We start from the raw sequence: 57671 nt of genomic DNA, 5'->3' as shown, positions 1-57671 counted from the left end.
ATCAGATATTGTCACTGCACATAGCCGACAGGCTGGCCGGTGACGGGGTGCGCGAACACGCCCATCTCCACACCGAAAATGCCTTTCAGCACATCGCTGCGCATGATTTCGCCGGGCGTGCCGCGCGTCAGCAGCTTGCCGTCCTTCAGCGCGATCAGTTCGTCGCAGTAGCGCGCCGCCATGTTGGGATCGTGCAGCACGACGACGACACATAGGTCGCGTTTGCGGCTGAGCTCCTTGACCAGCCCGAGCACCTCGACCTGATGGGCGATGTCGAGTGCCGAGATCGGCTCGTCGAGCAGCATGACGCCGGCGTTCTGCGCCACCAGCATGGCGAGCCAGGCGCGCTGGCGCTCGCCGCCCGACAATTCGTCCACCAGCCGGTCGGCAAAACCCTCCATATCGGTCAGGGCCAGCGCCTCCTCGACATGCTGCCTGTCCTCGGCGCGGAAACGGCCAAGCGCGCCATGCCAGGGATAGCGCCCGAGCGTCGCCAGTTCGCGCACGGTCAGGCCGGTCGCCGCAGGCGTCGTCTGCGGCAGATAGGCAAGCGCGCGGGCAAATTCGCGGGCACCCCATTGCGGCAACGGACGCCTGGCGAAAGTGATGGCGCCTGAACTCGCCGGCTGCTGGCGCGCCATGAGCTTGATAAGCGTCGACTTGCCCGAACCATTGTGGCCGATCAGCCCATAGACGCGCGAGCGCTCCAGTTCGAGCGAAACCGGACCGAGCAGCGTCCGCTCGCCGACGGCAAAGCGTACGGCATCGATATGGAAGGCAGTCTGGGCATCAATTCCAGCCATGCTCATGGCTTTTCTCCAGTGCGGCCGCCCGCATTTCCAGATTCCGGCTTTCGACAGGTCATGCCCGGTTGACTATGAAACATGACCTTACTAGTCAACATTGAAGATGACTGCAATGATCAACAAATCGTCGCGACCGGCGATATCGGCACGGAATTGGGAAATAGGAGGCGCACCGGATGATTTCAGGACATGGACCGATTTGGCAGAACCGGATGGCGCGCAAGCGCCTGCTGATCGCAACGGTGTCGCTGCCGGCCCTGCTTGGCTGCGGCCATGCACTGGCCCAGGAGACGGTCACCACCACCCTGGACCCGATCAACGTCCAGGAACGTGTCGAAAGCGCATTCGGGCCGGTTAAGGGCTACGTTGCCACCAAGGGCTCCACCGGCACCAAGACCGACACGCCGCTGATCGAGACGCCGCAATCGATATCGGTCATCACCAGGGACCAGATGGAAGCGCAAGCCGTCGACAGCCTGAACAGCGCGTTGCGCTACACACCCGGCGCCACCGGCAATCTCTACGGCACCGACAATCGCGGCCTCGGCCTGCAGTTGCGCGGCATTTCGAACGCCAGCGGCGTCTTCTACAGGGACGGGCTGCAGCTCAAGGAGAGCAATTTCACCCTGTTCACCGCACTCGATTCCTATGGCGCGGAACGCTACGAGGTGCTGCGCGGACCGGCGTCGGTGCTTTATGGCCAGGCAAGCCCCGGCGGCATCATCAACTATGTCAGCAAACGGCCAACCGAGGAAAACCTGCGCGAGGTCGAATTCGGTGGTGGCAGCTTCAACCGGTATGAAGGCAGGTTCGACTTCATCGGTGCCGTGAACTCCGACAAGTCGCTGCTGTTTCGCCTCACCGGTGCCGCTCACATGGGCGACACGCAGACCGATTTCGTCAAGGACGACCGCATCTTCATCGCGCCGGCGATCACCTGGCAGCCAGATGCCGACACCAGCCTGACCATCCTCGCCAACTATCAGCGCGATCGCTCGGGATGGGCGATGCAGTATCTGCCTGCCTACGGCGCGGTCATACCGGGCAAGGACGGCAAGTACCTGCCGAACAGCATGTTCGTCGGCGAACCCGGCTTCGACTCCTACAACAACGACCAGGCCTCGATCGGCTACGAATTCGATCACCGTTTCAACGAAACCTGGCAGGTTCGACAGCATGCCCGCTACGTCCACCTTACCCACTCCGAGGAAGGCGTCTTTGGTGGCGGACTGACGGACTCGAACGGCCTGGAACCTTCAAGCGGCGACTACTACCGTTATGCAGATGCCGGTGGCACCAAGCTCAGCGGCGTCACCATCGATAACCAGGCACAAGCCGATTTCGACACCGGGCCGCTTGCCCACACGCTGCTCGTCGGCCTCGACTACAAACGCTACACTTACCGCGACTATGCCTCGGAAGGGACCGTCGAGGACGGTTTCAACGTCTTCGATCCGATCTACGGCTACAAGATCGGTGATCTGACGCCCTATACCGATACCGACACCACCCAGCAGCAAGTTGGCCTCTATGCGCAGGATCAGATCAAGCTCGGCAACTGGCGGCTGACCCTTGGCGGCCGCCAGGATTGGTCGGACGCCAAGGTCTACGACAATCTGGCCGGTGGCTACATTCCCGAGCAGAAGGACAACGCCTTCACCAGCCGGGCGGGGCTCGTCTACCTCGCCGACAACGGGCTTGCGCCCTATGTCAGCTATTCCGAATCGTTCCAGCCGGTGGCGGGCGCCGACAGCGACGGCAATCTGTTCGTGCCCGAGACCGGCAGACAATACGAGATCGGGCTGAAGTACCAGCCGACCGGCTGGAATTCCTTCATCACGGCCTCAGTTTTCGACTTGACCCGGCAGAATGTCGTGCGTTCCGGCAATGAGGGCTCACCCAACGATCTGTTCCAGACCGGGGAGATCCGTTCGCGCGGCGTGGAACTGGAAGCCGTGGCGAGCCTGGATGCGGGCCTCGATCTGAGAGCGGCCTACACCTACCTCGACACCAAGATCACCAAGGCGACCGCTGTCGAAGACGTCAACGGCGTCTGGGTCAGCAACGAAGGCAACATGCCCTTCGGCGTGCCGGCCCATTCCGCATCGCTTTGGGCCAATTACACCTTCATGAGCGGCAAGCTCGAAGGTCTCGGCCTGGGTGCCGGCGTCCGCTATGTCGGCTCGACCTATGGCGACGACGCCAACAGCTTCAAGGTTCCGTCGGTCGTGCTCGCCGACGCGGCGGTGCATTACGCCTGGCAGAACGCCACGCTCAGCCTCAATGCCAGCAATCTGTTCGACAAACGCTACGTCGCCTCCTGCTTCTCCTCGGGCTTCGGCTGCTTCTACGGCGAGGGCCGCAGGATCAACGGTTCGGTGAAATACACATGGTAGAAGCAAGGTGGCGGGCCGACCCAAAATGGCGGCGCTGACACGGCGCCAGTATCTTGCCGGCCTCGCCGCGACCGGCCTCGCCTTGCCGGGCGGCATGGCACGCGCGGCACCTGCCCGCGTCGTCTGCCTGGAATGGACATCGGCCGAAATCGTGGTCTCGCTCGGCCTGTCGCCGCTCGCCGTCGGCGACATCAGGGGTTATGGCGATTGGGTGCAGGGCCCGGCACTGCCGCAGGCCACCGTCGACCTGGGATCGCGCGGCGAACCCAATCTCGAACTGCTCAGGGAATTGCGACCCGACCTGATCGTCGGCGCCTATGGCTATGGCTTGGACGAGAGCAGCTTCACCAGACTGGCGCCGACCTTCAACGTTCCGTTCTACAGCGGCAAGGCTCCACCTTACGCGCAGGCGCAACAGGTGACGCTGCAGCTTGGCGACATGCTTGGCCGTGGGGCGGAAGCAGAAAACCTTGTCGGGCGCATCAAAGCCTCGATCGCGCACGCCCGCGCCAGGCTGGAGCGGGCGGTGCAAAAACCGGTCTGCGTCGTCAGCATGTTCGATGATCGCCATGTCCGCGTCTACGGCGCCGGCAACCTGCTGCAGGATGTCCTCGACCGGCTCGGCCTCGTCAACGCCTGGACCGGCGCCACCAATGAATGGGGTTTTTCGACGGTCGGCATCGAGGAACTGGTCGCCGTCGGCAAGGCGCAGCTGATCTCGCTCGATCCTATCCCGCCGCACATCAGGATCAGGATTGCCCGCAGCTCGCTCTGGGCCAATCTGCCCTGCGTCCGGAACGGCCAAGTGCGGACCATTCCGCCGGTCTGGCCGTTCGGCGGTCTCACTGCTGCCGCGCGTTTCGCCGAATTCGTGGCAGCGGCATGATCGCCCAGGCAATGTCCCTGCCGCGACAGAGCGACGGCATCGGCGCGCTTATCCTGTTGGTAGCCGTGCCTGCGGGGCTGGCGCTGATGCTGACCGTCTTCGATCTCATCCACCTTCTGCCTACGCACCTGTGGTGGCAGGCGCTCACCGCCCCCGACACATCCGATCCAGCGCAGTTGCTGTATCGCTATGCCTTCCTGCCGCGTGTCGCTGTCAGCATGCTGGCCGGCGCTGCACTTGGTCTCGCCGGTGCCATCATGCAGCATGTGCTGCGCAATCCGCTGGCCGAGCCGACCACGATCGGCACCAATGCCGGAGCGAGCCTCGCTCTGGCGGCCGCCACTCTTTACGCGCCGTGGCTGCTGGAAGGTGGGCGCGAAGGCGTGGCGCTGGCCGGCGGCGCGCTCGCCACATCAGCCGTTTTCGCACTGGCGCGCGGGCGCAGCTTTTCGCCAGTGTCGATCATCATCGCCGGCCTCGTCGTCAGCCTCTCTTTCGGCTCGGCCGGCGCGCTGCTGATGGCGCTCAACCGCGAATACACCGAGGAGCTGTTCATCTGGCAGAGCGGCTCGCTGGTGCAGAATGGCGACGCGGAGGTCGTTGCTCTGGCGCCGTGGCTGCTGGCCGGCATCTGCGCCGCGTTCCTGCTCTGGCGACCCCTCCGGCTGCTCGATCTCAGCGACGACGGCGCGGCATCGCTCGGCACCCGGCCGGCCGTCATCCGCCTTGCCGGCATGGCTGTCGCCGTCTCGCTCAGCGCGCTGGTCGTCGCCGAGGTGGGCGTCATCGGTTTCGTGGCGCTCGCCGCCCCGGCGCTGGCGCGGCTGGCCGGAGCGCGCACGCTTGGCCGCCGCCTGGTCTGGTCGCCGCTGGGCGGCGGCACCCTGCTCTGGCTCACCGACCGTCTGGTGCAGCATCTGCCGTTCGCCGGCGAAATCCCCGCCGGCACCGCGACCGCTTTGCTCGGCGCGCCGCTGCTGCTGTTCCTGTTGCCGCGAATGCGAACCACTCCCGAAAGGCAGACCGACATGGTGTCGTCGGTACGCCTGCCGTCAAACGGCCTGCCGTTGATCGCGGGCCTGCTGGCGCTCATCCTCGCGGTTGTTCTCGCCATCGGCTTTGGCCGTGGCGCAAGCGGTTGGCACTGGATCGCATCCGAGGATTTGACCGAGCTGCTTGCTCTGCGAGCGCCTCGCGTCGTCGTCGCCCTGTCGGCGGGCGTCCTGCTCGCCGTCGCCGGCACGCTGATGCAGCGCATGACCGGCAACCCGATGGCCGCGCCCGAGGTCCTGGGCATTTCCGGCGGCGCCTCTTTCGGCGTGCTGGCGCTGCTGTTGCTCAGCGACGGCTTCAACCGCGCGGCAATGCTCGGCGCCGCCCTCGCCGGCGCCATGCTGGCGCTGACGATCGTTGTTTTGACCGGGCGGCGCAATGCCCTGTCGCCGGAACGGCTGCTGCTTGCCGGCGTCGCCGTTGCGACGGTCGCGTCCGCCTTCGCCGCGCTGCTTCTGGCCAGCGGCGATCCGCGCATGGACTTCCTGCTCACCTGGCTGTCGGGATCGACCTATCGCGCAACACCCAATGATGCCCTCACCGCCGCAACGGTCGCGGTCGCCGTCCTCGCGCTGGCGCCGCTGACCGCGCGCTGGCTCGATATACTGCCGCTCGGCGAAACCGCCGCGCGTGGCCTTGGCCTGCGACTGGGACGTGTTCGCGCCACATTGCTTGCGCTCACCGCATTAGCCACCGCAACCGCGACATTGGTCATCGGCCCGCTGAGCTTCGTCGGCCTGATGGCGCCGCACCTCGCACGCATGCTCGGCTTCCGCCGCGCCGTGCCGCAGCTTCTGGCCTCGGCCATGACAGGCGGGCTGATCCTCGTTGCCGCCGACTGGGCAGGGCGGACGCTGATCTTTCCCTGGCAAGTGCCGGCCGGCCTCATCGCCGCCTTCGTGGGCGGCCCCTATTTCATGGCGCTGATGTGGAAAGGCAGGCAATGAAGTCGGCCCTGGCATATTGCCGGCCCTGCCCTGCCGATTGTAAGCAGCGCCCATCGATGGCGGCCGGCGCCCTCGCCGCGTCCATCAAGACAGCTTGCGGTTCACCTCGATGATCAGACGTTTCCTTTCCTACTACGCGCCCTGGAAGGGGCTGTTCGCGCTCGACTTCTCCTGCGCGGTGCTGGCCGGTCTGCTCGAACTCGGCTTTCCCATGGCGGTCCGCACCTTCGTCGACCAGCTGCTGCCGCAGCAGGACTGGACGCTGATCATCATCGCCTCGACCGGGCTGCTGGTGATCTATCTGCTCAACACGGTGCTGATGGCGGTCGTCACCTATTGGGGCCACATGCTCGGCATCAACATCGAGACCGAGATGCGGCGCAAGAGCTTCGATCATCTGCAGAAACTGTCGTTCCGCTTTTACGACAATCACAAGACCGGCCATCTCGTCGGCCGCGTCACCAAGGATCTCGAGGAGATCGGCGAGATCGCGCATCATGGCCCCGAGGACCTGTTCATCGCCATCATGACCTTCGCCGGCGCCTTCGTGCTGATGTTCACGGTCAACATGCATCTGGCGTTGATCACGGCGGTGATCGTGCCTCTGATCGCCTGGGTGACGATGCGCTACGGCGACCGCATGGAGCGCAACTGGCAGGCGCTCTATCGGCGTGTCGGCGATTTCAACGTCCGCATCGAGGAGAATGTCGGCGGCATGCGCGTCGTCCAGGCCTTCGCCAATGAGGAGCATGAGCGCACGCTTTTCGCGCATGACAACCAGCGCTACCGCCAGACCAAGCTCGACGCCTACCGCATCATGTCGGCCAGCAATTCCCTGAACTATATGGGCATCAGGCTGATCCAGCTCGTGGTCATGATCGCCGGCAGCTACCTCGTCATTACGGGAGGCCTGAGCAATGGCGGCTTCGTCGGCTTCCTGCTTCTGGTCGGCGTCTTCGTGCGGCCGATCGAAAAGATCAATTCGGTGATCGAGACCTATCCAAAAGGCATTGCAGGCTTCCGCCGCTACACCGAGCTGCTCGACACCGAACCCGACATCGCCGACCGGCCTGATGCCGTTACCGCCAGCGGGCTCAAGGGCGACATCGAATATCGCGGTGTGAGCTTCGGTTATGGTGACGGCAAGCCGGTGCTCAGGGATATCGATCTCGCCATTCACGCCGGCGAAACCATCGCCTTCGTCGGCCCGTCGGGCGCCGGCAAGACCACCATATGTTCGCTGCTGCCGCGGTTCTACGAAGTCAGCGCCGGGCGGATCAGCATCGACGGCATCGATATCAGGGACATGACGCTCGCTTCGCTGCGTGGCCAGATCGGCATCGTCCAGCAGGATGTCTTCCTGTTCGGCGGCTCGATCCGCGAAAACATCGCCTATGGCCGTCTCGGCGCCTCCGACGAGGCCATCACCGATGCCGCGCGGCGGGCGCAGCTAGACGGCATGATATCGGGCCTGCCGGCCGCCTTTGACACGATCATCGGCGAGCGCGGCGTAAAATTGTCCGGCGGCCAGAAGCAGCGGCTGGCGATCGCCCGCATGTTCCTGAAGAACCCGCCGATCCTCATCCTCGACGAGGCGACGTCGGCGCTCGACACCGAGACCGAGCGCGAAATCCAGAAGTCGTTGGCCGAACTTGCCGAGGGCCGGACCACGCTGGTCATCGCACACCGGCTGGCCACGATCCGCGGCGCCGACCGCATCGTCGTCGTCTCGGAGTCCGGCGTCGTCGAACAGGGTTCGCACAGCGAACTGCTCCGCGCCGGCGGCATCTATCGGCGCCTGCACGACGCCCAGCATCTGGTGTCGTCGCGCTGATCCACTATGGTGGCGGCCCAAAGCAGGGAGCCCCGGATGATCAAGGCAACGCCCTTCGATTTCCCCTATGACGGCAGGCTGGTGGCCGAAAACACCGCGCTGATCGTCATCGACCTGCAGCAGGATTTCCTTTCGACATCAGGCTACTTCGCCAGGCAGGGCTATGACCCGTCGCCTCTAAGGGCGATCCTGCCGACGGTGAGCCGGCTGATCGCGGCCGCGCGCAAGGCCGGCGTCAGGGTCATCCACACGAGGCAGGGCTAGCGGGCCGATATGGCCGATATGACGCCTTACGAAAAATGGCGCCGCAAGCGCGCCGGTCTCGACGGCACCGATATCCTGCTGCGCTCGGGCACGGGGTTCCAGATCGTTCAGGAGATCGATGTGGCGCCGCAGGACATCATTGTCGACAAGACCTGCAACAGCGCCTTCATTTATACGGATTTCGAGCTTGTCCTGCGCGCGCAAGGCATCACGCATCTCATGTTTTCCGGATGCACGACGGATGTCTGCGTCCACACCACGCTGCGCGAAGCCTGCGACCGGAATTTCCAATGCCTGACGATCTCGGACGCTTGCGCCAGCGGCGACAGACAAGCGCACGAAGCAGCGCTTCACATGGTGACGGTTGAGGATGGCGTCTTTGGCGCGCTCGCTGATTCCAGCGCTGTCATTGAAGGCTTGTCGCGATTGTCGGGCATGGCGAGTTAGGGCGCCAAGATCAATGCCGGCGGGACAGCACCCCCCTCTGGCCTGCCGGCCATCTCCCCCGCAAGGAGGGAGATTGGCTGTCATCTCGGCTTTCACTAATCGCCAACGTGGCAAGACGAGCGCTGCGGGTGAAGCTGTCGATCTCCCCCCTTGCGGGGGAGATGTCCGGCAGGACAGAGGGGGGTGTGAAGGATCTCGGCGTTACCGGAATAGCTTTCATTCCGTAGGCCAGAACTCAGCCCGTTGCGCGCGTCTCCAATCCTGCACGAGACGCATATGCCCCAGGCTGGAATGCCTCGTGTTCGCGACGCGCCAGCGAATTGCGCAGCAGGGCGATGGTTTCCCGGCCGACCGTTGCGATCTCACGCGGCGTGTCGACGCCGACAATCATGAATTCATCGATCCCGAGGGCTGCATAGGCAAGCAGCGACAGGGCGGCCTGGGCTGGCGGCCCGGCAACATCGATCGCCTTGTGGCCGGAGGCGGAAGCACCTTGGTGAATCCCGACCGGAAGCGCGAAGCGCAGCTTGCCGGCCCGGCCATGTTCGGCGGCCGAGCGGCGCACCCGCTCCATCAATTGCCGGATCTCATCGATCGAGCCCGGTGCCAATTCAAAGACATCGGCATGCCGGCCGGCAACTTTGAGTGCCGTTCCGGACTGCCCGCCCATGCGGATGACCAGGTCGGCGCCGTGCGGTCCCTTGCGCGGCACGTAGCCGCCCTTGATGCTGTAGAACGTTCCTTCGTGGTCGAAGGGCCGGTCGTTCGACCACAGCCGCTTCAGCAACACCAGATATTCGTCTATGCGCTGCCAAATGACGGTGTGCCCGACCGGCCGTGTTTCGGCGTCGGCGTCGCTCAGCGGCTCGCTGATCATCCTCAGCGCCAGGCGTCCGCCGCTTTTCCTGTCGATCGACGCCAGTTGGCGGGCTGCCACGGTCGGTTCGACCACGCCCGCCCAATGGGTGAGCACGACTTCCAGCGACGAGGTGCGATCGAGCACTTGGGCCGCAAGATCCATGTTGGTCAGCAGCCCGGCCGAATCGTCGACGACGATCTTGCGGAAGCCGCCATCCTCGATCAGCCCGAGCTTGGTCGCGGTCTCGGCAAAGTCGTAGAAAAAGGGAACCGCGGCATCGGCGGTCTTACCCGGAATATGCGTGAACTCGATCGGCATTGCCATGTCCTCCGTTGTGTCGGGCGCGCGAAAGCACGCCGAGGATTCGGTTCATTCAACTCCGATTGCCTGAAAGCGGTGGGCAGCTAACCCCGGTCGATCTGACGACTCAGGGAATAAGGCCCAGAACAACTGCCCCGGTGAACACGAACGCAAGGGCAAAGACGAGATAGGCGAAAGCCCCGGCATAGGCCGGGCGAAAGGCCTGGGCATTGGCCGACCGCTGAGCGCTGCGATCCGTCTGGGCGTTCTGGATGTAGGACATATCGACCTCCGTCTCGGCGACTAATCTATAAAACTGGTAGACTTTGTCGATTGCTATTTTTGGGCTAAAGACAGAATAATTTTCTCCTATGATGCCGGAAGTTGGTAGGCACTTGCTTAGAGGGAGCGCTCGGACGGCCGATCCATATGGCGCGTCCGTTTTTTGCTTCTGCGTCCGAATGGACCTATGGCCTTGCCCTCGCTGCGCTCAATTCGTGGATTGGCCGCCCGGCACGGGCGCGGTAGCATCGCCCAACCAGCAAAGCGAAATCGTCACACAGGGGCAGAAAAATGGGCACAAGACTGGCCGGCAAGGTCGCCATCATTTCGGGAGGAGCGACGGGAATGGGCGGAGCGGCTTCGGAGCTGTTCGCCGCCGAAGGCGCCAAGGTGGCGATCATCGACCGCAACGGCGAGGCGGCCGCCGCAACCGCAGCGGCGATACGCGCGCGGGGACAGATAGCCGAGCATTTCATCGCCGACGTCTCCGACGAAGCCCAGGTCGAAACGGCGGTGAAGGGTGCTATCGAAAAACTCGGACCGGTCACCGTGCTGTTCAACCACGCCGGCACCATCGTCATCAAACCCTTCCTGGAGACGACGGTCCAGGAATGGGACTGGCTGCATGCCGTCAATGTGCGCTCGATGTTCCTGATGACGCGCGCCGTTTTGCCCGGCATGATTGCGGCCGGCGGCGGCTCGATCGTCTGTACTTCGTCGATCTCGGCGGTGGCGGCGACTCCCAACGAAGTGCTCTATGACACCACCAAGGGCGCTTGCCACATGTTCGCCCGCGCCATCGCCGTCGAGTTCCGCGACCGCAACATCCGCTGCAATGCGGTCTGCCCCGGCTTCATCCGCACGCCGCACGGCCTGCGCGAGGTCGCCGACCTCGGCAGGCTCGGCGTCGACGTCTCCGACGCGGCGCTGGCCGCGCAGCAGGGCCGCATCGGCGAACCGGAAGAGGTGGCGAGGGCAGCGCTCTACCTGGCCAGCGACGAGTCGAGCTTCGTCAACGGCACGCATCTGTTTGTGGATAACGGCTTTACCGCGATGTGAGACGCTCAAAGAAGGCGCGAACTTGGCAGGATGCGGGTTCCTCGCCCCCACGAATGGGGGGAGAGGTGGCTCGGCGAAGCCGAGACGGAGAGGGGGAATGGCTCGACCTTGCCTTGCTTCGGCGACAACTCGCCAGCGTCGCAGGCCTCTCTCCGACCGCTTCGCGGCCACCTCTCCCCGCTTTGCGGGGCGAGGAACCCAAGCTTTGCTACCGCTCTTCCCGCCGAAACGGCTTGAGCAGCGCCGACGGTGCCACCGCGTTGCGCGACATCACCGCCATGGCGACGATGGTGAAGATGAACGGCAGCATCAGGAACGCCTCGTAGGGGATGTGTCCGAGCCCGCTGGCCTGCATGCGCAGCTGCAGCGCATCGACGAAGGCGAACAGCAGTGCCGCACCCGCCGAGCGCCACGGATCCCAGCGGCCGAACACGACCAGCGCGATCGCCACCCAGCCGCGCCCCGACACCACGCCGAAGGTGAAAGCGTTGAACTGCGCCATCGACAGGAAGGCGCCGGCCAGCCCCATCAGCGCCCCGCCGAGGATGACTGCCTGGAAGCGCGTGGCGGTGACACTGACCCCCGCCGAATCCGCGGCGCGCGGGTTTTCGCCGACCATGCGCACCGACAGGCCCCATGGCGTGCGGTAGAGCACGAAGGCGGCGAGCGGAATGGCGAGGATCGCCATGTAGACCAGCGCGAACTGGTTGAACACCGCCGTCCCGAGCACCGGGATGTCAGACAGGAGAGGGATCGGCAGCGTCTGAAAACCCTTGATGCTGGGCGGCACTGATTGCTGGCCGAAGATCAGCCGGTACAGGAAATAGGCGAGGCCCGACGAGAACAGCGTCACGCCGATGCCGCAGACGTGCTGGCTGAGGCCGAGCGCCACGGTGAACAGCGCATGCAGCGCGCCCATCAGCATGCCGGTGAGCACCGCCGCCAGCACGCCAAGCCACAGGCTGCCGGTGAGGCTGGCGGCGGTGAAGCCCGTCATCGCCGACAACAGCATGATGCCTTCGATGCCGAGATTGAGCACGCCGGCCCGCTCGGAAAACATTTCGCCGAGCGTCGCGAAAGCCAGCGGCGTGGCAATGCGGATGATCGCGGCCAGGAAGCCGACCTGGAATATTTGTTCGAACACCGCGCTCATCGGGCAACTCCGACGCGACGGATGCGATAGGCGGTGAACAGCAGCGCCACAAGCATGGCAAGCAATGCGGTGCCCTGGATGACGTCGCTGAGGAAGGCCGGCACGCCGGTCGCCCGCGACATCGCCTCGGCGCCGGTCATCACGGCGGCAAGGAAGATCGCCGCCGGCACGACGCCGAGCGGATTGAGCCGCGCCAGCATCGCAACGACGATGCCGGAATAACCGTAGCCCGGCGAGATGTCGCTCATCACCTGGAAATGCACGCCGCCGACCTCGCCGACGCCGGCCAATCCGGCCAGCGCGCCGGACAGCAGCGCCGTCGAGATCAGCACCCGCTCGACGTGGATGCCGCCATATCTGGCGGCTTCCGGGTTTTCGCCGGTGACCCTGATCCTGAAGCCGAGCGTCGTGCGCACGATCAGGAACCAGATCAGCGGCGCCGCGATCAGTGCCGCGACGACGCCGAGATGCAGCCGCGTGCCTTCGAGCAGCACCGGGAAATTGGCCGAATCCTCGATCGGCGGCGAGATCGGATAGCCGCTGAAACTGTCCTTCCACGGCCCCTCGATCAGCGCCATCAAGGCGTAATAGATGACCGAGTTGAGCAACAGCGAACTGACGACATCATCGACCTTGAATTTTACTCTGAGCGTCGCCGGCACCAACGCGACTGCGGCTCCCGCTGCGGCGCCCGCCACCGCCATCAAGACCATGGCGAGCGGCCCCGGCATTGGAATGGCGCCGACAAAGCAGCTGGCCACCGCGCCGGCAAGCAATTGCCCTTCGGCGCCGATGTTCCAGAATTTTGCTCGGAAGGCGACCGCGACCGCCAGTCCGGTGAAGATCATGGGTGTTGCACGCACCATCGTTTCGGTGATCGCATAGCTGTCGCCCAGCGACGCCGTGAACATCACGCCATAAGCTTCGAGCACGCCGGGGCCGGCCAGCGCAATAAGGCCGCTGCACAAGATGAGCGTTGCTCCGATCGCGAGCAATGGCAGAGCGAGGTTGAACCAGGTCGGCGTCGAGCTGCGGACCTCCAGGCGAAACATCAGCTGTGGCCCTCCGCCCCGGTCATCATCAGGCCGAGCCGTGCGATCGTTGCATCGGCGCTGTCGAGCGTGCCGACGATGCGGCCCTCATACATCACCGCGATGCGGTCGCAGAGCACCAGCAGTTCTTCGAGATCCTCGCCAATGACGACGATGCCGCAGCCCTTGGCGCGCATGTCGAGGAATTTTTCGTGGATGAAGCGGGCGGCTCCGATGTCGAGGCCGCGCGTCGGCTGCGAGACAACAAGCACCTTCGGATCGAAGGCAAGCTCGCGTGCCAACAACGCCTTCTGCAGATTGCCGCCGGACAGCGCCCCGGCGCGGGTCATCGGCCCGGGGCACCTGATATCATAGGCCTTGATCTGCGCCTCAGTGAAGGCGCGGATCGCATCGGGCTTGAGCAGGCCCCTGCTGCTGAACGCTGTGGTGCCGATGCGCGGCAGCACCATCGAATCGGCCAGCGGCAGATTGGTCACCAGTCCGGTCGTCATGCGGTCTTCCGGGATACGGCCAAGTCCGAGCGCCTGCACCTCGCGCGGCGAGAACCGCGAGACCTTTTGGCCGGCAATCGTCATCCGGCCGGCATCGGGCGCCCGCACGCCGGAGATCACCTCCGCCAGCGCCCGCTGGCCATTGCCCGACACCCCGGCAATGCCGAGGATTTCGCCGGCACGGACGGCAAGCGATACGTCGCGCAGCGCCGTGCCCGAATGATGCGAGGTTGAGATACCGTCGAGCGTCAGCACATCAGCACCCGGCGCCGATGGTCCCCGCGCCGGCGGCACGATCTCATGGCCGCACATCAGTGTTGCCATCTCCGAGGATGTCGTGTTGGCCGGGTCATCGACGCGGCCGGCAACGCGGCCATGCCGCAGCACCGTGCAGCGATGCGTCAGCGCCCGCACCTCGTTGAGCTTGTGCGAGATGAAGATGATGCCGAGACCTTGCGCCGCCATAGAACGCAACGCCGAAAACAGCCCGTCGACCTCGCTTGGCGCCAGCACCGCCGTCGGCTCGTCGAGGATCAGCAGCCTGGCGCCACGAAACAGCGCCTTGACGATTTCGAGCCGCTGCTGCTCGCCGACCGACAGCGCCGAGACCGGCAGGTCCGGGTCAAGCACCAGCCCATGCTGGCGGCCGATCTCGGCCAGCCGCGCCAGCCCGCCGGCGCGGTCGATCCGTCCTGTCTTGCCGGGAATGCCGATGAGCAGGTTTTCCAGCACCGTCAGCCGCGGCGCGAGGTGAAAATGCTGGTGCACCATGCCGATGCCGGCGGCCAGCGCATCGGCGGAACTGGTGATCCGCACCGTCTGGCCCTGGATGAGAATCTCGCCGGCGTCGGGCGCATAGGCGCCGAACAGCACATTCATCAGCGTCGTCTTGCCGGCGCCGTTTTCGCCCAGTAGCCCGAGGATCTCGCCGGGCGCGACGCTGAGATCGACGGCCTCGTTCGCCTTGACGGCGCCAAAGCTCTTGGTGATGCCGCGCATTTCGATGAGTGGGGCGGACAAGGATGCTCCTGCGGAGAGAGGCTCTGCTTCACCCTCCCCCTTGTGGGGAGGGTCGGCTCGCAGTCGGAGCGAAGCGGAGATTGCGAGACGGGGTGGGGATGCGCCCTACGAGGACCCCCACCCCGCTCCGCTTCGCGGATCGACCCTCCCCACAAGGGGGAGGGTAAAGAAATCAATCCGAAACCGGCGTATTCTCGTCCACATCCACCCGGAAATTGCCTTCCAGAATCTCCGCCTTCTTCTTTTCGACCAGCTCCTTGACGTCCGCCGGCAGCGTCTTGTCGAACTTGTGGTAGGGCGCCAAATGCGAGCCGCCCTTGGCCATGCGCGAGAAATCGCCATAGTCCTGCGCGGTGAAGACGCCGGCCCTGACCAGTTTGATCGCCTGCTCGACCGTCGGATACATGTCCCAGACCGGACCGGTGATGACCGTGTCGGGGCCGAGACTCGACTGGTCGGACATGTTGGAGATGGCGAGGATCTTCTTGTCCACCGCGGCTTCGATGACACCGAAGCGCTCGGCGTAGATGACGTCGACGCCGGCGTCGATCTGCGCGACCGCCGCTTCCTTGGCCTTGGGCGGATCGAAGAACGAGCCGATGAAGGCGACCTTCTTCTTGATGTTGGGATTGACCTCCCTGGCGCCGGCGAAGAAGGCGTTGACCAGCCGGTTCACCTCCGGAATGCCCATCGCCGCGACGGCGCCGATCGTACCCGACTTCGACATCTTGCCAGCGATCATGCCCGAGAGATAGGCGGGCTCGTGGATCCAGTTGTCGAACACCCCGAAATTGGGTTCCGCCGGGCCGGCGCCGGAGCCGAACAGCCAGGCGGTCTTCGGGAACTGCTTGGCGGTGCGGCGCGATTCGCGCTCGGCGGCGAAGGCGTCGCCCAGCACCAGTTGGTAGCCGCCTTGCGCATATTCGCGCATGACGCGGCTGAAATCGGCGGTCTGCACCTTCTCCGACCATTTGTATTCGATGCCGAGTTCCTTCTCGGCCTTCTGCAGGGCGACATGGATCTGGTTGTCCCATGGCTCCTCGATCGGCGTGGCGAAGATCGCCGCCACCTTCAGCTTCTTGTCCGCCGCGAAGGCGGCGCCCGGCAGCATCGTTGCCGCCAAACTAAGCGCGCCCAGCTCCAGTACATTGCGTCGCGAAAGCCCTTCGCGTTTTATCTGCGATTTATTGTTCCGGTTTTCCATTGCATTCCCCTCTGTTCGACAGCCGTGTCGAGCCGGCTGTTCGTGAAAATGTCAGACGGGGAAGTATGGAACGACGCCAGACTTTTGTCCACGTGGTCAAATTTGAACCGCGCACCGGATTCTTGATCTTAGCCGGCCAAGCAAGGGCCGCCGATCAAACCCGTTCCAGCGCGATCGCGATGCCCTGGCCGACACCGATGCACATCGTGGCAAGCGCATAGCGGCCGCCGCGCTCACGAAGCTCCAGCGCCGCCGTGCCGGAGATGCGGGCACCCGACATGCCCAGGGGATGGCCGAGCGCGATGGCGCCGCCATTCGGGTTGACGTGCGGTGCATCCTCGGCAATGCCGAGCTGGCGCAGCACGGCGATGCCTTGCGAGGCAAAGGCTTCGTTGAGCTCGATGACATCGAACTGTTTTGGTGTCAGGCCAAGCCGCGCGCAGAGTTTTTGCGTCGCCGGCACCGGGCCGATGCCCATGATGCGCGGCGCAATACCGGCGGCAGCGCCGCCGAGGATGCGGGCGATCGGCGTCAGGCCATACTTTTTCACGGCTGCCTCGGAGGCAACGATCAGGGCCGCCGCCCCGTCATTGACGCCGGAGGCATTGCCGGCCGTCACCGTGCCGCCCTGGCGGAACGGTGTCGGCAGCCTGGCCAGCGCATCGACCGTCGTGCCAGCACGGGGATGTTCATCCTTCGAGACGACAACCGCATCGCCCTTGCGCTGCGGGATCGTCACTGGCGTGATCTCCTTGGCCAGCCGGCCATTGGCTTGCGCGGCGACCGCCTTGTCCTGGCTGCGCACGGCAAAGGCATCCTGGTCCGCGCGGGAGATGGCGAACTCTTCCGCGACATTCTCGCCGGTCTCCGGCATCGAATCGACGCCATACTGCTTCTTCATCAGTGGGTTGACGAAGCGCCAGCCGATGGTGGTGTCGTAAATCTCGGCATTGCGCGAAAACGCCGTGTCGGCCTTGGGCATGACGAAGGGTGCCCGGCTCATCGATTCGACGCCACCCGCGATCATCAGTTCCGCCTCGCCTGCCTTGACGGCCCTGGCTGCGATGGTCAGCGCATCCATGCCGGAGCCGCACAGGCGGTTGACGGTGGAGCCCGTAATCTCCTTCGGCAAGCCTGCCAGCAGCAGCGCCATGCGCGCCACGTTGCGGTTGTCCTCGCCGGCCTGGTTGGCACAGCCATAGACGACATCGTCGACAGCCTGCCAGTCGATGCCGGGATTGCGCTCGACCAATGCCCTCAGCGGTATCGCGCCGAGATCGTCGGCACGCACGGAAGACAGCGAGCCGCCGAAGCGGCCGATCGGCGTGCGGATGTAGTCACAGATGTAGGCCTCGGCCATGTCATGCAGCCTTTGCTTTTCCGGTTCCCTCATGCGCCGCCTTGGTGCGGGCCTGCAGGTCGCGCAATGTCTTGAGTTCGAGTTCGCTTGGCGCCGGCGTTTCGTCAAGCGCCTCGCCGAACTTAACCACCCAGCCACAGCTCTCCTGCACCTGCTGGCGGGTGACGCCTGGATGCAGCGACACGACGGTGAATTCCTTGCTCACCGGATCCGGCTTCCAGATGGCGAGATCAGTGATCAGCAAGGTCGGGCCGGCGGTGTCGATGCCCAGACGCTTTCGATGATCGCCGCCCTCGCCATGGCCGAAGGAGGTGAAGAAATCGATCTTCTCGACCATGCCGCGCTTGGTCTGCGCCATGGTGATGTAGATCTCCTTCGACGACGTCGCGATCTCTGGCGCGCCGCCGCCGCCGGGCAGCCTGGTCTTTGGGTGAAAATAATCGCCGATGACCGTGGTGTTGATGTTGCCAAACTTGTCGAGCTGCGCCGCACCGAGGAAGCCGATCGAGATGCGCCCACCCTGCAGCCAGTAGCGGAACATCTCCGGCACCGCGACGGTGGTGACGGCGGTTTCGCACAATTCGCCATCGCCGATTGACAGTGGCAGCACGTCGGGCGCGGTGCCGATCGTGCCGCTCTCGTAAATCAAGGTGATGTCGGGCGCATGCGTCAGCCGCGCCACATTGCAAGCGGCGGATGGCGCGCCGATGCCGACGAAACAGACATCGTCATTGCGCAGCGCGCGGCTGGCGGCGATCGTCATCATCTCGTTGGGGGTGAAGCCCTGATTGTCGCTCATGCCGCTTTCCTCAGATGCTCGACCCGGGCCTCGAAATCGCCGGCACTCTTCTCGATGACGTTGGCCCGCATCCACGCCTGGAATTTCTCGCGGTCGGCGGCGATTTCGTCCCATTCGAGATAGGCGGCATTGTCGCGCGCATAATAGCCATGCGCGTAGGACGGATGCGAGCCTCCGGGCACGACCGATATCGCGGCAATCGTCCAGCGCGGCAGCACGGTCAGGTTGGGGTGCAGATCGTCGAAATTGTCGACCACTTCCTCGACCGTCACCACCGCGCGTTTGGCCGCCAGCACCGCTTCCTTCTGGATGCCGATGATGCCTTCGACCAGCACATTGCCTTTCTTGTCGGCCTTCTGCGCATGGATGAAGGTGACGTCAGGCCGGATCGAAGGAACAGCGGCCAGCACCTCGCCGGTGAACGGACAGGTGACAGACTTGATGTTCGGGTTGACCGCCGCGAGGCCAGCACCGCGATAGCCGCGAAACACCGCGCAGGGCAGGCCGGCAGCACCCGCTTCATAGGCGTTGGCCATGCCGGCATGGCTGTGCTCCTCGATTTCAAGTGAGCGCGGGAAACCGTTCTCGATGGCATCGCGGGCGCGGCGCAGCAGGCCGACGCCGGGATTGCCGACATAGGAGAAGACGATCTTCTTCGCCATGCCCATGCCGATCATCTGGTCGTAGATGAGGTCCGGCGTCATGCGGATCAAGGTCAGGTCGCGAAAACCCTGGCGGATCGCCTCATGCGCCGCCGCCGTCGGGATCAGATGGGTGAAGCCCTCGAAGGCAGCCGTGTCACCATCTTTCAAATTCTCGGCCACGGCCTGTTTGAGCGGCAGGAACTTGACCATCGCATCGGCTCCAGGCTGAGAAAGTTCGTATTGCGAACATATGTTTTATATGCGATACTTTCTATGCTGAGCAGAGGCGTGGAGTCAATCCTGACGCCGATGTCGTTCTGCGGAGACAAGATGGACGAAGAGGCTGTTTCCCGTGATCATGTCGGCTCGCTTGAACGCGGCCTTGCCGTCATGGAGATCCTGGCCCGCCATCCCTCGGGCATGACGTTGACTGAAATGGCCGAGGAAGCGGGCCTGACCCGCGCCGGCGCCCGCCGCTTCCTGCTGACACTCACCGCCACCGGCTATGCAACACAGGCCGGCCGCGTGTTCTCGCTGTCGCCGCGCCTGCTGACGGTTGCCCGCACCTGGCTCGGCGGCGCCTCGCTATGGGCCTTCGCCGCCCCCATCATGCGCGCGGTCGCCGCACAGCTGAACGAGGCCTGCTCGGCAGCCATCCTGTCGGGTGAGGATGTCGTCTATGTCGCCCGCATTCCCGGCCGCCGCATTCTCAGCGTGTCACTCGATGTCGGCACCAGGCTGCCTGCCTATTGCACCTCGATGGGGCGCATCTTGCTCGCGGGCCTGACGCCTCAGGAATTGGACGCATTCCTCGACCAGGCGACCATCGAGAGACGGACGCCGAAGACGATCATCGACGTCAGGCTGCTGGCCGGCGCCATCGGCAAGGCGAAAGCGGACGGCTTTGCCATCGTCGATGAGGAACTGGAACTCGGCCTGCGCTCGATCGCCGTGCCGATCCGCGACCGGGCAGAGCGCACGGTCGCGGCCATCAACGTCTCGACGCAATCCGCGCGTTTTTCTGTCGCGGAGATGGAGCGGGAGATCCTGCCCGTGCTGCTGGAGGCCAGGCAGCGCATCGAGGATTTTTTCGTGATCTAAGTCGGCGGGACAGCACCCCCCTCTGGCCTGCCGGCCATCTCCCCCGCAAGGAGGGAGATCAGCTGTTATCTCGGCTTTCGCCAAATCTACACCGTTGTAGGGCGAGCGCAGCGCTGAACCTGCCAATCTCCCCCCTTGCGGGGGAGATGTCCGGCAGGACAGAGGGGGGTGTGAAGGATCGCTACGGGTACTATTTTGTGCCGTTGCAGCAACGCGACTTCAATGCTTGATCCGATCCCGCATCGCGTACCACAGCATGCCGAGCACATAGAGCGGCCCACGCAGTGCCGTCCCACCCGGAAACGGCATCGGCGTCAGTGTCGAGAACAAATCTAGCCGCGAGGCGTCGCCCATGATCGCTTCGGCCAGCAGCTTACCGGACAGCGTCGACAGGATGACGCCCTTGCCGGAATAGCCATGCGCGAAATAGACCTCGCCATAGTGCCCGACGTGCGGCAGCCGCGATGTCGTCACCGACACAAGCCCGCCCCAGGCATGATCGATGCGGCAGCCCTTGAGCTGCGGAAAGGTCTTTTCCATATGCGGCCGCACGAAGCCGGCGATATCGGCCGGCGGTGACGGCGTGTAGCGTTCGCCGCCGCCGAACAGCAGGCGGCCATCCGCAGACATGCGGTAGTAGTTGACGACGAAGCGCGTGTCGGACACCGCGACATTGGCCGGGATGACATTGCGCTTGCCCTCCAGCGGCTCGGTGGCGACGATGTAGTTGCCGACCGGCATGATGCGGCTGTTGACGCGCGGCTCCAGCCCGTTGAGCAGAGCGTCACCCGCCAGCACGACATGTCTGGCACGCACCGAACCCTTTGATGTCGAGACCCGGACCGAAGGCTCGCGCTCCAGCCGCACGGCGACCGAATTCTCATGGATGGTGACGCCCGCAGCAACCGCGGCGCGGGCGAGGCCGAGCGTGTAGTTGAGCGGGTGCATGTGGCCGCCGAGCGGCTCGTACATCGCGCCATGGTAGGGTGTATCGACCTTGGCTCGGGCTTTAGCCGCCGATAGGATTTCCGCATGCGGGAACTTCATCACCGTGGCCAGGCACTCGGCCTCTTCCTCGAGATCCCTAAGGTCGGAGCCGTTGACCGCGCCGACCAGATGGCCGGTCAGCCTGAGATCGCAGTCGATGGCATGCCGCTCGATAATATCGAGCACCAGCCCGCGCGCCTCGAAGGCAAGATCGAACAGCACCTTTGCCCGCTCCGGCCCGTAGAGTTTGACCAGTCCCTTGGCGCCCTTGCGCAGGCCGGGGATCATTTGGCCGCCATTGCGCCCCGACGCCCCCCAGCCGATCTTGCCGCCTTCGAGCAGCACCACCTTCAACCCACGCTCGGCGGCGTGAAGGGCGGCGGACAACCCTGTGCACCCGCCGCCGACCACCACCAGGTCGGCATCGACATCGCCGGCGAGCGCCGGATGGTCCGGCGCTGGATTGGCGGTGGCGACATAATAGGATTTGGCGATATCGAGGCCCGAATTGAAGCCCGTTGAACTGCAAGCCATAGTCACACCTTCAGCAGAAGGTGGTCGCGTTCCCAGCTGGTCACCACGCCCTGGAAAAGGTCGAGCTCGACGCTCTTGACGCGCAGATAGGTCTGGAAGAAATCCTCGCCCAGCAGTTCACGCACCGGGCCGCAAGCCTCGAAACGATCGAGCGCCTCCTCCATGGTTTTCGGCAGCGTGCTCTTGATCTTGTAGGCATTGCCCGACGCTTCGGCCGACCGCGCCAGTCTCTGTTCGACGCCGAGATAGCCGGCAAGCAGCGAGCCGGCTATCGCCAGGTAAGGATTGGAATCCGCGCCCGGCAGCCGGTTCTCGACCCGCCGCGCGGAGCGGCCGCCGGCCGGCACGCGCAGGCCGCAGGAACGGTTGTCATGCGACCACTCGATGTTGGCCGGCGCGCTGTGGTTCGGCCTGATGCGGCGGAAAGAGTTCACGTTGGACGCAAACAGCGGCATGATTTCCGGGACATATTTCTGCAGGCCGCCGATGAAATGGCCGAACATTGCGGTGTCGGCATCGTCGCTGCCGGCAAACAACGTCCTGCCGGCCTCGTCGATGACCGACATGTGCAGATGCATCGAGCTGCCGGCCTGTGCGGCGATCGGCTTGGCCATGAAGGTGGCGTGCATGCCGCTTTGCTGCGCGGCCTGTCGCGTCAGCCGCTTGAACAGCAGCACCTTGTCGGCCAGCGGCAGCGCATCGCCATGCAGGAAGTTGATCTCAAGCTGCGCCGTACCTGATTCGTGGATCAGCGTGTCGAGCGGCAGTCCGGCCGCCGCAGCGTAGTCATAGATGCGGCGGATCACCGGCTCGAACTCCTCGAGCGCGGCCATGTCATAGGGATGCTGCACTGTCTCGGCTCGGCCGTTGCCACCGACTGGCGCGGTCAGCGGACGGTCCGGATCGGGATTGGGCGCGGTGAGATAGAATTCCAGCTCGGGCGCCACCACCGCCCGCCAGCCACGCTTGGCGTAGAGATCGAGCACGGCGCGCAGCACATGGCGCGGCGAGGCCATCCAAGGCCGGTCGTCCATATGGAAGGCATCGGCAAAGACATAGGCCTTGCCGGGAGCGGCACCCGGCGCCAGGCAGAGCGTCGATACATCAGGCACCATGCGCATGTCCGGATCCGAATAGGCAAAACCCTCGTCGATCGAGCCGGAGTAGCGGCCGTCGATGCTGACCAGGAAAGCGCTGCTCGGCAGATAGAGCGCGCGGTCTTCAAGCGCCTGGAGGAATTTGGCCGTAGGCAGCGCTTTGCCGCGCAGGACGCCATTCATGTCGGGCACCAGGCACTCGACTTCGTTGATGCCGTGCCGGACCAGCCAGGCTTTGGCATCGGTACCGCTGGAGAGCGAGATGTTCGTGTTGTTGTCAGGCATTTCGTTCACGTCCGTATCAGAGAGAGTATGGTTTGCGCGGCCGCATCCGTTCCAGGTTTCAGCGCCATTTGGGCTGCATTGTCCTTGAGGCGGGTGCGCATGGCATCGTCGGCCAGCAGGCCGAGAATGGCTCTCTCCAACACTCCTTCGGTCCAGGCGTCACGGCCGATATGGTCTCCGACACCGGTCTCTCCGGCGCGCCGCGCATTGTCGTGCCCATCCCAGCAATAGGGCATGATCAGCGACGGCACGCCGAAGCGCAGCGCCTCGCAAAAGCTGTTGTTGCCGCCATGATGAATGAACAGATCCGACTTCGCCACGACCGAGGGCTGCGGAAACCAGGCGTCGAGATAGACATTGTCGGGCACCGCGCGATAGGCGTCGCGCAGGCCGCCGGCATTGACGATGAAGCGGGCCGGCAGCCTGTCGAACACCGCCAGCATGCGCTCGATCAGCCCGACATCCATGGCGCCGAGGCTGCCGAAGCTGACATAGACCAGCGGCCCGCCATTGCGCGGAAAAACCGGCACCTCGAACGGCCCTTCCGAACGCACACAGCCTTCGAGATAGACGAAGCGGGCCGGGTCGAGCGGCTCGGCGCGCTCGCGGCGCACGATCGAAGGCGTCAGCAGCAAATTGAGGTCGGGCGACGTCTCCAGGAACAGGCCCTTCGGCAGCGGCGCCAGGCCGGCATCCATCCGAAAGCGGTTGAAGCGGTCATGCGCCGGTGCCGAGGCCGTGAGATAGCGGGCCTCGAACGCCGCGCGTTGCGGGTCGTCGGCGCCAAGTCCCGACAGATAGGGTGGCACATTGGCATCCGGAAGCTCGGTCTCGGCGCAGGAGACGACGCGCACCCAGGGGCAGCCGGCGGCGGCGATCGCCGGGAACATGATGACATTGTCGAGCACCACCGCGTCCGGCTTCAGCCGCGCCAGCAATTGGCGCAGCGGCGCCTCCGCGTTGACGGCTGTGTCGACGATCGCTTGCCAGGTCGGCGCGACATAAGTTTCCAGTTGGTCGATCGGGCTCAGCCTGAAATGCGGCAGGTGCCGGCGCACGAAGGCCTGCCAGTAGCTCTGCCGTTCGCTGTCGCTCAGCGGCTCATCGGTCGGCAGCTGGTATTCCTGGAAACCATAGTCGGCAAAGACGCCGGAGAAGCCGGCATGGCAGATGAAGACAGGCCGGGCTCCCTTGGCGCGCAATGCCTGCGCGATGCCGACGCAATTCAACGCCGCGCCGAAACTGGCTTCGGGGAACAGCGCGATGGTCGGGCTGGCTTTACGCGTCAATTAATCCTCGTCAATCCGGCCGGCTGATCATGCCGAACAGGGCGGGCGCCCCGCGACTGGCCGCTTGCGGTCGCTGGTTGCGGGAGAGCCGCAGGTGGATGCGAAGCAAATCGGCAGCCACCTCATACTGCAGGCTTTCAAGATGGTCGAGTATAACAAGGTGTTCGCGCAGCGATTGCCGCAATCGGAAGACGTTGACGCCGGCATAGATGCCGGGCAATCGGCGCAGCCTGAGGTGATCGGCCAGCGCGTCGGCAACGAAGCGGTTGGCGCAGCCTTCGGCGAGCATGCCATGAAAATCGATGTCCAGCCGCTGGAACTCGCGTGTGTCGAAGGCGGCGTCCGGCAGCGCCACCAGCGCTTCCATGCCCTGGCGCAAGGCCGCGGCCCGCACGCCGTCCAGCCGGAAGCCCGGCGTCAGGATGGCCGCGGGCTCCAGCAGCAGGCGGAACTCATAGCTGTCGCCTTGCGCCTCCGGATCGTCGGGGGTACGCCGAAACAGCCAGGACTGGCCAGGCGCACGGTCCAGCAAATTCTCTTCGGTCAGTTTGTTCAGCGCTTTTAGTACCGTCTTGCGCTCGGCACTGTACCGCCGCATCAGCCCCGCGACGGTCACTGTCTGGTCCAGCCGCCGCGCCGACCGGTCGCGCAGGATCGCCTCGGCCAGCTCGTCCTCTTCGGCAGCGGGCAATTCCGTGGCGACCGAAGCCTGCGCGGTGAGGTCGATCGCCAAATGATACCCTGAATCCGCCTCCCAGCGTACGACGCCCCGCTCCGCGAGCAGGCCGAGCGCCGCCCGCACCGGCGTGCGAGAAACATTGCACAGCGAGGCGATCTGCTGCTCCGGCAAGCGTGCGCCGGGTTCGAAACCACGCTGCCGCGCCACATCCAGGATGCGCTGCGCCAGGTCGAGATGGTTGGTGCGAGGTCGTCGGGCTGCGGCTTGCATGACTGGTCTCGTGGAAAACGACATGACCGTATTGATTGACCGATCGCCAGCGCGGACGCAATCGGCCAGATTCCTCGGTCGCTTGACAAATTATGGATTGACGTACTTTTTTCTGCAATAGTACTGTCAGGACAATCGGCGAGAAAAAGACCGAGGGAACAGGATCGAGGCAGCGGCACGGGTCGCAAGCGTTGGTCCGGCGAATGAGTTTCGACGATCAACCGGAATGGGAGTCTGTCATGACCGCTACCAGCCTGCGGCGCCGTGCGCTGAAAACATCTTCGATCGCACTTGGCCTGGCCTTGGCGCTGTCCGCGCCGGCGATGGCCGCCGACCTCGTCATTTCCAACTGGGACGGCTACATGGCATCAGACGCCATGGCCGCCTTCAAGACCGCGACCGGCGTTTCGGGCGAAGTGGTGGTGCACGCCACCAATGAAGAAATCATGGGCAAGCTGATCGCCGCCGGCGGCAAGGGTTATGACGTGGTCTTCGTCTCCTCGCCCTTCGCCGAGGTGCTGAACAAGCTTGGCCTGACCGAGCCGATCGACCACGCCAAGATCCCGAACCTCGCCAATCTCTATCCCGAGGCAACCAAGCTGCCGCACGATGTCGGCAACGCATTCTCGGTCCCCTACACCTGGGGCACCACTGGCCTCTGCTATCGCTCGGACCTGGTCAAGGTCGTGCCGACCAGCTGGAGCGACCTGCTCGCCCCTTCCGACGAGTTGAAGGGCAAGACCACCATGCTGGCGACCGACCGCTGGCTGCTGGCCGCCGGGCAGCTCGACAAGGGTTATTCGGTCAACGAAACCGACCCGGCCAAGATGGCCGAGGTCAAGGACCTCTTGATCTCGGCCAAGAAAACCCTGCTCGCCTATGACGACACCACCTTCTATTCCAAGCTGGTGTCGGGCGAGGCGCTGATGGTGCAGGCATGGGACGGCTGGTGCAATTACGGCATCGCCGAAAAGCCCGAGATCAAATACGTCATCCCCAAGGAAGGCTCGGACCTGTGGGTCGACACGATGGTGGTGATGAAGGCCTCCGCCAACAAGGATGCCGCCTTCCAGTTCATCAACTTCATGCTCGACGCCAAGAACCACGCCTGGGCGGCGCAGAACATCGACTACAAGGTGCCGAACAAGCCGGCGATGGAAAGCCTGCCGGCCGACTTCCTGGCAAAATTCCCCAACATGGCGATGCCGGTGGCCGACCTCGTCAAGTTCGAACAGCTGCGCGATGTCGGTGATGCCCAGCGCGACTATTCGAAGATCGTCAGCGAGATCAAGGCCGCACAATAAGCGGCGTCCACCTGAGACCACGGCCGGCGGCGCTTCTGCTGCCGGCCCTGAGCGGTATCCGAAAATTGTCCCAGACCCGACTTCGCTCCTCCCTGCTGATGGCCCCGGCGCTGGTCTGGCTGACTGCGTTGATGGTGGTGCCGTGCGCGCTGGTGCTGGCGCTCGCCTTCTTCCGGCGCGGCATCTATGGCGGCATCGAATACACCTTCACGCTGGAGAATTTCGGGCTGGTCTTCGACCCGCTCTATGCCGGCATCTTCCTCAATTCGGCGCGCATTGCCGGCACCGCGACCCTGATCGCGGTGGTGATCGGCTATGCCGCCGCCTATGCGATATCGGCGGCCCCGCGCCGGCTGCAGCCGGTGTTCCTGTTCTTCGCCGTGCTGCCGTTCTGGTCCAATTATCTGATCCGCACCTATGCCTGGATCGTGCTGCTCAACCGCGAAGGCCTGATCACGCAGCTCTTGCGCTGGTTCGGCTACACCGGCGAACCGCCATCGATGCTCTATACGGAAGGCGCGGTTATCGCGGGTCTTGTCTACAACTATTTGCCCTTCGTCATCCTCGCCTGCTACGCGCCACTGTCGCGCCTCAACCCGGAACTCGCAGAGGCCTCGCGTGACCTCGGCGCCTCCGCCGTCACCACATTCCGCCGTGTCATCCTGCCGCTCACCGTGCCGGGCATTGCCGCCGGCGCCGTCTTCGTCTTCGTGCTGTCGATCGGCAATTTCGTCACGCCGGCGCTGCTCGGCGGCGGCCGCTTCCAGATGATCGGCAACCTCGTTTACGACCAGTTCCTCACCGCCAATGACTGGCCGTTCGGGGCGGCACTCGCCATGGCGCTGATCGCCATCATGCTTCTGGTACTGATGGCGCAAGCGCTGGCCGCCAATCGCGCCTCGGGCCACACCGCGCAAGCCGGCGGAGACACCGATGTCTGAGCGCTCCCCCGCGACGCGGCGCACGCTATGGCTCGTGCTCAGCCTCGTCTTCGCCTTCCTCTACATCCCGATCGCCGTTCTGGTGGCGCTCTCCTTCAACGAAGGTGGGCTGCCGACGGCATGGTCTGGCTTTTCGCTGAAATGGTATGCCTCTCTCGCCGGCAATTCCGCGATCCTCTCCGCCGCCCTCAACACACTGATCGTGGCGCTGGTCTCGACGGCAATCGCCACGCTGCTCGGCACATTGCTGGCGATCGGCGTCGAGATGCGCCGCCAATATGGCAAAGGCCTCGAAGCGCTGATCTTCGCGCCGATGATCATTCCCGACATCGTGCTGGCGATCGCGCTGCTCTCGTTCTTCTCCATGCTCAACCTGACCATGGGCCTGCACACCATCATCCTCGCCCATGTCGTCTTCAACCTCGCCTTCGTCTGCTCGGTGGTGCGTGCGCGGCTGAAGAGCTTCGACTGGTCGATCGTCGAGGCCTCCGCCGATCTCGGCGCCTCCGCGCTCACCACCTTCAGGCGGGTGACATTGCCGGTCATCGCGCCGGCGGTGATCGCAGGCGCGCTGCTCGCCTTCACGCTCTCGGTCGACGAGTTCATCATCGCCTTCTTCACCGCCGGCGCCGGCCGCGCTTCGACGACGCTGCCGATGCAGATCTACGCCATGATACGCTTTGGCATCACGCCGGAGATCAATGCGCTGGCGACCATCGTCATGGCGGTCTCGATCACCGCACTGACGCTGTCGCAGCGGCTCAACCGTGGGATCATAGGCCAATGAGCGAACCCCGCACGCTGCTGGCCATCGATCATGTGTCGAAAAATTTCGGCCGGGTAACCGCCGTCGATGGCATCTCGCTCGACATCCGCGAGAATGAGTTCTTCGCGCTGCTCGGCCCATCGGGCTGCGGCAAGACCACGCTGCTGCGCATGCTGGCCGGCTTCGAGACGCCCAATGACGGGCGCATCCTGCTCGACGGCCGCGACATTGCCAAAACCCCGCCCAACAAGCGGCCAGTCAATCTGATGTTCCAATCCTATGCGCTTTTTCCTCATATGAGCGTCCGCGCCAATGTCTCCTACGGCCTGGAGATGGAGCGTTTGCCGGCGGCTGAAATCCGCTCCCGCGTCGACGCCATCCTGGCGACAACCGAGCTGGTCCCCTTCGCCGACCGCAAGCCGGAGCAGCTGTCGGGCGGCCAGAAGCAGCGCGTCGCGCTCGCCCGCGCGCTGGTCAAGCGGCCGCGCCTGCTGCTGCTCGACGAGCCGCTTGGCGCGCTCGACAAGAAACTGCGCGGCGCCATGCAGCTGGAATTGAAGCGCCTGCAGCATGAGGTCGGCATCACCTTCGTCATCGTCACCCACGACCAGGAAGAATCGCTTGTGATGGCCGACCGCATGGCGGTGCTCAAGGACGGCAAGCTGCTGCAATGCGACACGCCGCACGCGATCTATGAGCATCCGGCCGACCGTTTCGTCGCCGACTTCATCGGCGTGATGAATTTTGTGCCGGGCAAGGCCGCCACCGATGGGGTTGTCGCCGCGAATGGCGCGCCAATATCCGGCAAGGTTCCAGCAACGCTCTCGCCCGGCGCATCCGCTGTCGCTTCGGTGCGGCCGGAGCGCATCCGGCTGTTCCCAGAAGCTCAGACCGCCAACCGCACCACCGGCACGGTCGAGGCGCTGGCCTATCAGGGGCTCGACCTGCAGTTGCATGTCCGCACGGGCCTGTCGCCAAAGCCGTTCCTGGTGCGCGTCACCGCTGATGCCGCAGACCGCCGGCCGGTCGCATCGGGCGATCAGGTCGAACTCGGCTGGGACGCCGCCGATGTCAGAGTTTTCGCAGAATAAAGGAGAGGCCTGATGGCGCAGAAGACGATCGCGTTTTTTCCAGAAGCAGCTTATGGCCCGGCGCTCAATTCCGTCGGCATCGCCCAGGCGGTCGAGGCACGCGGCCACAAAGCGGTGTTCCTGTCAGATCCCGGCTTCGTCGACGTCTACAAGGGCTACGGCTTCGAGGCCCATCCGGTGAACCTGTCCGAGCCGATGCCGCCAGAGCAGATGGCCAAATTCTGGGAGGATTTCATCAACGGCCACATCCCCAACTTCCGCAAATCGCCCTACGACCAGGTCGACAATTACGTCAAGGATTGCTGGACGGCGATCGTCGACAGCGCCAAATGGGCGCAGAAGGATCTGCCGCACGTTCTCTCAGCCATCAAGCCGGATGTGATCTGCGTCGACAACGTCATCCTGTTCCCGGCTATCAAGCAGTACGGCAAGCCGTGGGTGCGTGTCATCTCCTGCTCGGAAAACGAGATCGAGGACGAAGACATCCCGCCGCATCTCTCCGGCTGCGGCGAGAACGACCATGCCGGTCACCAGCGCTACCGCGATCATTTCAACGCGGTGATCAAGCCGATCCATGACGACTTCAACGCCTTCCTCGCTGCCAACGACGAGGCACCCTATCCGATCGGCCAGTTCTTCGAGGCTTCGCCCTATTTGAACCTGCTGCTTTACCCCGAAGCGGCCAAGTTCAAGCGCCGCCATCCGCTCGACCCGGCAAAATTCCAGTATCTCGAAGGCTGCGTTCGACAGGAGAAACCCTACACGGTGCCGACCTTCGCCAAAAACAATGACGGGCCGCTGCTCTATGTCTCCTTCGGTAGCCTCGGCGCCGGCGATGTCGAGCTGCTGAAGCGCATAATCGCGACGCTGGGCATGACGCGCTACCGGGCGCTGGTCAATGTCGGCGGCTACAAAGACCAGTACACGGACGTGCCCGGCAATGTCATCGTCGAGAGCTGGTTCCCGCAGCCTTCGGTCATCCCGCAGGTCGACGCTGTTATTCACCACGGCGGCAACAACTCGTTCACAGAGTGCCTCTATTTCGGCAAGTCGGCGATCATCATGCCCTATGTCTGGGACGGTCACGATAACGCCACCCGCGTCGAGGAGACCGGCCACGGCTTCGGCATGCCGCGCTACGACTGGACCGATGCCGAGCTGGTTGCCATGATCGAGGCCTGTCTGACCGACCCGAAGATGAAGGCAAAGCTGGCCAAGACATCGGCACAGATGCAGGGGCAGAATGGGCCGGAAAAGGCGGCGGGTTTGTTGGAGGCGCTGCTGTGATTGAAGTCGTTGATACGCCGAGCCTGAGCACCCCCCTCTGGCCTGCCGGCCATCTCCCCCGCAAGGGGGGAGATTGGCAGCTTCGCCACAGGGTCTCACTCTGCAATCCCGGTGATTGGCGAAAGTCGAGACGACATCCGATCTCCACCCCTGCGGGGGAGATGGCCGGCAGGCCAGAGGGGGGTGCCCTGGCGCAGCATATGAATAGCAACCATCGCGCAGAAGCCTCCGCATGACCTCCTCCGCACCACACCTCCACCACGCCTCCACCCGAACCGATCTCGTCGACTGGGGCGCCCAACCCGACGCATTGTCAGGCACTTCGCACTCGACCGGCAGGCTCGTGCACAAGGGCCCGAACAACCAGCCGGAATCCGGCATTTGGGTGTGCACGCCGGGGCGCTGGCGCCTCAATATCCCGCGCGACGAATTGTGCCATTTCGTCACCGGCCGCGCGACCTACCGGTCAGATGTCGGTGAGCTGATAGAAATCTCCGCCGGGACTGTGGTCATGTTCCCGGCTGGCTGGACAGGCGAATGCACCGTGCATGAGACCATGCGCAACGTCTACATGCTGGCCTGACCACGGAGCTTGACGACATGCCGACACCGCACTGGCCGAAGGCCTCGAGCGTGGAACTGGAGGACTGGGGCGCGGGCAGCAACACGCTCTCCGGTTCGCCGCGCGCCTCGGGCAGGATCCTGTCCCAGAACCCGGACGGATCGAGCGAATGCGGCCTGTGGTCGTGTACGCCGGACACGCGCAAGGTCACGTTTGGCGCCGACGAGTTCTGCCATTTCCTCTCAGGCCGTGGCAGCTATATCCATGACGACGGCGAAGAGATCCCGGTCGAGGCCGGCACGCTTGTGTTCTTTCCCGCCGGCTGGACCGGCATCTCCATCATCACGCAAACGCTGACCAAGGCCTTCATGTGCCGCTGAGCACTCTTTTCAAGGAAATCGATATGACCACACCCATCATGAATTCCCCGCTCACCATTACCGACCTCGTCGACTGGGGCGTCATACCGACCATGATCGAGGGGCAATCCCACACCTCGGGCAAGCTGCTGTACAAGGGGCCGGAAGGCCGCTCCGAATGCGGGCTTTGGGTCTGCACACCAGGCAAATGGCATTGCCATGTCACCCGCGACGAGTTCTGCCACTTCCTCGAAGGGCGCTGCACCTATGTGCACGAATCCGGCGAGGTGATCGAGATCGAGCCGGACACGGCCGCCTTCTTCCCGCAGGACTGGAAGGGCGTCTGCACCGTCCATGAGACCATCAAGAAGGTCTACATGATCCGCTGAGCGGATCCGAGAGGATGTCCATGGATTTCTCCCCTGACCGGCCGGCTTTCTTCGTCAACCCGGACTACCGGCCGATGGCAGGCACGGCAAAGCCGGTGATCGATCCGGCGACGCTGGAAACCGTCGGCGCCATCGCTGCAGCCAGCGATAGCGAGATCGATGCCGTGCTCACCGCCGCGACCAGGGCGCAGGCTGCCTGGAAGAAGCTCGACGCCAAGAGCCGCGCCAAGCACCTGCATGCCGTCGCCAACGCCATCGAGGCGGCGGACTTCACCCGCTGCGCCGAACTGATGGTGCGCGAGATGGGCAAGCCCTACCCCGAAGCGATCGGCGAGATCGCCAACTGCGCGCCGATCTTCCGCTACTACGCCGAGATGGCGCGCGACGATGCCGGCAAGATCGCCGGCACGACACAGGCCGGTTCGTTCCAGTATGCGCGCTACGAGCCCTATGGCGTATCCGTCCACATCATGCCCTACAACTTCCCGATCCTGCTGATGTGCTGGACGGTCGCCGCCTCGCTCGCCGCCGGCAATGCCTGCATCATCAAGCCGGCCGAGGCGACGACGCTGTCGACGCTGGACTACATGACCGTGTTCCGCTCGCTGCCGGAGGGGCTGGTCTCCTGCCTGCCCGGCGGCGCTGCCACGGCACAGGCGCTGATCGCCTCCGACCGCACCCATGCCGTCGCCTTCACCGGCTCGGTCGCGGCCGGCAAGGCGGTGGCGGTGGCCTGCGCCGAGCGCATGAAACCGTGCGTCATCGAGGCCGGCGGCAGCGATCCGCTGATCGTCAGCCAATACGCGCCACTGGAGATCGCGGCGGCCGGCAGCGTCACCGCCGCCTTCCACCTTACCGGCCAGGTCTGCACCTCGGCCGAGCGCTTCTTCGTCGTCGATGCCGTGCATGATCGCTTCGTCGAGCTGTTCGCCGAAAGGACACGGGCGCTGCGCATCGGCAACGGCATGGACAAGACCGAGATCGGTCCGCTGGTCAGCGAAAGCGCGCGAACCAAAGTCATGCGTCTCGTCGACGACGCCATCGCCCATGGCGCCGTCGCAGTCACCGGCGGGCGCATCCCGCCGGCACACAACACCGGCTGGTTCTACGAGCCGACGATCCTGACCGGCGTCACCCCGGACATGGCAATCGTGCGCGAGGAATGCTTTGGACCGGTCGCCGCCATCTGCCGGGTCAGGGATTTCGACGAGGCGATCCGGCTTGCCAATGACAGCCCGTTCGGGCTCGGCGCCTCTGTCTTCACCACCGATCTGGCCGAAGCCCACGAGGCGGCTGAACGGCTGGAAGCCGGAATGGTCTGGGTCAACAACCCGCTGATCGACAATGATGCCCTGCCCTTCGGCGGCTGGAAGGCCTCGGGCCTCGGCCGCGAGCTCGGACGCCAGGGGCTCGACGCCTTCCGCCGCTCCAAAATGGTGATCATCGACCACAAGCCGACAATCCAGGAATGGTGGTATCCCTATCCCGACAGCTGGTTCCGCGAGACCGGCGGCCGAAAGCACGTCTGAGTGTTTCGAACCTCGCCAGCTCCGGATAGCCAGTCCATGGCCGGGAAAAAGCAATGCCGCCGGGCGGGGCCCGGCGGCATCTTTCATCGATTGGCTACTGCCGTTTCGACGGCAAGTCGTTACGGCGTCGTTTCTGCTTCCATCGCGGCGGCCGTCTGGTCGATCTTGTCGGCAAGGACGCCCTGAGCCCAGGACGTGACCGCAGCGTCGACCGGCTTGTTGGCCATGTCCGTCAGCGCCGCGTCGAGCGATGCATCATCGGTGCCGACCTCTGCCGCGGCAGCCGCCTCATTGGCGGCGGTGACCTCTGCCTCCTGGGCAGTGATTTCGGCCTGCAGATCCGTTATCTTCCCAGGCAAGGCCGCCTGATCCTCGGGCGTCATGGCGGCAATCTGCTCGGGCGTCAGCGACGTCAGCGCGGTCAACTGAGAATTCAGCGCATCCAGCTTCTCCTGGGCCGCCTCAGCGGCGGCCTCGGCGACCTTGGCTTTCGCGGACTGCGTCACGAAAGCCTGGATGGCGGCGAACTTCTTGCTCTTCGAGTTCATATAGGCGTTGATGTTGCGCTGAAGCGAGTTCAGCCGGCCGAGCTTGGCGTGGATGTTCTTCTCCTTGGGAACCGACGAGACCTTTGTGGTCTTGTCGACCGTGGTGTCATCCGTTTTGGCCTTTGCCACCTGCCCCCGAGCCGAGGAAGACTTGCCGTGCGAAGCGCCGCTCTTGCCATTGCTATTGCCGCCGTTACCGCCGGCATTTCCCCCGCCGTTGCCGTTGCCGCCGGCATTGCCACCGCCATTGCCGCCGCCGTGGCCGTTGCCGCCGGCTATCGCCGGAGATGCCAGAAGCGCCAATGCGGCAAGCGCCGCGAACAGAGTTTTTCGGTTTGTCATGGTAATCTCCTCGGGGAATCGCCGCCCTTCGCCCAACCGCTAGGCGACCGTCGTATGAGGAATTACTAATTGTACAGAGTAAACTTTAGACAAATGTTGTCTCAATACGCGATCTGACAACCCGCCGGCACCATAACCATTTGATATTAAACACAAATCAACGCTCTTGATCGGCCATGGCACTGAAGTCCCATGCCGGCCGGACCATAGTCCTATCAGCCGACCAGCGGCACCAGGAAGGTCGTAGAGCAGTGTATTGGAAAGGCGCTGAAATAAAGGAGGTTGGTGACGAAAGCACAAGTCTCAGCCGATACTTTCACCGCCGTCGATCACCAGCGCCTGGCCGGTCATGAAGGATGAGCGGTCGGAGACGAGGAACAGGATCGCTTCCGCGATCTCATCGGCGCTGGCCCAGCGTCCCATCGGAATCTTGGTGCGGACATAGGTTTCGATCGCCTGGCGTCCGCCCATCTGGGCGATGAACGGTTCGTTGAACGGCGTGTCGACCCAGCCCGGACAGAGCGCGTTGACGCGGACATTGTGCCGGGCATAGTCGAGCGACATCTGCCGCGTCATTGCCACCACCGCGTGTTTGGAGGTGGCGTAGGCGATCATCTCGCGGTCGTAGAACACACCCGAATTGGAGGCGGTGTTCAGGATGACGCCGTTGCCTCGTGCGATCATCGACGGCATGACCATCCTGGCCGCCAGGAACTGCGCCCGCACATTGACCCGCCATGACGCGTCCATGCCGCCGACCTCGACCTCGGTCAGCGTTCCCCCGACCTGGATGCCGGCGTGATTGTGCAGGATGTCGATGCGCCCGTGCCTCTCGATCGTGCCGGCAATGAGCTTTTCCAGCGCCCCATCGTCCGCGACATCGGTCGCGATCGCCTCGGCCTGCCCGCCCATTGCCCGCATCTCCGAAGCCGTTGCTTCGCCAGCGGCCTGATCCCTGTCGGCGATGACGACCACCGCGCCTTCCCTGCCCATGATCATGGCGCCGGCGCGCCCGATGCCGGAGCCGGCGCCTGTCACCACGGCGATGCGGTCTTTGAGGATCATGATGCGACTTTCAGTTCGACGGCTTGCGCTGGCGCAATTGCCATTGGGCAAGCACCACGAGCAGCACGGAGGCGACGAGCACGATCGTCGCGATGGCATTGATCTCCGGCGTCACGCCGCGCCGGATCGACGCGAAGACATAGACCGGCAGCGTCGTCTGCGCCCCGGCGACGAAGAAGGCGATGATGAAATCGTCGAAGGAAAAGGTGAAGGCGAGCAGGAAGCCGGCAACGATGGCCGGCATGATCTGCGGCAGCACGATCGAGCGGAACGTCGTCAACGGCGTGGCGTAGAGATCGCTCGACGCCTCGACCAGATTGCGGTCGAGGCTGCCGAGCCGCGTGCCGACGATCATCGTCACCAGCGCCATGGAGAACAGGCCGTGCGCTGCGATGATCGAGCCGTAACCGAGCGCGAGGCGCGGCGGCTGGTCGTCGGGCCAGATCGAGGCGAGGAACGGATTGACGACCGTGAACAGCTGGACGAGCGCGACCAGCGTCGAAATGCCGATGACGACGCCCGGAACGACGATCGCGGCGCCCAGAAGCGCATCGAATACCGCGCGTGTTCTGATGCCGACACGCGCCAGGCCGAGTGCCGCCGCAGTGCCGCAGAACGCCGCCAGCAAGGCGCTAGTGGTAGCGATGAACAGGCTGTTCTTCAGCGCTTCGACCAGGAACGGGTTCGCCAGCGCCGTACCGTACCACTGAACCGAAAAGCCGGTGAACTCGCTGGCATGGCGGCCGGCATTGAAGGAGAACAGCACGACCAGGGCGATCGGCAGATAGAGGAAAGCGAAGACGGCAATGACGAAGGTGCGCATCAGATCAAATCCACCCGGCGAGCGCCCGAAACCCGGGTCGAAATGCGGTTGGCGGCAATCAGCACCACCACCGAGACCAGCACCAGCGTGATCGCGATGGCCGATCCGAACGGCCAGTTGCGCGATTGCAGGAATAGGTCGACCAGTGCGTTGCCGATGAAGAACACCTTGCCGCCGCCAAGCAGCGTCGGGATCAGATATTCGCCGAGCAGCAGGATCATGACCAGCGAGAAGCCGGTCATCACGCCCGGCAGCGACAGTTTCAGGGTCACGCTGAGGAAGGTCGAGAGCGGCGTCGCGCCGAGATCGGCGGAGGCTTCCAGCAGCCTGCGGTCGAGCCGCTCAAGGCTGACATAGATCGGCAGGATCATCAGCGGCAAGTAGCCATAGACGATGCCGAGCAGCACCGCGCCCGGCGTGTTGATCAGCCTGATATCCTCGAAACCGATATAGGACAGCAGAGCCGGGATGCCGCGCCCGCCCAGCACATACATCCAGGCATAGGTCCGCATCAGGAGGCTGGTCCAGAACGGGATGACGACCAGCGCCAGCAGGATCAGCCGCCAGCGCTGCGGTGCGCGCAGAGCGAGGTAGTAGGCAACCGGGTATGCGACGAGCAGGCAGGCGAGCGCTCCCACCGGCGCCAGCACCATCGTGTTCCAGAAGGCGGTCGCCCGCGCCGGAAGGTTGGCATATTGCGCGAACGTGAAAGCCGCCTGATAGCCGCCTTCCGGCGCCCGCTCACCGACGCTGAACACCGCGATGGCGATGAATGGCAGCACCAGAAACACCACCAGCCACGCGGTCGCCGGACCGAGCAGCATGGCGGTCAGAAAATTCCTGCGAAGACGGCTGCCGTGCATGGAGAGATTTGCCCCGTGCCGGCGGGTATGAACCCGCCGGTCAACTTATCCGAAAAGAATTTGAGGCCGTCGCTCAGGCCGACTTGAAGCGCGCCATCAATTCGGCGCGGCCGGGATCCGTCAGCGTTGCCGCCGCGCCGAATTCCAGCGGCGTCAACAGGTCGGCCGCCGGATAGAGGATCGGATTGTCGAGCACTTCCTTGGGCAGCAGCTTGTTGACCCGCGCATCGGTCGACGGCGCACCATTGGCCAGGTGCTCCTTCACCGCCACCTGCGGATTCATCAGATAGTTGAGCAGGGCATAGCCGGCCGGCTTGTTCGGCGCATCCTTCGGAATGGCGTAGAAGTCGGTCCAGATCTCGCCGCCTTCCTTGCCCAGCACATAGGCGATCTCGGGAATGTCGCGATGCAGCTGCGCGCCGTCATTCGTCCAGCACATCGTCATCCAGGCGTCGCCGGCGCGCATGCCCGGCTGGTAGTCGGAGGAGACCGCGAACAGATGCGGCTTGACCTTCAGCAGCAGTTCCTCCGCCTTGGCCAGTTCGTCCTGCTTGAGCGAGTTGAACGAGTAGCCGTAATATTTCAGCGCATTGCCGATCGTGGTCAGCTGGTAGTCATGCACCATGGTGCGGCTGTCGCCTTCCGCCATGGCAGTGTCCCAGAACTCCTTCCAGCTGGTCATCGGCTTGGTCAGCTTCTTGGTGTTGACGGCAAAGCCGGTGGTGCCCCAGTTCTTCGGCACCGCATAGGTCACCCCTTCGATCGTGCCTTCCCCGGTAAAGCGCGGATCCTCCTGCGAGCCATCGAAATTCGGCAGCTTCGTCATCTCCAGCGGCTCGATGATGCCGAGTTTCTTGTAAGTCGAGATCGTGTAGTTGGTCGGCACGAACAGGCTCCAGCCCGAGGCGCCGGCCTGCAATTTGGCCAGCATCTCCTCGTTGGAGCCGAAGACATTGACCTCGACGGCGACGCCGGTGTCCTTCTTGAAATTCTCGAAGGTCGCCGGGTCATGATAGTTCGGCCAGGTGGCGATCGACATGCGGTCGCCAAGGCTCTCGGCGGCAAAGGCCGGTGTCGGCATGATGCCGATCTCGCGCGCCATCACCGCCGTCGCAATCCCAAGGCCGGTGAGGCCAAGAAAGTCGCGGCGGCCGATCGAGCCGCGCTTGAGGCGCATCAGCTGGTCGACGAAGTTTTCAGGGCTTATCGGCAGTCCGTCACGATATGATTTCGACATGTTTATCTACCCTCTGGTTGGCCCCGTTGTTCTTGGTCTCCGCAAACGCCAGCGGCGTTCCGGAGGCAAAGCCGATGGCGACGGGTTCACCCGGCTTGAAGAGATTGCCGTGGCCGATCAGGTGATCGGCCTTGGCCAGCAGCGTTCCGATGCCCTGGACCTCGATCGCGTATTCCGCCGTCGAGCCCAGGAAGATCCGGTTGCGGACGACGCCCTTGAATGGGCCGCCTGTCTGAGCGCCGAGACTGAGCGATTCAGGACGCAGGCTGACCGAAACGGCCTCGCCTTGCTGCAGGGCGGTTCGTTTGCGCGCTGCAATGACGGTGCCATTCGCGAGCGCCACCTCCACCAGATCGCCCGAATGTCCGGCGACGGTACCGCTCAAGAGATTGGTCTTGCCGACGAAATCGGCGACGAACAAATCGGCCGGTTCGTCATAGATCTCGCTTGGCTGTCCGAGCTGGACGATGCGGCCGCCATTCATGACGCAGACGAAATCGCTCATCGACAGCGCTTCCTCCTGGTCGTGCGTGACCAGCACGAAGGTGATGCCGATCTCGCGCTGCAGGTTCTGCAGCTCGATCTGCATGTCGGTGCGAAGCTTCTTGTCGAGCGCCGCCAGCGGCTCGTCGAGCAAGAGCACCGCCGGTTTGTTGACCAGGGCGCGGGCAAGCGCCACACGCTGCTGCTGGCCGCCCGACAGTTCGTGGATCTTGCGGCGGCCATAGCCGGCGAGCCGCACCATTTCCAGCGCTTCCCCCGCTCTTGAGGCGATCTCGCGCGACGACAGCCTTGGCCGCGCCTGACGCAGCCCGTAGGCGACGTTGTCCTCGACATCGAGATGCGGAAACAGCGCGTATTGCTGGAACACCATGTTGACCGGCCGCCGGTAGGGCGGCGTGCCGGCCATGTCCTGGCCGCGAATGAACACCTGGCCTTCGCTCGGCTGTTCGAAACCGCCAATCATGCGCAGGCAGGTCGTCTTGCCGCAGCCGGATGGTCCAAGCAGGGCGACAAAGGCGGATGGCGGGACAGCAAGATCGATGCCGCTCACTGCCGTCACGCTGCCATAGCGCTTGGTGACGCCGCGAAACTCGATGTCTGGCACTGCGGTCAAGGCTGTAGGCTCCAGCGACAGGGCAATATCGGGACGCTACCAGAGCCAATGGCGGCTAGTATATACCTCTCAGGTGGTATATCTGATCTATTTTCTCGTTTAAGGGGGTATAGATTGTCCCGCAGCGACGAATACAGCCAGCTCGCCACGCTCGTCGCGGCGACGCGGGAGACCAGCGGCGACCTGTTCGGCAATGCGCTGGTCGATTGGCTGCGGCTCCATGTCAGCTTCGACCACTGCGTGGTCTTCGGCTATCGCGGCGCGGCGCGCCCGCCGCTGCTGTTCGAAACCTTCTCGCCGGCCGAAAGCCACGTCTTCGTCGCGCTCTATCAGGAGGGACCCTATCTGCTCGACCCGTTCCACCACGCTGCGGTCGAGCGCAAGGAAGGATTCTGGCGCATGCGCGAACTGGCGCCGGACCGTTTCTATGCCAGCGAGTATTTCCGCTCCTACTATAGCCAGACCAGGCTGGCCGAGGAGGTCGGCTTCTTCGTGCCGCTGCCGGGCAAGGATGCGCTGGTGCTCTCACTGATGCGGCTGCGCGTCTCAGGCCCGTTCGGCACCGCCGATGCCAGATTGCTTCGCGACATGGCGCCGGCGGTGATCAGCTTCGCCAGGCTGCGCTGGCCCGCCCTTCCGGCCGACGAACCGGCAGAGGCGCAGCAGGACGAGACGACCACTCCGGTCAACGAGTTCGACCGCGCCCACATCTGGCAGAGCCTGTCGCTGACGCCGCGCGAAAAACATGTCGTCGACCTGGTGCTGCAGGGGCATTCGACGGAATCGATCGCCAGGGCCATGCGCATCGTGCCGGGAACCGTGAAGGTCCATCGCCGCAACATCTACCGCAAGCTCAAGATCAAGTCGCAGGCCGGCCTGTTCGCACGTTTCGTCGAGATCATCGACGCGCGGATACGATAATTCCTACCACCCCTCAATCCGCCGTTTGATCAGGCTGTTGCGCCGGCTTCCCACGATCCGGTCTCGGCCATCCGCTTCAGCAACGGCGCTGGCTGGAACACATCCTTGCCCGTCCGCTGATGCCAGTACTCGAGCCGCTCGATAATCTTGCCCGGGCCTTCAAGGCCAGCCCAGAACAGCGGTCCGCCCTTGCCGATGGGAAAGCCGTAGCCATTGACCCAGACGACATCGATGTCGGACGCACGGGCCGCTATGCCTTCCTCCAGGATCTTGGCGCCCTCGTTGATCAGGGGGTAAAGCGTGCGCTCGATGATTTCTTCCGCACTGATCGCGCGCGGCGCGATGCCCCTCTCGGCGGCCTTGTCGCGGATCAGCACCTCGACCTCCGGATCCGGGGCCGGGGTACGCGAACCGTTCTCGTAGAGATAGAACCCCCAGCCGGTCTTCTGGCCGAAACGCCCTTGTTCGCACAGCGTATCGGCGATGACGGCCGTCTGACCGCGCGCCTTGCGGTTGCGCCAGCCGATGTCGAGGCCGGCGAGATCACCCATCTGGAACGGACCCATCGGCCAGCCGAAATCGGTGAATGCCTGGTCGATCTGGCTGGGTGTCGCGCCTTCCAGCAGCAGCGCCTCGGATTCGGCGCCACGCGCGGCCAGCATTCGATTGCCGACGAAGCCGTGGCAGACGCCGACGACGACCGCCACCTTGCCGATCCGCCGCGCCAGATCGACGACGGTGGCCAGCGCATCGGGCGCGGTCACCTCGGCACGCACGATCTCCAAGAGCTTCATGACATTGGCCGGCGAGAAGAAATGCAGACCGAGCACATCCTGCGGCCGCGAGGTCGAGGCGGCGATTTCGTTGATGTCGAGATAGGAGGTGTTGGTGGCGAGGATCGCGCCCGGTTTGGCCACGGCATCGAGCTTGCCGAACACCTCCTTCTTGACCGCCATGTCTTCGAACACCGCCTCGACGATCAGGTCGCAATCGGCGAGATCGGCATAGTCGGTGGAGCCCTTGAACAGGGCGAGGCGCTCGCGCTTGGCATCTGCCGTCAGCGAGCCGCGCGTGACGGACACCGAGTAGTTCTTGTCGATGGTCGCCAGCCCGCGCTGCAGCGCCTCATGGCTGGTTTCCAGCATGGTGACGGGGTAGCCGCCATTGGCGAAGGCCATGGCGATGCCGCCGCCCATCGTGCCGGCACCGATGACGCCGACGCGGGCGATCCGGCGCTTGACGGTGTCCTTGCCCGCAAGCTTTGCCGCCTCACGTTCGGCGAAGAACAAATGCCGCTGCGCTCGCGACTGGTCGCTGGCGACCAGTTTGACGAACAGCGCACGCTCCGCCGCCAGCGCCGCGTCGAAGGGCAGTGTGACGGCATTGCGCACCGACAGCGCACAGGCGATCGGCGCCTCGAGCCCGCGCGCTTTCCTGGCAAGATCCGCAGCCTCGGCGTCGAAAGCCGCGAGGTCGGTCTCCTTAAGCCCCTCATTGCGATCGCGCACCGACGTGAAGGGACCACCCTTGCGGGCTATTTCCCTGGCAAAGTTCACGGCATGGGTGGCCAGATCGCCTTCAAAGACGGCGTCGACGAGACCGGCGGCATGCGCCTCGGTCGCACCGACCGGTGAACCGGAAACGACCATCTTCAAGGCCTTCAGCGCGCCGACCAGGCGCGGCAACCGCACCGTGCCGCCACCGCCCGGCAGCAGGCCGAGCTTGACCTCCGGCAGGCCGAGCTTGGCGCCGGCATCGGCGACGCGGAAATGGCAGCCGAGCGCCAGCTCCAGCCCGCCGCCGAGCGCGGTGCCGTGGATGGCGGCGACCGTCGGCTTGGCGATGGTCTCCAGCGTCGCCACGATGGCGCGCAGCTCGGGCTGCTGCATCGGCTTGCCGAATTCGGTGATGTCGGCGCCGGCGACAAAGGTCCGGCCGGCGCATGCAATGACGATGGCGGCAACCGAAGCATCATCCCGCAGCTCAACCAGCGCCTGCATCAGCGGTTCGCGGACATGAAAGCTCAGCGCGTTGACCGGCGGGTTGTCGATAGTGACGACGGCGACGTCGCCGTCGCGGCTGACCTTCACAAAATCGGACACGCAAACCTCCGGACAATGGTGAACGGCCTGCAGCCGCGCGATTGGATTTACAGCGCTATGACGTGGATGGAAACCAGAGGGAGGCCTGGCACAATGATTAGCGGCTCGAGGTGCCCGGCCGCCATCATCGCCGAAGTAGAGATCCTTCACACCCCCCTCTGCCCTGCCGGGCATCTCCCCCGCAAGGGGGGAGATTGGACGTCACGACGGCCTTCGTCAATTTTCAACGCTGGAGGGCGGGCGAAACGGCGAAGCTGCCGATCTCCCTCCTTGCGGGGGAGATGGCCGGCAGGCCAGAGGGGGGTGCTGTCCCGCCAGCGTCGGCGTCTTGTTCCCGCTACCGCGGCGCTTTCTGCCCGCCCGCCGCCGTGATCACCCCGACAATGATCAGCCCCGTGAGCAGCAATCGCACCCCGGCACTCACCCCAAACGTGTTGAGCATGGTCAAAAGCAGCACCAGGAACAGCGCCGCGCCCCAGACGCCGGGCACATTGGCCTTGCCGCCGGCGACCGACGTGCCGCCGATGACGACGACGGCGATCGAGGCCAGCAGATATTCATTGCCGATATCGACATTGGCGCCGCGGAAATAGCCGGCGAGCAACGCGCCGTCGATGCCGCCGAGCGCACCCGATAGCGTGTAGGTGAGGAAGCGGATGCGGCCGACATTGACGCCGGCGAGCCAGGCGGCGCGAATGTTCTGGCCGATCGCCAGCACCGAGCGGCCATAGATCATACGCTGCAGGGCGATGGCCGCCCCGATGGTGAACAGCACGGTGAGGATCGCCAGCACCGGAACGCCCAGTACCTGCCAGTTGGCGAAATCGGCGAAGCCCGGCGGCGGCTTGATCTGCAGCCCGCGGCCGTAGCTGATGTCGATCGACTGGATGATGAAGCTGGCCGACAAAGTGGCGATGATCGGCGGGATGCGCAGCGCCCAGATCAGCAGATAGTTGACGGCGCCGATCGCCGCCCCGCAGGCAAGCGCCGCCAGCAGCCCGACCGCGATCATGGAATCGTTGCCGTCCATCACCTTCATCGCGACGGCACTGGCAAGGCCGATATTGGCCGGCAGCGACAGGTCGACATTGCCCGGGCCCAGTGTGATGACGAACATCTGGCCGACGCCAACAATGACGGTGAACACCGCCAGCGACAGGGCCGCCGTCACCATGCCGCCGGCGCCATAGCCGCCGGTGAAGGCGATCGTCGCCAGCCAGACAAGCACGGCGCCAATGAACGACCAGATCCAGGGTTTGGTGAGCAGCGATTTCACCGAGGCCATCGCTCACCTCTCCCTGCGGCTGATCAGCACCCGCGCCGCCAGCACGATGATCAGGATGGCGCCGTTGGCGGCCACCTGCCAGTCGGGCGGGATGTGCATGAAGGTGAGCAGCGGCGAGGCAGCCAGCGCCAGCGTCAGCGCGCCGATCACAGCACCTATCGGCGATACGCGGCCGCCGACGAATTCGCCTCCGCCGAGGATGACGCCGGCGATCGCCAGCAGCGTATAGCCATTGCCGATATTGGCATCGGCCGAGGTGGTGATGCCGATCAGCGCCATGCCGGACAGCACGCCGAACAGGCCGGCGAGCGCAAACAGCACGATCTTGGTCTTGAGCAGCGACCAGCCGGCGCGCCCGAGTGCCGCCGGATTGCCGCCGGAGCCGCGCAGGATCACGCCATAGGAGGTGCGCATCAGGCCAAAATGGACGATGAGGCCGATCAGCAGCGCCGCGATGATCGGAAAGGGCACGAAAGGCGGCTTGAACGCCATCAGCCCGAGCAGCCAGTCCGGCGCCTTGCCGCCCGGTTTGGGCAAAACGAGAATCGCGAGCCCCTGCCAGACGAAGCTCATGCCGAGCGTCACCACGATGGACGGCAGATTGCGCAGATGGATCAGCGCGCCGAGCAGCGCATAGACGCCGATCGATCCAAGCAGGATGACGGCACCGATGAGCGGCGCGTCCTTCAGCCAGGTCGCCGTGACGCAGCCGACGAAGCCGACAAAGGTGCCTATCGACAGGTCGAGCTCGTTTCCGGCGATGACGAACATCTGCGCGATGGTCGCCAGCGCGATCGGGATCGCCAGGTTCAGCATCAGGCTGAAGCCGAAATAGCTGATGGCGCGCGGGTTGAGCCAGGCGATGGCGAGCAGCACCAGCGCCAGCGACAGCGCCGGCAGCAGCCCGCGCAGCAGGCGGGCACGGGCCAGCGCGCCACGTTCGGCGGATGTCCTGGCAGCGGTGTCGAGGCTGGCGGTCGTCATCTCAGGCCGCATCGCCGAAGGAAGACTGGATGATCTTCTCTTCCGTCAGTTCGTCGCGGCGCAGATTGGCGACGATGCGGCCGTTCTTGAAGACATAGATGTGGTCGCAATTGTCGAGCTCTTCGGTTTCCGTGGTGTACCAGAGGAAGGTGCGGCCTCGGGCGGCCTCTTCGCGCACGAGGTCGTAGACCTCCAGCTTGGTGCCGATGTCGACGCCGCGCATCGGGTCGTCCATCAGCACGATCTGCGCGTCCGAGCCGAGCGCACGCGCAAACAGCGCCTTCTGCTGGTTGCCGCCCGACAGTGAAAAGATGTTGTTGTTCATATCCGGCGTGCGGATGCCGATCTTCTTTTGCCAGAATGCAGCAAGCTCCGCCTCGCGCTGCGGCGAGATCAACAGCCCGCTGCGCAGCCGCGCCAGCGAGCGGATGCCGATATTCTCAGCAATCGACCATTGCGGGAAAATGCCGTCCGACTGGCGGTCGCCGGCGACCAGCGCCACCGGTGCCGTCACCTCGATGCCGGTTCGGGCCCGCGACGCCGCAGCGAAGATCGTCAGCAGCAGGTCAGTCTGGCCGTGGCCAGCCAGCCCGGCAAGGCCGATGATCTCCCCGGCACAGGCGACAAGGTCGGTGCCGTCCTTCTGCGCGGCGGGCCGCGCCCGAACCCGCAGCGGACTGGCGCCGGGCTTGGCGGCAGCGATTTGCGCCGCGATCTTCTGGCGCGCTTCCGCGCCGCCCATCGCCGTCACCAGCCGGTCGCGGTCGAAGGCACTGGCGGCGTCGGCGACAACCACCTTGCCGTCGCGCATCACCACGATGCGGTCGGCGTTGCGCAGCACCTCGCCCAGCACATGCGAGATCAGGATGCAGCTTTTGCCGCCGGCAACGAAACGGCGCACGAAGGCCAGCAATTGGCCCGCCGTATGCGCGTCGAGCGACGAGGTCGGCTCGTCGAGGATGACGAGGTCGAGACGATCCTGGGTGACGGTGAAGGCGCGCGCCACCTCCACCATCTGGCGTCGGCCGATCGACAGGTCGCCGACAATGTCGGACGCCGAGATGCTGTGGCCCGGAAATATCTCGTCGAGCTTGGCGGCGATCAGCTCGGCCGCCTTGCGCCGCCAGCCGAAGCCACGCAGCGAAGCGTGGTTGATGCGCGTGTTCTCGGCGACGCTGAGATTGGGGCACAGCGACAATTCCTGGAACACGCAGCGTATGCCGAGTTGCTGCGCCCGTGCCACCGAGTAATTGTCCTCGGTGTCGCCATGCACGCCGATCTGCCCGCTGTCGGGCACCAGCGTGCCCGCCACCATGTGCATCAGCGTCGATTTGCCGGCGCCATTATGGCCGACAAGACCGACGCACTCGCCGGGACCGACGTGAAAATCGACGCCGCCCAGTGCGCGAACGGCGCCGAAATGCTTTTCGGCGCCGTTCAGTCTGATGATGTCAGCGTTCCCTTCAGGCATGCTCAACGATATCCGCTCGGCGATACGGACGGCAACGCTGCCGTTATGCTCACTTGATGTTGGCTTTAATGGCCGCGATCGCGTCTTCCTGCGTGTATTCGTGGCTGGCGACGCCGCCCTTGGGGATCTTCGGCAGCTCGGCCTCGAAATCGTCCTGTGTGAAGGCCAGGTACGGCACCAGCAGATCGTGCGGAATGTCGGTGCGGCCGTCGAGCACCTGCTGCGCCACCCAGAAGGCGAGCGACGAGACGCCGGGCGCGATCGAGGCCGACCAGGTCTGGTAGCCGTCCTTGTCCTTCTGTTCCTTCCACCACTGCAGCTCGTCCTGGCGGTTGCCCATGATGATGGTCGGACGCGGCTTGCCGGCGGCGGCGAAGGCCTGGGCCGCACCGTAACCGTCACCGCCCTGGTCGACGACGCCGACGATGTCGGGCAGCGACGGCAGGATGGTCGCCACCGCCTTTTGCGCCGTCGTCTGGTCCCAGTCGCCGGTCACCGAACCGACGATCTTGAACTCGGGATGGGCGGCGACGCCTTCGAGGATGCCGGCATGGATGGCATCGTCGATCGAGGTCCCGGCAAGCCCACGGATTTCCAGAAGATTGCCGCCCTTGGGCTGGAATTTGGCCATCTGCTCGACTTCCTGCTTGCCCATGTCCTTGAAGTCGACGACGACGCGGTAGGCGCAAGGCTCGGTCACCGTGCCGTCGAAGGAGACGACGACGATGCCGGCATCGCAAGCCTGTTTGATGGCGCCGTTGAGCGCATCCGGCGAGGCGGCGTTGATGACGATCGCGTCATAGCCCTGCAGGATCAGGTTCTGCACCTGTGCTGCCTGCGTCGGCACCTCCTTGTCGGCGGTGGTGAAGATGTCGGCCGCGCCGACGATCTTGTCGGCGACCGCCTTCTTGGTGACGATGCCATAGCTGTCGAGCATCGCCTGCCGCCAGGAATTGCCGGCATAATTGTTGGAAAAAGCGATCTTCTTGCCACTGGTGTCGGCCAGCGCCGTGCCCGAGGCGAGCATTGCGGCCAGAGCGCCCAGAACGAACAGTTTCTTCATGTCGTTATCCTCCCAGATGTGTTGACTGCTGCATTCCCACCGGCTTTGACCCCGGCCTCAACTCTGATTTGAGCACGGATTGTCGCGAGCTCAAAACAGTCTCAATCCCGGCACGCGCACCCTGAGCCGGTACAGCGACGTCGACGCGGTAATGTAGAGGCTTTGCAAATCGTCGTCACCGAAGGTGAAATTCGCGCAATCTTCAGGCGCCCGGATGACGCCAAGAATGGCGCCCGACGCGTCGAAAATGTGGATGCCGCCCGGGCCGGTGCAGTAGAGATTGCCGCGGCTGTCGATCTTCATGCCGTCGGGCGCTCCCGGCCCCTCGCCCTCGGTTACTGCCCACACCGCGCCGCCATTGAGGTCGCCATTGGCTTCCACGCCGAACACCCTGATGTGCCCGCGTTCGGTGTCGTTGATGAACAGCCGCGACTCGTCCAGCGAAAAGCACAGCCCGTTCGGCTGCCCGAAATCGTCGGCCAGCAATGTCAGCCGGGCGCCGTCGCCATCGATGCGGTAGACGCCCTGGAACGGCAGGTCCTGCGGGCGTGGCACGCCATAGAATTCCTTCCGGCCATAGCCCGGATCGGTGAAGTAGATAGATCCGCCGGTGGCGACGACGATGTCGTTCGGGCTGTTGAGCTGCTTGCCCTGATGGTGCGTGGCAAGCACCGTCGCGCTGCCGTTGGGCTCGGCGCGGGTCACCCGGCTCGTCGCATGCTCGCAGGTGACCAGCCGCCCCTGGCGGTCCAGCGTGTTGCCATTGGCCTTGTGGCTCGGCGCGCGGAACAGCTCGATCTCGCCCTCGGCATTGCGGCGATACATCCGGCTTTCCGGAATGTCGGAGAAGACCAGCCATTTTTCGTAGGGGTGCCAGACCGGCCCTTCGAGGAAGCCGAAGCCGCTCGCCAGCGTCTCAATGGTCGCATCGCCGACGACATCGTCGAAGCCGGAATGGCGCGCACGCGCCGACACCGACATCATCGGCTCCCGGCGCGAACAGCCGTGCTACTCCGCATGGTGACGAATGGCATGAGCGCTTCCCGATACAGTCTTCTTGTTGGAGCAGAGCGTAGGCGCGGTCCCGACGAGCCGATACGGGTCAAAGCGCAGGGCTGACTGTGCGTTTGCACAGTCGGCCCTGCCTATCGAGCATAGAATAGGGCGACGCCAGATCAGGGCCGGCGAACACGCCGCAAAAGCGCGGTCAGGGTTGCGCTCGCGCAAGCTACGGCCACAAGCACGACCACGCCGGCAGCGTTGGATTTTTGCCCTGCGCGAAATGGGTCTTGCTGCGTGGGTTGAGGGCTGTGAACCAAGGTGTTCAGATCGGACCGGCTGCCGTGCCGAACGGAATAGGCCCGCGTGAACTCGGCACCGAGGAGGAAAATTTCCGACGAGTAGTAAACCCAGAGCAATATGACGAGCAGGCCGCCGGCGGCGCCATACGAGGACGCAATCGCGCTGGTGCCGATGTACCAGCCGATAAGCGATTTTCCCAATGTGAACAGGGCCGCGGTCCCGACAGCGCCAATTGCCACATCGCGCCATTCCAGGGTTCGATCCGGCAAAACTTTGTAAATGGCGGCAAACATCACGGAGATAAGCGCAAACGAAACGACGCCATTGATCCCGCTGAGTATGATCGTTCCGAACGGCAGATAGGCGTTGATGAAAGCGCCCAGTGCCGAAATCGCGGCGCTTGCGATGAGAGAGACCAGCAACAGGAACCCGAGTGCGGCCACCAACCCCAGACTGGCGGCCCGCGCCCGCACCAGACGCGACAGGGAGTTGCCTTGCGGTTCGATCTTCCAGATTGTGTTCAACGACTGCTGCATTTCGCCGAAGACACCAGACGCGGCCACCAGCAAGGTGACCAGCCCTATGATCGCGGCCCAGGTGCCGTACAGACTGTCGGATGCACTTTCCAGCGCAGTCTTCAGGAGATCGGCGCTTTCCGGTCCCATCAGCCCTGATATCTGCGCGGACAAGGCCAATTGTGCGGCATCGTGGCCGAAGACGAGACCAGCAATCGCAACCACGATCAGCAAGATCGGCGCCAGCGAGGTGGTGGCATAGAAAGCCATCGCCGCACCATGACTAAGCGCATTATCGTTGATGAAGCCGACTATGCTTTCACGCACCAGGTGCCATGAATCTGTGATTGAGGGTCGCACTTCGGGTCCGCAGGCATCGAGTTGGCGTTCACTAGCAATGCGCCGGACCTTCCGAAGTTCCGGGGCGTGGCCGCCGCTGTTTCAGTGCTCCGCCAGCCAGGCATCGAGCCGGTCCTGTTCGCGGCGCAGTGCGTCGATGTTGATCAGGCCACGCGCCATGGCGAGATAGATCGCCCGCGTCCGCGAGTTGAACACGGAAGCATCGCCGGCGCCGTCCTCCGCCGGCACGATGCCGAGCTTGTCGTAGCAGTGCTTGATGCGGCTCTGCGCACCACGGATCGACAGGCCGCGCCGCGCCGCGATCGCCCGGTCGGTCAGGCCGAGCGCGATGTCGATAAGGCTCTCATATTCGCCGTCGGTGATGCCCTCGAACTTGTCCTGCACGCGGTGCTGGATGCCGCGGATCTCGCGGTCGATGATGCAGTGGCCTTCGCGGAAAACCCCGCGCAGGGCGGACCGCATGCCCTCCTCCGTCGCCGATTTGAGCACATAGCCGTAGACCGAGCCGGGCGGCACGATGCGCGCCACGCCGCGCACATAGGCTTCGTCGGCGAAATTCGACCAGAACAGGATGTGCGTGCCGGCGCGGCGGTTCCAGATCGCCTTGGCAACTTCGATTCCCGTCGCCTTCGGCATCTGCAAATCGAGCACGACATGCAGTGGCTCGCGTTCGGCCGCCAGGTTGATGGCGTCCTCGCCGTCACTCGCTTCGATGACCTCGACGTCGCCGGGCCACAACTGCTCCACCGTTCGCCGCGCGAAGCTACGGTGCAGCCCGTCATTCTCGGCTATCATCACAAGCATCACATGGCCTCCGATACGGCGAGCTCGCCAGGAACCGCTGCAGCCGCCGCCAGGTCTCGCGACGGCTGGCGGTCGATCTCGACGACGACACGGGTGCCGCCGTTCTTGCGGCCGGCCTGGCCGATACGCAGCCGCGCCCCGATAAGGGCTGCCCGCGTGTGCATATGGCCGATGCCGCCATACGCGGCCGGATCAACAGCGCCGCAGCCCTGGCCGTCATCCGTCACGATCACCCGCAGCACGCTCGCGGTCGACGCCAGCAGCACGTCGATGCGGTGCGGCGCGGCATGGCGCACGGCATTGTTGATCGCTTCCTGCACGATCCGGTAGAGCGCGGTCCGCACTGGCTCGGACAGGCTGTCGGCGCCACCGTCGCTGGTGTCGGCGATGCGCACGGCGATCGGCGGCTTGGCCCTGGCGACGCTGCGGTTGAGATGCGCCTCGACCGCGTCGCGCAGGCCGAACAGTTCGAGCACACTCGGCCGCATGTCGTCGACGATGTGGCGCAGTTCCGTCAGGCAGCCGGCGACCTCCTTTTCGAGATCGGCAAGCTGTGCTGCCCGCGCCACGCCCTGGCCGCGAAGCGCCGAAAGCTGGCGCGCGATGCGGGCGAGATCGGCAAGCGTCTGGTCGTGCAGATCCATGGCCATGCGCCGCCGTTCGCGCTCCATGCCTTCGGTCAATTGCGAGGCGCCGACGCGCAGCAGTTCGACACGGTTGCGCGCCTCGCTCTCGGCCAGCATGGCGCGGCGCGCCTCCTCGGTCTGGATCAGCGCGAAGATGTAGGGCGCGATCAGGTCCGCGCATTGCTGGGCGACCGCGACATCGGCAAGCGTGTAGCAGTCGACCTCGTGCCGGCTGATGTTGAGCGCGCCAATGATGCCGCCGCGCGCCCTGAGCGGCACGACGATGCGGCTGCGCAGCCTGGCGGCGAAGATCGGGCCGTCGATAGCGGTGGCGAAATGGAACCGCTCGTCGCTCAACGCGTCGTCGGCGAGCAGATAGGGGACTTCGCCCCACAGCACCGAGCGGATCGGGCTGACTTCGGTCGGCAGCGGATGCTGGGCAAGCTCGCTCCAGCTGGTGTGGAAGCCGGCTTCGTAACAGGCGTGCCGGCGGCCGTCATGCGACAGCACCGCCAGATCCATGTGATCGTGCGGAATGAGCGAGCCGATCTCGATGGCTGTCGCGCGGAACGCCGTGCCGGGATCGATATGGCCGCCAAGCGCCCGCGATATCGCCAGCAGCCGGTCGATCAGGACCAGGGACACTTCCGCCATTGTTTTCACGATCCTCCCGTGCCGCGAAATAGTGGACGCATGCCGCCGCCGCTGTCAACGACGACCCGTTGGCCATAGGGCCCCGCACTCAGCTTGACAAAGAGCTGACGACAGCTCGGCGGTGTCGGCAGCCTTGTGGCGGTAATAGGAATTTTTTCTTGACTCGGTGCCCTCAGCTATGGTACATTTTTGTCCATGGTGCTGATTTGCGCCTATGACCCGCCGCACAGGCGGGTTTTTCGTTTGATGCTCCGTCAGTCAATGCGCGGGCGAAGGCTCCGAAGAAACCCGTCAGCCCGAATTCGTTGCCCTGCCGTTGGCCCGCCCGATCAACTTGCGGTGCAATGATTGTAAAGGGTTCGCGTCCTGGTCTAGGGAGGAGGCCAGGAGACCGAAACAGAATGCCAGTGACGCAAAACGTTGCTCCGGGCGCCCCGGGAATCCCGGCGCGCTGGACATCAAGCGCCAAGAGTGGCGTCGGAACGTCGCTTTCGCCGGCCGGCCGGATCTGGTTCACGATCAGCCACGGCATCCTCAACGAAGTCTACTATCCGCGCGTCGACAGCGCCTGCACCCGCGACCTCGGCTTGATCGTCACCGGCCCCGGCGGCTATTTTTCGGAAGAGAAACGCGATGCCGTGCATACGATCGAACCGTTCGAGGACGGCGTGCCCGCCTACCGGCTGGTCAATACGACGAGCGACGGCGCCTGGCGGATCGAGAAGCGCATCCTCGCCGACCCGGCGCGCCCGGCGCTGCTGCAGGAAATCACCTTCACGGCGCTGAAAGGGGTGCCCGGTGACTACCGCGTCTACGCGCTTCTGGCGCCGCATCTGGTCAATGCCGGCATGGGCAACACCGCATGGTTCGGCGAGCACGAGGGAAAGCCCGTGCTGTTCGCCTCGGGACGCGGCTCTTGCCTGGCGCTGGCTTCGTCGCTGCCGTGGAAAACCGGTTCGGCCGGCTATGTCGGCTTTTCCGACGGCTGGCAGCAACTCCACAACACCGGAGAACTCGATCCGGCTTGCCAGCGGGCCGAGGACGGCAATGTCGCGCTGACGGGCGAGATCGGCTTTTCCGCCACAGAGACCAAGGCCTTGCTGGCGCTTGGGTTTGGCGCGACATCAGACGAGGCCGCGGAACATGCTTTCGCCAGCCTGAAGCAGGGTTTTGAACCCGCGGCGAAATCCTACCTCCAGAACTGGCGCAACTGGCAAAAGGGCTTGCTGCCGCTGGACCGGCACGCGGTGCCCGGGATCAACTTCTATCGCATCTCGACGGCGGTACTGGCGACGCACCGGTCGATCGCCACACCGGGCGCCGCGGTCGCCAGCCTGTCGATCCCGTGGGGCTTCAACAAGGGTGACGACGACCTCGGCGGCTACCATCTGGTCTGGCCGCGCGATCTGGTCGAGACGGCGGGCGGCTTTCTTGCTGCCGGCGATGCTGCCTCGGCTCTGCAAATCCTCGATTACCTCAGCTCCATCCAGCAGCCGGACGGCCATTGGCCGCAGAACGCCTGGCTCGACGGATCGGCCTATTGGCCCGGCATCCAGATGGACGAATGCGCCTTTCCGCTGCTGCTGGCCGATGCTTTGCGCCGCGCCGGCCATTTGCCGCGCGCCAGGCTCATGACCTTCCTGCCGATGATCGAGCGCGCCGCCGGCTATGTCGTGCGCAACGGACCCGTCACCGCCGAGGACCGCTGGGAAGAGGATGCCGGCTACAGCCCGTTCACGCTGGCGGTCGAAATCGCCGCAATGCTTGCCGCGGCAGACCTCCTCGACGCCTGCGGCAAGACAGACGCCGCGACCTATCTGCGCGAGACATCAGACGTCTGGAACGATCAGGTCGAGCGCTGGACATACGTCACCGGCACGGCGACCTGCAGTCAAGTCGGCGTCGACGGTTACTATGTCCGCATGGCGTCGCCCGATAGCGCCGAGGCCGGTTCGCCGAAGGACGGCTATGTCCCGATCAAGAACCGGCCGCCCGGCGACACGGATCGGCCCGCCAAGGAGATCGTCAGCCCGGATGCGCTGGCACTTGTCCGCTTCGGTCTGCGGGCAGCCGACGATCCGCGCATGGCAGACACGGTCAAGGTCATCGACGCGCAATTGCGCTGCGATCTGCCGCAAGGGCCGCTCTGGTATCGCTACAATGGTGACGGCTACGGCGAGCACGAAGACGGCGCACCCTTCGATGGCACCGGCCAGGGTCGCCCCTGGCCGCTGCTGGCCGGCGAACGCGCCCACTATGAGCTGGCGGCTGGACACGAGGAAAAGGCAGCCAGCCTGCTGGCAGCGCTGGAAGGCTCGGCCGGACCGGGCGGCCTGTTGCCGGAGCAGGTCTGGGACGGCGCCGATCTGCCGGAACGCGAACTGCTGCACGGCCGCCCCTCGGGCAGCGCCATGCCGCTGGTCTGGGCGCATTCGGAGCATATCAAGCTGCTGCGCTCGCTGCGCGACGGCGCGGTCTTCGACATGCCGCCGCAAGGCGTCAAGCGCTATATCGAGGACAAGACCGTATCGCCGTTCAGAACCTGGCGGTTCAACAACAAGATCCGCGCCATGCCGGAGGGCAAGACGTTGCGCGTCGAAGTGTTGGACCCGGCTACAGTCCACTGGAGCACCGACAACTGGGCGACCGCCCATGACAGCCAGACGGTGGAGAACGCCTTCGGCATCCATCTTGCCGATCTGCCCGCGGCAAGCCTCCCCGAGGGAAGCACGCTGACCTTCACTTTTTTCTGGCCCGGGACCGGCGATTGGGAGAATGTCGACTTCTCCGTCATATCGGGCGACCAAGATGGCCAGTAGATCATAGCCAGTAGACCTTCCCTCGATAAACCCCATAAATCTCCTAGAAAATAGGGACGAAACCATGCAGATCGGAATGATGGGACTGGGCCGGATGGGCGCCAACATGGTCCGGCGCCTGATGCGCAACGGCCACGAATGCGTCGTCTACGACATCAACCCGGCCAGCGTCGCGGCCCTGGTGACCGACGGCGCGTCAGGGGCGGCCTCGCTGGAAGAATTCGTCGGCAAGCTGGCCAAGCCGCGCTGCGTGTGGCTGATGCTGCCGGCCGCGATCACCGGCAGGATCATCGACCAGGTGGCGGCCCTGATGGAGCCCGGCGACATCGTCATCGACGGCGGCAATTCCTATTATCACGATGCCGTCGACCAGGCCGCGAAACTGACCGGCAAGGGTATCCATCTTGTCGATGTCGGCACCAGCGGCGGCGTCTGGGGCCTGGACCGTGGCTACTGCCTGATGATCGGCGGCCCAGACGTGGCGGTGCAGCACCTCGATTCGATCTTCGCCACGCTGGCGCCGGGCGCCGATGCCGGCTCCAATCCGCCTGGGGATGCCGGGACCGCGCCCTTTGGCTATCTGCATTGCGGACCGAGCGGCGCCGGCCACTTCGTCAAGATGGTCCACAACGGCATCGAATATGGCGTCATGGCCGCCTATGCCGAAGGCATGAACATCCTGAAGTCGTCCAATGCCGGCAAGCGGCAACGGACGGCGGACGCCGAGACCAGTCCGCTGGAAAACCCGCAATACTACCAGTTCGACATCGACCTTCCCCAGGTGGCCGAGGTCTGGCGGCATGGCAGCGTTATCGGCTCCTGGCTGCTCGACCTGACGGCCGGCGCATTGAAAAGCGATCCGGGCCTGGTGAATTTCGGCGGCCGCGTCTCGGATTCCGGCGAAGGCCGCTGGACGCTGAAGGCGGCTATCGACACCGGCGTGCCGGCTCCGGTGCTGTCCTCGGCGCTGTTCGACCGCTTCTCCTCGCAGGGCGAATCCGAATTCGCCGACAAGCTGCTCTCCGCCATGCGCTATGCCTTTGGCGGCCATGTCGAGAAGCCGAAGGCCGGCAAGTGACGACACTGGGGGAGACACGCGCATGAGCCAGGAACGATCCGACACGCTGGTGCTCTTCGGGGCAACCGGCGACCTTGCCCACAAGAAGATATTTCCAGCCCTTTACCAGATGGTCGCCAAGGGCACGCTCACCGAACCGGTGATCGGCGTCGCCTTCGATGCCTGGGACCTCAAGCAATTGCAGGCGCGCGCCCGCGACGGCATCGTCAATGCGCTCGGCAAGATCGACGAAAAGGTGTTCGCCAAATTCGCCTCGCTGCTGCGCTACGTCAGCGGCGACTACCGCGATGGAGCGACGTTCGAGAAACTGAAAAACGCCCTCGGCACCGCGCAGCGGCCGCTGCACTACATGGCGGTGCCGCCGACCATGTTCGAGACCGTCGTCCAGGGACTGGAGCAATCAGGCACCGCGCATGGCGCGCGGCTGATGGTGGAAAAGCCCTTCGGCCACGACCTGCAATCGGCGCGCTGGCTGAACCGCGTCCTGCATCTGGTGTTCGACGAACAGTCGATCTTCCGTATCGACCATTATCTGGGCAAGGAAGCGATCCAGAACCTGCTCTATTTCCGCTTCGCCAATTCGCTGCTCGAGCCGATCTGGAACCGCAACTACGTCGAAAGCGTGCAGATCACCATGGCCGAGGATTTCGGCGTCGAGGGCCGTGGCCGCTTCTATGACGATGTCGGCTGCATCAGGGACGTCATCGAGAACCACCTGCTCAACATCCTGTTGCTGCTTGCCATGGAGCCGCCTGTCGGCCGTTCCGCCGACGACCTGATCGACGAGAAGGTGCAAGTGCTGCGCGCGATCAGGACGCTGACAAAAGACGATGTCGTGCGTGGCCAGTTCACCGGCTATCTCGCCGAACCCGGCGTGGCGCCGAACTCGCCGGTCGAGACCTTCGCGGCGGTGCGTTTCTTCGTCGACACCTGGCGCTGGCAGGACGTGCCGTTTTTCATCCGCGCCGGCAAGAACATGCCGGTGCACGTCACCGAAGTGGTGGTGCGGCTGAAGCGGCCGCCGCTCGATGTCTTCGATCCGATCAAGCCCGCCGACCAGAACTACGTCCGCTTCCGCATCGACCCGCAGGTGGTGATCGCCATCGGAGCACAGCGCAAGGCACCGGGCGACGACATGATCGGCGAGCAGGTCGAACTGACGGCGCTCGACGACAGCAAAAGCGACATGCCGCCCTACGAGCGGCTGATCGGTGATGCCATGAACGGCAACGGCCAGCTGTTCACCCGCCAGGACGCCAGCGAACTGGCCTGGCGCATCGTCGGCCCGGTGCTTGGCGACACCACGCCGCCGCACCTCTACGAGCCGCTCACATGGGGACCCGCGGACGTCATGGCCGGGTTCGGACCGCCCAATGGCTGGATCGATCCGGTGAAGTGAGAGGATCACACGATGGCCAAGGCAGTGAAGCAACCAGCATCGGGCACCGAGAAGCCGGACACTAAAAAAATCGTGCTCACGATCGACATCGGCGGCTCGCACGTCAAGATCCTCACCAGCGCCGGCGGCGAGGAGCGCCGCGCCGATTCGGGGCCGGGCCTGACGCCGCGGCAGATGATCGATACGGTCAACAAGCTCGCCGAAGACCTGTCCTACGACGTCGTCTCGATGGGCTATCCCGGTCCGGTCAACCACGACAGGCCGCTCGCCGACCCCGCCAATCTCGGCAAGGGCTGGGCTGGATTCGACTTTGCGGGTGCGTTCGGCAAACCGGTGAAAGTGGTCAATGACGCGCTGATGCAGGCCATCGGCAGCTACGAGGGCGGGCGTATGCTGTTCCTCGGGCTCGGCACCGGTCTCGGTGCGGCGATGATTGCCGACAACGTCGCCCAACCGATGGAACTCGCGCATTTGCCCTACAAGAAGGGCAGGAGTTTCGAGGATTATGTCGGCGAGCGCGGCCTGGAAAAGCGCGGCAAGAAGAAATGGCGCAAACACGTCTTCGACGTCGTCGACCGGCTCCGTGCCGCCATGCAGCCGGACTATGTCGTGATTGGCGGCGGCAACGTCGACAAGCTCGATGAATTGCCCGCCGACTCCAGGCGCGGCGACAACACACGCGCCTTCGAAGGCGGGTTTCGTTTGTGGCGCGACAAGGCGCTGATAGTCTGATACTGTTATTGTTTAATATAGTTGTTCAAAATAACGTGTGATATGCCATCAAGTCGTTGCAATACGCAGATTTGCCGACTAGGAATTCCGCGCTACACCAACGCCATTCGTCCCGTGGACGCACGAAGGACGCCATAGCATTTTGATTTCGCGCATGATCCTTTCCGGAAGTCGAATCCGATTTTCAGGTCATTCGCTGTAGACGGAGAAATAGAGTGACCGACGATAGCAACAG

General features: G+C 64.4%; 50 protein-coding genes and 1 pseudogene (1 of these 51 running past the window's edge). 22 read left to right on the top strand and 29 right to left on the bottom strand.

What is annotated here, in order from left to right:
* Positions 1-11: 11 nt before the first annotated feature.
* Positions 12-803: an ATP-binding cassette domain-containing protein gene (locus NKI21_RS04730; RefSeq protein WP_164762277.1), complete on the bottom strand. Its 792-nt coding sequence runs from the start codon at positions 801-803 to the stop codon at positions 12-14.
* Positions 804-982: 179 nt separating this feature from the next.
* On the opposite strand from NKI21_RS04730, the gene NKI21_RS04725 reads away from it, so the two are divergent.
* The 5 genes and pseudogenes from NKI21_RS04725 to NKI21_RS04705 all read left to right on the top strand — a co-directional run bounded on the left by NKI21_RS04725 (position 983) and on the right by NKI21_RS04705 (position 8633).
* Entirely contained in the window at positions 983-3202 is a 2220-nt protein-coding gene (locus tag NKI21_RS04725; protein WP_352864711.1) for a TonB-dependent siderophore receptor, read from the top strand.
* Positions 3203-3227: 25 nt separating this feature from the next.
* Positions 3228-4088, top strand: a complete 861-nt coding sequence (locus tag NKI21_RS04720; RefSeq protein WP_352442126.1) for an ABC transporter substrate-binding protein — start codon at positions 3228-3230, stop codon at positions 4086-4088.
* On the top strand, positions 4085-6088 hold the full coding sequence (fhuB, locus tag NKI21_RS04715; protein ID WP_352442125.1) for a Fe(3+)-hydroxamate ABC transporter permease FhuB: 2004 nt from the start codon (positions 4085-4087) through the stop codon (positions 6086-6088). The genes NKI21_RS04720 and fhuB overlap by 4 nt, the downstream gene beginning before the upstream one ends.
* Positions 6089-6197: 109 nt before the next feature.
* Positions 6198-7922 (top strand): ABC transporter ATP-binding protein, encoded by a 1725-nt coding sequence (locus tag NKI21_RS04710; RefSeq protein WP_352864707.1) that lies wholly within the window; start codon positions 6198-6200, stop codon positions 7920-7922.
* A gap of 36 nt (positions 7923-7958) precedes the next feature.
* A pseudogene (locus NKI21_RS04705) lies at positions 7959-8633 on the top strand (cysteine hydrolase family protein).
* A gap of 235 nt (positions 8634-8868) precedes the next feature.
* Here NKI21_RS04705 and NKI21_RS04700 read toward each other — a convergent pair.
* Together NKI21_RS04700 and NKI21_RS04695 are read right to left on the bottom strand one after the other, a co-directional pair.
* Positions 8869-9810, bottom strand: a complete 942-nt coding sequence (locus NKI21_RS04700; protein WP_128304108.1) for an LLM class flavin-dependent oxidoreductase — start codon at positions 9808-9810, stop codon at positions 8869-8871.
* A 109-nt stretch (positions 9811-9919) separates the two neighbouring features.
* Positions 9920-10075 carry a hypothetical protein gene (locus NKI21_RS04695; protein WP_023811179.1) on the bottom strand — a complete coding sequence of 52 codons (156 nt, stop codon included), beginning with the start codon at positions 10073-10075 and terminating at the stop codon, positions 9920-9922.
* Between the two features lie 290 nt (positions 10076-10365).
* Here NKI21_RS04695 and NKI21_RS04690 point away from each other — a divergent pair, with 290 nt between their 5' ends.
* Positions 10366-11133, top strand: coding sequence for an SDR family NAD(P)-dependent oxidoreductase (locus NKI21_RS04690; protein ID WP_023811180.1), 768 nt, complete (start codon positions 10366-10368; stop codon positions 11131-11133).
* Between the two features lie 208 nt (positions 11134-11341).
* On the opposite strand, the gene NKI21_RS04685 is transcribed toward NKI21_RS04690, so the two are convergent.
* From NKI21_RS04685 to NKI21_RS04655, 7 genes are all read right to left on the bottom strand, one after another.
* A complete protein-coding gene (locus NKI21_RS04685) occupies positions 11342-12286 on the bottom strand; it encodes an ABC transporter permease (RefSeq protein ID WP_128304109.1) in 945 nt (314 codons plus the stop codon).
* A complete protein-coding gene (locus tag NKI21_RS04680) occupies positions 12283-13338 on the bottom strand; it encodes an ABC transporter permease (RefSeq protein ID WP_128304110.1) in 1056 nt (351 codons plus the stop codon). Before NKI21_RS04680 ends, NKI21_RS04685 begins: the two co-directional genes overlap by 4 nt.
* Complete coding sequence (locus NKI21_RS04675; RefSeq protein WP_128304111.1) at positions 13338-14849, bottom strand: ABC transporter ATP-binding protein; 1512 nt, start codon at positions 14847-14849, stop codon at positions 13338-13340. Before NKI21_RS04675 ends, NKI21_RS04680 begins: the two co-directional genes overlap by 1 nt.
* A gap of 172 nt (positions 14850-15021) precedes the next feature.
* Positions 15022-16053, bottom strand: a complete 1032-nt coding sequence (locus NKI21_RS04670) for a BMP family protein (RefSeq protein WP_023811183.1) — start codon at positions 16051-16053, stop codon at positions 15022-15024.
* Between the two features lie 154 nt (positions 16054-16207).
* Entirely contained in the window at positions 16208-17413 is a 1206-nt protein-coding gene (gene pcaF / locus NKI21_RS04665) for a 3-oxoadipyl-CoA thiolase (RefSeq protein ID WP_352442123.1), read from the bottom strand.
* Position 17414: 1 nt separating this feature from the next.
* Positions 17415-18212: a CoA-transferase subunit beta gene (locus NKI21_RS04660; protein ID WP_352442122.1), complete on the bottom strand. Its 798-nt coding sequence runs from the start codon at positions 18210-18212 to the stop codon at positions 17415-17417.
* On the bottom strand, positions 18209-19066 hold the full coding sequence (locus NKI21_RS04655; protein WP_023811186.1) for a CoA transferase subunit A: 858 nt from the start codon (positions 19064-19066) through the stop codon (positions 18209-18211). The genes NKI21_RS04660 and NKI21_RS04655 overlap by 4 nt, the downstream gene beginning before the upstream one ends.
* Positions 19067-19186: 120 nt before the next feature.
* On the opposite strand from NKI21_RS04655, the gene NKI21_RS04650 reads away from it, so the two are divergent.
* Entirely contained in the window at positions 19187-19957 is a 771-nt protein-coding gene (locus NKI21_RS04650) for an IclR family transcriptional regulator domain-containing protein (RefSeq protein WP_352442121.1), read from the top strand.
* Positions 19958-20176: 219 nt separating this feature from the next.
* On the opposite strand, the gene NKI21_RS04645 is transcribed toward NKI21_RS04650, so the two are convergent.
* From NKI21_RS04645 to NKI21_RS04630, 4 genes are read right to left on the bottom strand one after another with little or no spacing between them, the layout of a single operon-like run.
* Entirely contained in the window at positions 20177-21478 is a 1302-nt protein-coding gene (locus tag NKI21_RS04645; RefSeq protein ID WP_352750658.1) for an NAD(P)/FAD-dependent oxidoreductase, read from the bottom strand.
* A gap of 2 nt (positions 21479-21480) precedes the next feature.
* Positions 21481-22860 carry a glutamine synthetase family protein gene (locus NKI21_RS04640; protein WP_352442119.1) on the bottom strand — a complete coding sequence of 460 codons (1380 nt, stop codon included), beginning with the start codon at positions 22858-22860 and terminating at the stop codon, positions 21481-21483.
* Between the two features lie 5 nt (positions 22861-22865).
* Complete coding sequence (locus NKI21_RS04635) at positions 22866-24149, bottom strand: glycosyltransferase (RefSeq protein ID WP_352864702.1); 1284 nt, start codon at positions 24147-24149, stop codon at positions 22866-22868.
* A 10-nt stretch (positions 24150-24159) separates the two neighbouring features.
* The gene (locus tag NKI21_RS04630; protein WP_352864699.1) at positions 24160-25098 is read right to left on the bottom strand and encodes a GntR family transcriptional regulator; all 939 of its coding nucleotides are present in this window, start codon (positions 25096-25098) and stop codon (positions 24160-24162) included.
* A gap of 239 nt (positions 25099-25337) precedes the next feature.
* Here NKI21_RS04630 and NKI21_RS04625 point away from each other — a divergent pair, with 239 nt between their 5' ends.
* From NKI21_RS04625 to NKI21_RS04585, 9 genes are all read left to right on the top strand, one after another.
* Positions 25338-26402 carry a polyamine ABC transporter substrate-binding protein gene (locus NKI21_RS04625; RefSeq protein ID WP_352864697.1) on the top strand — a complete coding sequence of 355 codons (1065 nt, stop codon included), beginning with the start codon at positions 25338-25340 and terminating at the stop codon, positions 26400-26402.
* A gap of 98 nt (positions 26403-26500) precedes the next feature.
* Positions 26501-27343 (top strand): ABC transporter permease, encoded by an 843-nt coding sequence (locus NKI21_RS04620; RefSeq protein WP_352864904.1) that lies wholly within the window; start codon positions 26501-26503, stop codon positions 27341-27343.
* On the top strand, positions 27336-28130 hold the full coding sequence (locus NKI21_RS04615) for an ABC transporter permease (protein WP_352864694.1): 795 nt from the start codon (positions 27336-27338) through the stop codon (positions 28128-28130). Before NKI21_RS04620 ends, NKI21_RS04615 begins: the two co-directional genes overlap by 8 nt.
* The gene (locus tag NKI21_RS04610; protein ID WP_352864692.1) at positions 28127-29200 is read left to right on the top strand and encodes an ABC transporter ATP-binding protein; all 1074 of its coding nucleotides are present in this window, start codon (positions 28127-28129) and stop codon (positions 29198-29200) included. Before NKI21_RS04615 ends, NKI21_RS04610 begins: the two co-directional genes overlap by 4 nt.
* A gap of 12 nt (positions 29201-29212) precedes the next feature.
* Entirely contained in the window at positions 29213-30487 is a 1275-nt protein-coding gene (locus NKI21_RS04605) for a glycosyltransferase (protein WP_352864689.1), read from the top strand.
* A gap of 232 nt (positions 30488-30719) precedes the next feature.
* Complete coding sequence (locus tag NKI21_RS04600; RefSeq protein ID WP_352442115.1) at positions 30720-31070, top strand: cupin domain-containing protein; 351 nt, start codon at positions 30720-30722, stop codon at positions 31068-31070.
* Positions 31071-31087: 17 nt separating this feature from the next.
* Positions 31088-31429, top strand: coding sequence for a cupin domain-containing protein (locus NKI21_RS04595; RefSeq protein ID WP_352864686.1), 342 nt, complete (start codon positions 31088-31090; stop codon positions 31427-31429).
* Between the two features lie 23 nt (positions 31430-31452).
* Positions 31453-31797, top strand: a complete 345-nt coding sequence (locus tag NKI21_RS04590) for a cupin domain-containing protein (RefSeq protein ID WP_023811199.1) — start codon at positions 31453-31455, stop codon at positions 31795-31797.
* Between the two features lie 20 nt (positions 31798-31817).
* On the top strand, positions 31818-33326 hold the full coding sequence (locus NKI21_RS04585; protein WP_352864682.1) for an aldehyde dehydrogenase family protein: 1509 nt from the start codon (positions 31818-31820) through the stop codon (positions 33324-33326).
* Positions 33327-33445: 119 nt separating this feature from the next.
* On the opposite strand, the gene NKI21_RS04580 is transcribed toward NKI21_RS04585, so the two are convergent.
* From NKI21_RS04580 to NKI21_RS04555, 6 genes are all read right to left on the bottom strand, one after another.
* The gene (locus NKI21_RS04580) at positions 33446-34216 is read right to left on the bottom strand and encodes a hypothetical protein (RefSeq protein WP_352864679.1); all 771 of its coding nucleotides are present in this window, start codon (positions 34214-34216) and stop codon (positions 33446-33448) included.
* Positions 34217-34519: 303 nt separating this feature from the next.
* Positions 34520-35281: an SDR family NAD(P)-dependent oxidoreductase gene (locus tag NKI21_RS04575; protein WP_023811202.1), complete on the bottom strand. Its 762-nt coding sequence runs from the start codon at positions 35279-35281 to the stop codon at positions 34520-34522.
* Between the two features lie 10 nt (positions 35282-35291).
* Positions 35292-36104, bottom strand: coding sequence for an ABC transporter permease (locus tag NKI21_RS04570; RefSeq protein ID WP_352864676.1), 813 nt, complete (start codon positions 36102-36104; stop codon positions 35292-35294).
* Positions 36104-36967 (bottom strand): ABC transporter permease, encoded by an 864-nt coding sequence (locus tag NKI21_RS04565; RefSeq protein ID WP_352797710.1) that lies wholly within the window; start codon positions 36965-36967, stop codon positions 36104-36106. The genes NKI21_RS04570 and NKI21_RS04565 overlap by 1 nt, the downstream gene beginning before the upstream one ends.
* A 73-nt stretch (positions 36968-37040) precedes the next feature.
* The gene (locus NKI21_RS04560) at positions 37041-38204 is read right to left on the bottom strand and encodes an ABC transporter substrate-binding protein (RefSeq protein WP_352555542.1); all 1164 of its coding nucleotides are present in this window, start codon (positions 38202-38204) and stop codon (positions 37041-37043) included.
* Complete coding sequence (locus tag NKI21_RS04555; protein WP_352864673.1) at positions 38185-39321, bottom strand: ABC transporter ATP-binding protein; 1137 nt, start codon at positions 39319-39321, stop codon at positions 38185-38187. Before NKI21_RS04555 ends, NKI21_RS04560 begins: the two co-directional genes overlap by 20 nt.
* A 114-nt stretch (positions 39322-39435) precedes the next feature.
* Between NKI21_RS04555 and NKI21_RS04550 the strand changes: the two genes are divergently transcribed.
* Positions 39436-40242, top strand: a complete 807-nt coding sequence (locus NKI21_RS04550; RefSeq protein WP_352864670.1) for a response regulator transcription factor — start codon at positions 39436-39438, stop codon at positions 40240-40242.
* A gap of 29 nt (positions 40243-40271) precedes the next feature.
* On the opposite strand, the gene NKI21_RS04545 is transcribed toward NKI21_RS04550, so the two are convergent.
* From NKI21_RS04545 to NKI21_RS04505, 9 genes are all read right to left on the bottom strand, one after another.
* On the bottom strand, positions 40272-42344 hold the full coding sequence (locus NKI21_RS04545; RefSeq protein WP_352864667.1) for a 3-hydroxyacyl-CoA dehydrogenase NAD-binding domain-containing protein: 2073 nt from the start codon (positions 42342-42344) through the stop codon (positions 40272-40274).
* A 337-nt stretch (positions 42345-42681) separates the two neighbouring features.
* Positions 42682-43629 (bottom strand): ABC transporter permease, encoded by a 948-nt coding sequence (locus NKI21_RS04540; protein WP_352864664.1) that lies wholly within the window; start codon positions 43627-43629, stop codon positions 42682-42684.
* 3 nt (positions 43630-43632) lie between these two features.
* The gene (locus tag NKI21_RS04535; RefSeq protein ID WP_352864662.1) at positions 43633-44613 is read right to left on the bottom strand and encodes an ABC transporter permease; all 981 of its coding nucleotides are present in this window, start codon (positions 44611-44613) and stop codon (positions 43633-43635) included.
* Position 44614: 1 nt separating this feature from the next.
* Positions 44615-46084: a sugar ABC transporter ATP-binding protein gene (locus NKI21_RS04530; protein WP_352864659.1), complete on the bottom strand. Its 1470-nt coding sequence runs from the start codon at positions 46082-46084 to the stop codon at positions 44615-44617.
* 49 nt (positions 46085-46133) lie between these two features.
* On the bottom strand, positions 46134-47147 hold the full coding sequence (locus NKI21_RS04525) for an ABC transporter substrate-binding protein (protein WP_352442103.1): 1014 nt from the start codon (positions 47145-47147) through the stop codon (positions 46134-46136).
* Positions 47148-47237: 90 nt separating this feature from the next.
* Complete coding sequence (locus tag NKI21_RS04520) at positions 47238-48128, bottom strand: SMP-30/gluconolactonase/LRE family protein (protein WP_352461341.1); 891 nt, start codon at positions 48126-48128, stop codon at positions 47238-47240.
* 194 nt (positions 48129-48322) lie between these two features.
* On the bottom strand, positions 48323-49291 hold the full coding sequence (locus NKI21_RS04515) for a YihY/virulence factor BrkB family protein (protein WP_352750674.1): 969 nt from the start codon (positions 49289-49291) through the stop codon (positions 48323-48325).
* Between the two features lie 114 nt (positions 49292-49405).
* Positions 49406-50128 (bottom strand): response regulator transcription factor, encoded by a 723-nt coding sequence (locus tag NKI21_RS04510; RefSeq protein WP_127318792.1) that lies wholly within the window; start codon positions 50126-50128, stop codon positions 49406-49408.
* Entirely contained in the window at positions 50128-51408 is a 1281-nt protein-coding gene (locus tag NKI21_RS04505) for a sensor histidine kinase (RefSeq protein ID WP_352797720.1), read from the bottom strand. Before NKI21_RS04505 ends, NKI21_RS04510 begins: the two co-directional genes overlap by 1 nt.
* 401 nt (positions 51409-51809) lie before the next feature.
* On the opposite strand from NKI21_RS04505, the gene NKI21_RS04500 reads away from it, so the two are divergent.
* The 5 genes from NKI21_RS04500 to NKI21_RS04480 form a co-directional block, all read left to right on the top strand.
* Entirely contained in the window at positions 51810-54227 is a 2418-nt protein-coding gene (locus NKI21_RS04500; RefSeq protein WP_352442100.1) for a glucan 1,4-alpha-glucosidase, read from the top strand.
* Positions 54228-54291: 64 nt separating this feature from the next.
* Positions 54292-55305: a phosphogluconate dehydrogenase (NAD(+)-dependent, decarboxylating) gene (gene gnd / locus NKI21_RS04495; protein WP_352442099.1), complete on the top strand. Its 1014-nt coding sequence runs from the start codon at positions 54292-54294 to the stop codon at positions 55303-55305.
* Positions 55306-55327: 22 nt separating this feature from the next.
* Entirely contained in the window at positions 55328-56704 is a 1377-nt protein-coding gene (gene zwf, locus NKI21_RS04490; RefSeq protein WP_352442098.1) for a glucose-6-phosphate dehydrogenase, read from the top strand.
* A gap of 12 nt (positions 56705-56716) precedes the next feature.
* The gene (locus NKI21_RS04485; RefSeq protein ID WP_352442097.1) at positions 56717-57436 is read left to right on the top strand and encodes an ROK family protein; all 720 of its coding nucleotides are present in this window, start codon (positions 56717-56719) and stop codon (positions 57434-57436) included.
* Between the two features lie 215 nt (positions 57437-57651).
* Positions 57652-57671 carry the 5' portion of a Ros/MucR family transcriptional regulator gene (locus tag NKI21_RS04480; RefSeq protein WP_023811220.1) on the top strand. Its footprint extends 442 nt past the window's final position, so 20 of the gene's 462 nt are visible here — the first part of the coding sequence; the start codon lies at positions 57652-57654; its stop codon lies beyond the right edge, outside the window.

The organism is Mesorhizobium sp. M0715 (assembly GCF_040320355.1).
Taxonomy (GTDB): Bacteria; Pseudomonadota; Alphaproteobacteria; order Rhizobiales; family Rhizobiaceae; genus Mesorhizobium.
Note: the sequence above shows the minus strand (reverse complement) of the source record. Positions and strands in the feature narration are given on the sequence as shown.

Excerpts from the sequence above, each read along its gene's own strand:
- NKI21_RS04730 (WP_164762277.1), bottom strand. The coding sequence starts at position 803 with ATGGCTGGAATTGATGCCCAGACTGCCTTCCATATCGATGCCGTACGC.
- NKI21_RS04725 (WP_352864711.1), top strand. The coding sequence starts at position 983 with ATGATTTCAGGACATGGACCGATTTGGCAGAACCGGATGGCGCGCAAG.
- NKI21_RS04720 (WP_352442126.1), top strand. The coding sequence starts at position 3,228 with ATGGCGGCGCTGACACGGCGCCAGTATCTTGCCGGCCTCGCCGCGACC.
- fhuB (WP_352442125.1), top strand. The coding sequence starts at position 4,085 with ATGATCGCCCAGGCAATGTCCCTGCCGCGACAGAGCGACGGCATCGGC.
- NKI21_RS04710 (WP_352864707.1), top strand. The coding sequence starts at position 6,198 with ATGATCAGACGTTTCCTTTCCTACTACGCGCCCTGGAAGGGGCTGTTC.
- NKI21_RS04700 (WP_128304108.1), bottom strand. The coding sequence starts at position 9,810 with ATGCCGATCGAGTTCACGCATATTCCGGGTAAGACCGCCGATGCCGCG.
- NKI21_RS04695 (WP_023811179.1), bottom strand. The coding sequence starts at position 10,075 with ATGTCCTACATCCAGAACGCCCAGACGGATCGCAGCGCTCAGCGGTCG.
- NKI21_RS04690 (WP_023811180.1), top strand. The coding sequence starts at position 10,366 with ATGGGCACAAGACTGGCCGGCAAGGTCGCCATCATTTCGGGAGGAGCG.
- NKI21_RS04685 (WP_128304109.1), bottom strand. The coding sequence starts at position 12,286 with ATGAGCGCGGTGTTCGAACAAATATTCCAGGTCGGCTTCCTGGCCGCG.
- NKI21_RS04680 (WP_128304110.1), bottom strand. The coding sequence starts at position 13,338 with ATGTTTCGCCTGGAGGTCCGCAGCTCGACGCCGACCTGGTTCAACCTC.
- NKI21_RS04670 (WP_023811183.1), bottom strand. The coding sequence starts at position 16,053 with ATGGAAAACCGGAACAATAAATCGCAGATAAAACGCGAAGGGCTTTCG.
- pcaF (WP_352442123.1), bottom strand. The coding sequence starts at position 17,413 with ATGGCCGAGGCCTACATCTGTGACTACATCCGCACGCCGATCGGCCGC.
- NKI21_RS04660 (WP_352442122.1), bottom strand. The coding sequence starts at position 18,212 with ATGAGCGACAATCAGGGCTTCACCCCCAACGAGATGATGACGATCGCC.
- NKI21_RS04655 (WP_023811186.1), bottom strand. The coding sequence starts at position 19,066 with ATGGTCAAGTTCCTGCCGCTCAAACAGGCCGTGGCCGAGAATTTGAAA.
- NKI21_RS04650 (WP_352442121.1), top strand. The coding sequence starts at position 19,187 with ATGGACGAAGAGGCTGTTTCCCGTGATCATGTCGGCTCGCTTGAACGC.
- NKI21_RS04645 (WP_352750658.1), bottom strand. The coding sequence starts at position 21,478 with ATGGCTTGCAGTTCAACGGGCTTCAATTCGGGCCTCGATATCGCCAAA.
- NKI21_RS04640 (WP_352442119.1), bottom strand. The coding sequence starts at position 22,860 with ATGCCTGACAACAACACGAACATCTCGCTCTCCAGCGGTACCGATGCC.
- NKI21_RS04630 (WP_352864699.1), bottom strand. The coding sequence starts at position 25,098 with ATGCAAGCCGCAGCCCGACGACCTCGCACCAACCATCTCGACCTGGCG.
- NKI21_RS04625 (WP_352864697.1), top strand. The coding sequence starts at position 25,338 with ATGACCGCTACCAGCCTGCGGCGCCGTGCGCTGAAAACATCTTCGATC.
- NKI21_RS04620 (WP_352864904.1), top strand. The coding sequence starts at position 26,501 with ATGGCCCCGGCGCTGGTCTGGCTGACTGCGTTGATGGTGGTGCCGTGC.
- NKI21_RS04615 (WP_352864694.1), top strand. The coding sequence starts at position 27,336 with ATGTCTGAGCGCTCCCCCGCGACGCGGCGCACGCTATGGCTCGTGCTC.
- NKI21_RS04610 (WP_352864692.1), top strand. The coding sequence starts at position 28,127 with ATGAGCGAACCCCGCACGCTGCTGGCCATCGATCATGTGTCGAAAAAT.
- NKI21_RS04605 (WP_352864689.1), top strand. The coding sequence starts at position 29,213 with ATGGCGCAGAAGACGATCGCGTTTTTTCCAGAAGCAGCTTATGGCCCG.
- NKI21_RS04600 (WP_352442115.1), top strand. The coding sequence starts at position 30,720 with ATGACCTCCTCCGCACCACACCTCCACCACGCCTCCACCCGAACCGAT.
- NKI21_RS04595 (WP_352864686.1), top strand. The coding sequence starts at position 31,088 with ATGCCGACACCGCACTGGCCGAAGGCCTCGAGCGTGGAACTGGAGGAC.
- NKI21_RS04590 (WP_023811199.1), top strand. The coding sequence starts at position 31,453 with ATGACCACACCCATCATGAATTCCCCGCTCACCATTACCGACCTCGTC.
- NKI21_RS04585 (WP_352864682.1), top strand. The coding sequence starts at position 31,818 with ATGGATTTCTCCCCTGACCGGCCGGCTTTCTTCGTCAACCCGGACTAC.
- NKI21_RS04580 (WP_352864679.1), bottom strand. The coding sequence starts at position 34,216 with ATGACAAACCGAAAAACTCTGTTCGCGGCGCTTGCCGCATTGGCGCTT.
- NKI21_RS04575 (WP_023811202.1), bottom strand. The coding sequence starts at position 35,281 with ATGATCCTCAAAGACCGCATCGCCGTGGTGACAGGCGCCGGCTCCGGC.
- NKI21_RS04570 (WP_352864676.1), bottom strand. The coding sequence starts at position 36,104 with ATGCGCACCTTCGTCATTGCCGTCTTCGCTTTCCTCTATCTGCCGATC.
- NKI21_RS04565 (WP_352797710.1), bottom strand. The coding sequence starts at position 36,967 with ATGCACGGCAGCCGTCTTCGCAGGAATTTTCTGACCGCCATGCTGCTC.
- NKI21_RS04560 (WP_352555542.1), bottom strand. The coding sequence starts at position 38,204 with ATGTCGAAATCATATCGTGACGGACTGCCGATAAGCCCTGAAAACTTC.
- NKI21_RS04540 (WP_352864664.1), bottom strand. The coding sequence starts at position 43,629 with ATGGCCTCGGTGAAATCGCTGCTCACCAAACCCTGGATCTGGTCGTTC.
- NKI21_RS04535 (WP_352864662.1), bottom strand. The coding sequence starts at position 44,613 with ATGACGACCGCCAGCCTCGACACCGCTGCCAGGACATCCGCCGAACGT.
- NKI21_RS04530 (WP_352864659.1), bottom strand. The coding sequence starts at position 46,084 with ATGCCTGAAGGGAACGCTGACATCATCAGACTGAACGGCGCCGAAAAG.
- NKI21_RS04525 (WP_352442103.1), bottom strand. The coding sequence starts at position 47,147 with ATGAAGAAACTGTTCGTTCTGGGCGCTCTGGCCGCAATGCTCGCCTCG.
- NKI21_RS04520 (WP_352461341.1), bottom strand. The coding sequence starts at position 48,128 with ATGTCGGTGTCGGCGCGTGCGCGCCATTCCGGCTTCGACGATGTCGTC.
- NKI21_RS04510 (WP_127318792.1), bottom strand. The coding sequence starts at position 50,128 with ATGCTTGTGATGATAGCCGAGAATGACGGGCTGCACCGTAGCTTCGCG.
- NKI21_RS04505 (WP_352797720.1), bottom strand. The coding sequence starts at position 51,408 with ATGGCGGAAGTGTCCCTGGTCCTGATCGACCGGCTGCTGGCGATATCG.
- NKI21_RS04500 (WP_352442100.1), top strand. The coding sequence starts at position 51,810 with ATGCCAGTGACGCAAAACGTTGCTCCGGGCGCCCCGGGAATCCCGGCG.
- gnd (WP_352442099.1), top strand. The coding sequence starts at position 54,292 with ATGCAGATCGGAATGATGGGACTGGGCCGGATGGGCGCCAACATGGTC.
- zwf (WP_352442098.1), top strand. The coding sequence starts at position 55,328 with ATGAGCCAGGAACGATCCGACACGCTGGTGCTCTTCGGGGCAACCGGC.
- NKI21_RS04485 (WP_352442097.1), top strand. The coding sequence starts at position 56,717 with ATGGCCAAGGCAGTGAAGCAACCAGCATCGGGCACCGAGAAGCCGGAC.